Annotated in this window: 58 protein-coding genes and 2 tRNA genes; 37 read left to right on the forward strand and 23 right to left on the reverse strand. The window is 39.0% G+C overall.

All coding sequences use genetic code 11. The features are described from left to right. Window positions 1-292: 292 nt before the first annotated feature. Window positions 293-2,179, reverse strand: coding sequence for an ATP-dependent zinc metalloprotease FtsH2 (gene ftsH2 / locus FFO06_RS13040; RefSeq protein WP_137908433.1), 1,887 nt, complete (start codon window positions 2,177-2,179; stop codon window positions 293-295). A 510-nt stretch (window positions 2,180-2,689) separates the two neighbouring features. Between ftsH2 and FFO06_RS13045 the strand changes: the two genes are divergently transcribed. Continuing rightward, the gene (locus FFO06_RS13045) at window positions 2,690-2,908 is read left to right on the forward strand and encodes a type II toxin-antitoxin system HicB family antitoxin (RefSeq protein WP_137908434.1); all 219 of its coding nucleotides are present in this window, start codon (window positions 2,690-2,692) and stop codon (window positions 2,906-2,908) included. A gap of 77 nt (window positions 2,909-2,985) precedes the next feature. After that, on the forward strand, window positions 2,986-3,084 hold the full coding sequence (locus FFO06_RS22580) for a hypothetical protein (RefSeq protein ID WP_322745923.1): 99 nt from the start codon (window positions 2,986-2,988) through the stop codon (window positions 3,082-3,084). 130 nt (window positions 3,085-3,214) lie between these two features. On the opposite strand, the gene FFO06_RS13055 is transcribed toward FFO06_RS22580, so the two are convergent. The 3 genes from FFO06_RS13055 to FFO06_RS13065 form a co-directional block, all read right to left on the reverse strand. Then, on the reverse strand, window positions 3,215-3,691 hold the full coding sequence (locus tag FFO06_RS13055; RefSeq protein WP_190372553.1) for a hypothetical protein: 477 nt from the start codon (window positions 3,689-3,691) through the stop codon (window positions 3,215-3,217). Between the two features lie 130 nt (window positions 3,692-3,821). After that, window positions 3,822-5,264 carry a glutamate--tRNA ligase gene (gene gltX, locus FFO06_RS13060; RefSeq protein ID WP_137908435.1) on the reverse strand — a complete coding sequence of 481 codons (1,443 nt, stop codon included), beginning with the start codon at window positions 5,262-5,264 and terminating at the stop codon, window positions 3,822-3,824. A gap of 195 nt (window positions 5,265-5,459) precedes the next feature. After that, window positions 5,460-5,532: transfer RNA gene (locus FFO06_RS13065), tRNA-His, on the reverse strand. Window positions 5,533-5,656: 124 nt separating this feature from the next. Between FFO06_RS13065 and FFO06_RS13070 the strand changes: the two genes are divergently transcribed. From FFO06_RS13070 to cobA, 3 genes are read left to right on the forward strand one after another with little or no spacing between them, the layout of a single operon-like run. Further along, window positions 5,657-6,037 (forward strand): DUF4359 domain-containing protein, encoded by a 381-nt coding sequence (locus FFO06_RS13070; RefSeq protein ID WP_137908436.1) that lies wholly within the window; start codon window positions 5,657-5,659, stop codon window positions 6,035-6,037. 32 nt (window positions 6,038-6,069) lie between these two features. Next, a complete protein-coding gene (locus FFO06_RS13075; RefSeq protein ID WP_137908437.1) occupies window positions 6,070-6,804 on the forward strand; it encodes a sirohydrochlorin chelatase in 735 nt (244 codons plus the stop codon). Continuing rightward, a complete protein-coding gene (gene cobA, locus FFO06_RS13080; RefSeq protein WP_137908438.1) occupies window positions 6,797-7,549 on the forward strand; it encodes a uroporphyrinogen-III C-methyltransferase in 753 nt (250 codons plus the stop codon). Before FFO06_RS13075 ends, cobA begins: the two co-directional genes overlap by 8 nt. 39 nt (window positions 7,550-7,588) lie before the next feature. On the opposite strand, the gene FFO06_RS13085 is transcribed toward cobA, so the two are convergent. Both FFO06_RS13085 and FFO06_RS13090 read right to left on the reverse strand, forming a co-directional pair. Continuing rightward, window positions 7,589-8,389, reverse strand: coding sequence for an Rpn family recombination-promoting nuclease/putative transposase (locus tag FFO06_RS13085; RefSeq protein WP_137908439.1), 801 nt, complete (start codon window positions 8,387-8,389; stop codon window positions 7,589-7,591). 287 nt (window positions 8,390-8,676) lie between these two features. Continuing rightward, on the reverse strand, window positions 8,677-9,258 hold the full coding sequence (locus FFO06_RS13090) for a Uma2 family endonuclease (protein WP_137908440.1): 582 nt from the start codon (window positions 9,256-9,258) through the stop codon (window positions 8,677-8,679). 76 nt (window positions 9,259-9,334) lie between these two features. On the opposite strand from FFO06_RS13090, the gene FFO06_RS13095 reads away from it, so the two are divergent. The 3 genes from FFO06_RS13095 (at window position 9,335) to FFO06_RS13105 (ending at window position 10,258) form a co-directional block, all read left to right on the forward strand. Next, window positions 9,335-9,613, forward strand: a complete 279-nt coding sequence (locus FFO06_RS13095; RefSeq protein WP_137908441.1) for a hypothetical protein — start codon at window positions 9,335-9,337, stop codon at window positions 9,611-9,613. A gap of 123 nt (window positions 9,614-9,736) precedes the next feature. Then, window positions 9,737-9,967, forward strand: a complete 231-nt coding sequence (locus FFO06_RS13100) for an addiction module protein (RefSeq protein WP_137908442.1) — start codon at window positions 9,737-9,739, stop codon at window positions 9,965-9,967. 3 nt (window positions 9,968-9,970) lie between these two features. Further along, entirely contained in the window at window positions 9,971-10,258 is a 288-nt protein-coding gene (locus tag FFO06_RS13105; RefSeq protein WP_137908443.1) for a type II toxin-antitoxin system RelE/ParE family toxin, read from the forward strand. Window positions 10,259-10,471: 213 nt separating this feature from the next. Here FFO06_RS13105 and FFO06_RS13115 read toward each other — a convergent pair whose 3' ends face one another. Next, window positions 10,472-11,512 carry a response regulator gene (locus tag FFO06_RS13115; protein ID WP_137908482.1) on the reverse strand — a complete coding sequence of 347 codons (1,041 nt, stop codon included), beginning with the start codon at window positions 11,510-11,512 and terminating at the stop codon, window positions 10,472-10,474. Between the two features lie 232 nt (window positions 11,513-11,744). Between FFO06_RS13115 and FFO06_RS13120 the strand changes: the two genes are divergently transcribed. The 11 genes from FFO06_RS13120 (at window position 11,745) to cpcG4 (ending at window position 20,816) form a co-directional block, all read left to right on the forward strand. Continuing rightward, window positions 11,745-12,677 carry an RluA family pseudouridine synthase gene (locus FFO06_RS13120; protein WP_137908444.1) on the forward strand — a complete coding sequence of 311 codons (933 nt, stop codon included), beginning with the start codon at window positions 11,745-11,747 and terminating at the stop codon, window positions 12,675-12,677. A gap of 616 nt (window positions 12,678-13,293) precedes the next feature. Next, window positions 13,294-13,815: a C-phycocyanin subunit beta gene (cpcB, locus tag FFO06_RS13125; RefSeq protein ID WP_028084588.1), complete on the forward strand. Its 522-nt coding sequence runs from the start codon at window positions 13,294-13,296 to the stop codon at window positions 13,813-13,815. 99 nt (window positions 13,816-13,914) lie between these two features. After that, complete coding sequence (gene cpcA / locus FFO06_RS13130; protein ID WP_028084587.1) at window positions 13,915-14,403, forward strand: C-phycocyanin subunit alpha; 489 nt, start codon at window positions 13,915-13,917, stop codon at window positions 14,401-14,403. 302 nt (window positions 14,404-14,705) lie between these two features. Next, the gene (locus FFO06_RS13135) at window positions 14,706-15,566 is read left to right on the forward strand and encodes a phycobilisome linker polypeptide (RefSeq protein WP_028084586.1); all 861 of its coding nucleotides are present in this window, start codon (window positions 14,706-14,708) and stop codon (window positions 15,564-15,566) included. 42 nt (window positions 15,567-15,608) lie between these two features. Then, on the forward strand, window positions 15,609-15,848 hold the full coding sequence (gene cpcD / locus FFO06_RS13140; RefSeq protein ID WP_137908445.1) for a rod-capping linker protein CpcD: 240 nt from the start codon (window positions 15,609-15,611) through the stop codon (window positions 15,846-15,848). Window positions 15,849-15,864: 16 nt separating this feature from the next. Beyond that, the gene (cpcE, locus tag FFO06_RS13145; RefSeq protein ID WP_137908446.1) at window positions 15,865-16,695 is read left to right on the forward strand and encodes a C-phycocyanin alpha-cysteine-84 phycocyanobilin lyase subunit CpcE; all 831 of its coding nucleotides are present in this window, start codon (window positions 15,865-15,867) and stop codon (window positions 16,693-16,695) included. Window positions 16,696-16,762: 67 nt separating this feature from the next. Beyond that, complete coding sequence (gene cpcF, locus FFO06_RS13150; protein WP_137908447.1) at window positions 16,763-17,359, forward strand: C-phycocyanin alpha-cysteine-84 phycocyanobilin lyase subunit CpcF; 597 nt, start codon at window positions 16,763-16,765, stop codon at window positions 17,357-17,359. A gap of 37 nt (window positions 17,360-17,396) precedes the next feature. Beyond that, on the forward strand, window positions 17,397-18,236 hold the full coding sequence (gene cpcG1 / locus FFO06_RS13155; RefSeq protein WP_137908448.1) for a phycobilisome rod-core linker protein CpcG1: 840 nt from the start codon (window positions 17,397-17,399) through the stop codon (window positions 18,234-18,236). 87 nt (window positions 18,237-18,323) lie between these two features. Further along, window positions 18,324-19,067, forward strand: a complete 744-nt coding sequence (gene cpcG2, locus FFO06_RS13160) for a phycobilisome rod-core linker protein CpcG2 (protein WP_137908449.1) — start codon at window positions 18,324-18,326, stop codon at window positions 19,065-19,067. 140 nt (window positions 19,068-19,207) lie between these two features. After that, window positions 19,208-19,933 carry a phycobilisome rod-core linker protein CpcG3 gene (cpcG3, locus tag FFO06_RS13165; RefSeq protein WP_137908450.1) on the forward strand — a complete coding sequence of 242 codons (726 nt, stop codon included), beginning with the start codon at window positions 19,208-19,210 and terminating at the stop codon, window positions 19,931-19,933. Window positions 19,934-20,054: 121 nt separating this feature from the next. Further along, window positions 20,055-20,816, forward strand: a complete 762-nt coding sequence (gene cpcG4, locus FFO06_RS13170) for a phycobilisome rod-core linker protein CpcG4 (protein WP_137908451.1) — start codon at window positions 20,055-20,057, stop codon at window positions 20,814-20,816. Between the two features lie 247 nt (window positions 20,817-21,063). Here cpcG4 and FFO06_RS13175 read toward each other — a convergent pair whose 3' ends face one another. Then, complete coding sequence (locus FFO06_RS13175) at window positions 21,064-21,231, reverse strand: CAB/ELIP/HLIP family chlorophyll-binding protein (RefSeq protein WP_137908452.1); 168 nt, start codon at window positions 21,229-21,231, stop codon at window positions 21,064-21,066. Window positions 21,232-21,473: 242 nt separating this feature from the next. On the opposite strand from FFO06_RS13175, the gene ald reads away from it, so the two are divergent. Further along, a complete protein-coding gene (gene ald / locus FFO06_RS13180) occupies window positions 21,474-22,565 on the forward strand; it encodes an alanine dehydrogenase (protein ID WP_137908453.1) in 1,092 nt (363 codons plus the stop codon). Window positions 22,566-22,797: 232 nt separating this feature from the next. Here ald and FFO06_RS13185 read toward each other — a convergent pair whose 3' ends face one another. Then, window positions 22,798-23,187 (reverse strand): MAPEG family protein, encoded by a 390-nt coding sequence (locus FFO06_RS13185; protein ID WP_137908454.1) that lies wholly within the window; start codon window positions 23,185-23,187, stop codon window positions 22,798-22,800. Between the two features lie 360 nt (window positions 23,188-23,547). On the opposite strand from FFO06_RS13185, the gene FFO06_RS13190 reads away from it, so the two are divergent. Together FFO06_RS13190 and FFO06_RS13195 are read left to right on the forward strand one after the other, a co-directional pair. Next, a complete protein-coding gene (locus FFO06_RS13190) occupies window positions 23,548-24,330 on the forward strand; it encodes an ABC transporter ATP-binding protein (RefSeq protein ID WP_137908455.1) in 783 nt (260 codons plus the stop codon). Window positions 24,331-24,381: 51 nt separating this feature from the next. Further along, the gene (locus FFO06_RS13195) at window positions 24,382-25,800 is read left to right on the forward strand and encodes an MlaD family protein (protein ID WP_137908456.1); all 1,419 of its coding nucleotides are present in this window, start codon (window positions 24,382-24,384) and stop codon (window positions 25,798-25,800) included. 7 nt (window positions 25,801-25,807) lie between these two features. On the opposite strand, the gene FFO06_RS13200 is transcribed toward FFO06_RS13195, so the two are convergent. Then, window positions 25,808-26,104 (reverse strand): DUF3288 family protein, encoded by a 297-nt coding sequence (locus tag FFO06_RS13200; RefSeq protein ID WP_137908457.1) that lies wholly within the window; start codon window positions 26,102-26,104, stop codon window positions 25,808-25,810. A gap of 243 nt (window positions 26,105-26,347) precedes the next feature. Between FFO06_RS13200 and FFO06_RS13205 the strand changes: the two genes are divergently transcribed. Continuing rightward, window positions 26,348-28,798: an ATP-dependent Clp protease ATP-binding subunit gene (locus tag FFO06_RS13205; protein ID WP_137908483.1), complete on the forward strand. Its 2,451-nt coding sequence runs from the start codon at window positions 26,348-26,350 to the stop codon at window positions 28,796-28,798. 469 nt (window positions 28,799-29,267) lie between these two features. After that, window positions 29,268-29,876 carry a hypothetical protein gene (locus FFO06_RS13210; protein WP_137908458.1) on the forward strand — a complete coding sequence of 203 codons (609 nt, stop codon included), beginning with the start codon at window positions 29,268-29,270 and terminating at the stop codon, window positions 29,874-29,876. A gap of 641 nt (window positions 29,877-30,517) precedes the next feature. Here the strand turns inward: FFO06_RS13210 and FFO06_RS13225 are convergent. Then, window positions 30,518-30,844, reverse strand: coding sequence for a helix-turn-helix domain-containing transcriptional regulator (locus FFO06_RS13225; RefSeq protein ID WP_137908459.1), 327 nt, complete (start codon window positions 30,842-30,844; stop codon window positions 30,518-30,520). 5 nt (window positions 30,845-30,849) lie between these two features. Beyond that, on the reverse strand, window positions 30,850-31,221 hold the full coding sequence (locus FFO06_RS13230) for a type II toxin-antitoxin system RelE/ParE family toxin (protein ID WP_137908460.1): 372 nt from the start codon (window positions 31,219-31,221) through the stop codon (window positions 30,850-30,852). Window positions 31,222-31,667: 446 nt separating this feature from the next. Between FFO06_RS13230 and FFO06_RS13235 the strand changes: the two genes are divergently transcribed. Further along, a complete protein-coding gene (locus tag FFO06_RS13235) occupies window positions 31,668-32,000 on the forward strand; it encodes an XRE family transcriptional regulator (protein ID WP_137908461.1) in 333 nt (110 codons plus the stop codon). A gap of 362 nt (window positions 32,001-32,362) precedes the next feature. On the opposite strand, the gene FFO06_RS13245 is transcribed toward FFO06_RS13235, so the two are convergent. Further along, the gene (locus FFO06_RS13245) at window positions 32,363-32,623 is read right to left on the reverse strand and encodes a ParE family toxin-like protein (RefSeq protein ID WP_137908462.1); all 261 of its coding nucleotides are present in this window, start codon (window positions 32,621-32,623) and stop codon (window positions 32,363-32,365) included. Then, the gene (locus tag FFO06_RS13250; protein WP_028082389.1) at window positions 32,623-32,823 is read right to left on the reverse strand and encodes a hypothetical protein; all 201 of its coding nucleotides are present in this window, start codon (window positions 32,821-32,823) and stop codon (window positions 32,623-32,625) included. The genes FFO06_RS13245 and FFO06_RS13250 overlap by 1 nt, the downstream gene beginning before the upstream one ends. Window positions 32,824-33,011: 188 nt before the next feature. Between FFO06_RS13250 and FFO06_RS22335 the strand changes: the two genes are divergently transcribed. Next, on the forward strand, window positions 33,012-33,140 hold the full coding sequence (locus FFO06_RS22335; RefSeq protein ID WP_268904602.1) for a hypothetical protein: 129 nt from the start codon (window positions 33,012-33,014) through the stop codon (window positions 33,138-33,140). Window positions 33,141-33,179: 39 nt separating this feature from the next. Here FFO06_RS22335 and FFO06_RS13260 read toward each other — a convergent pair whose 3' ends face one another. From FFO06_RS13260 to psbD, 7 genes are all read right to left on the reverse strand, one after another. After that, window positions 33,180-35,807 (reverse strand): leucine-rich repeat domain-containing protein, encoded by a 2,628-nt coding sequence (locus tag FFO06_RS13260; protein WP_137908463.1) that lies wholly within the window; start codon window positions 35,805-35,807, stop codon window positions 33,180-33,182. A gap of 158 nt (window positions 35,808-35,965) precedes the next feature. Beyond that, window positions 35,966-36,655, reverse strand: a complete 690-nt coding sequence (locus tag FFO06_RS13265; RefSeq protein WP_137908464.1) for a J domain-containing protein — start codon at window positions 36,653-36,655, stop codon at window positions 35,966-35,968. A 25-nt stretch (window positions 36,656-36,680) separates the two neighbouring features. Next, complete coding sequence (gene cysK, locus FFO06_RS13270) at window positions 36,681-37,628, reverse strand: cysteine synthase A (protein WP_137908465.1); 948 nt, start codon at window positions 37,626-37,628, stop codon at window positions 36,681-36,683. A gap of 17 nt (window positions 37,629-37,645) precedes the next feature. Then, on the reverse strand, window positions 37,646-38,083 hold the full coding sequence (locus tag FFO06_RS13275) for an RrF2 family transcriptional regulator (RefSeq protein WP_137908466.1): 438 nt from the start codon (window positions 38,081-38,083) through the stop codon (window positions 37,646-37,648). After that, window positions 38,067-38,267 carry a hypothetical protein gene (locus tag FFO06_RS13280; protein ID WP_137908467.1) on the reverse strand — a complete coding sequence of 67 codons (201 nt, stop codon included), beginning with the start codon at window positions 38,265-38,267 and terminating at the stop codon, window positions 38,067-38,069. The genes FFO06_RS13275 and FFO06_RS13280 overlap by 17 nt, the downstream gene beginning before the upstream one ends. Window positions 38,268-38,373: 106 nt before the next feature. Next, window positions 38,374-40,125 carry an iron uptake porin gene (locus FFO06_RS13285; protein WP_137908468.1) on the reverse strand — a complete coding sequence of 584 codons (1,752 nt, stop codon included), beginning with the start codon at window positions 40,123-40,125 and terminating at the stop codon, window positions 38,374-38,376. Between the two features lie 1,090 nt (window positions 40,126-41,215). After that, on the reverse strand, window positions 41,216-42,271 hold the full coding sequence (gene psbD, locus FFO06_RS13290) for a photosystem II D2 protein (photosystem q(a) protein) (protein ID WP_137908469.1): 1,056 nt from the start codon (window positions 42,269-42,271) through the stop codon (window positions 41,216-41,218). 265 nt (window positions 42,272-42,536) lie between these two features. On the opposite strand from psbD, the gene FFO06_RS13295 reads away from it, so the two are divergent. The 6 genes from FFO06_RS13295 to FFO06_RS13320 all read left to right on the forward strand — a co-directional run bounded on the left by FFO06_RS13295 (window position 42,537) and on the right by FFO06_RS13320 (window position 46,975). Beyond that, window positions 42,537-42,824, forward strand: a complete 288-nt coding sequence (locus FFO06_RS13295) for a UPF0367 protein family (RefSeq protein ID WP_137908470.1) — start codon at window positions 42,537-42,539, stop codon at window positions 42,822-42,824. A gap of 2 nt (window positions 42,825-42,826) precedes the next feature. After that, entirely contained in the window at window positions 42,827-43,504 is a 678-nt protein-coding gene (locus FFO06_RS13300) for an energy-coupling factor ABC transporter ATP-binding protein (RefSeq protein WP_137908471.1), read from the forward strand. Between the two features lie 608 nt (window positions 43,505-44,112). After that, complete coding sequence (locus tag FFO06_RS13305) at window positions 44,113-44,661, forward strand: NYN domain-containing protein (RefSeq protein WP_137908472.1); 549 nt, start codon at window positions 44,113-44,115, stop codon at window positions 44,659-44,661. A 159-nt stretch (window positions 44,662-44,820) separates the two neighbouring features. Beyond that, window positions 44,821-44,892, forward strand: a tRNA-Asn gene (locus FFO06_RS13310). 469 nt (window positions 44,893-45,361) lie between these two features. Further along, window positions 45,362-45,838, forward strand: coding sequence for a phosphate-starvation-inducible PsiE family protein (locus FFO06_RS13315; protein ID WP_137908473.1), 477 nt, complete (start codon window positions 45,362-45,364; stop codon window positions 45,836-45,838). 207 nt (window positions 45,839-46,045) lie between these two features. Next, window positions 46,046-46,975, forward strand: coding sequence for a carbohydrate ABC transporter permease (locus tag FFO06_RS13320; protein WP_137908484.1), 930 nt, complete (start codon window positions 46,046-46,048; stop codon window positions 46,973-46,975). A gap of 787 nt (window positions 46,976-47,762) precedes the next feature. Here the strand turns inward: FFO06_RS13320 and ruvC are convergent. After that, window positions 47,763-48,254: a crossover junction endodeoxyribonuclease RuvC gene (gene ruvC, locus FFO06_RS13325; RefSeq protein ID WP_137908474.1), complete on the reverse strand. Its 492-nt coding sequence runs from the start codon at window positions 48,252-48,254 to the stop codon at window positions 47,763-47,765. Between the two features lie 155 nt (window positions 48,255-48,409). On the opposite strand from ruvC, the gene FFO06_RS13330 reads away from it, so the two are divergent. Beyond that, on the forward strand, window positions 48,410-49,786 hold the full coding sequence (locus tag FFO06_RS13330) for a gluconeogenesis factor YvcK family protein (protein WP_137908475.1): 1,377 nt from the start codon (window positions 48,410-48,412) through the stop codon (window positions 49,784-49,786). Window positions 49,787-49,928: 142 nt separating this feature from the next. Continuing rightward, window positions 49,929-50,357, forward strand: a complete 429-nt coding sequence (gene tsaE / locus FFO06_RS13335; protein ID WP_137908476.1) for a tRNA (adenosine(37)-N6)-threonylcarbamoyltransferase complex ATPase subunit type 1 TsaE — start codon at window positions 49,929-49,931, stop codon at window positions 50,355-50,357. Window positions 50,358-50,377: 20 nt separating this feature from the next. Here the strand turns inward: tsaE and FFO06_RS13340 are convergent, their stop codons facing one another. Continuing rightward, entirely contained in the window at window positions 50,378-51,697 is a 1,320-nt protein-coding gene (locus FFO06_RS13340) for a dihydroorotase (protein ID WP_137908477.1), read from the reverse strand. A gap of 226 nt (window positions 51,698-51,923) precedes the next feature. On the opposite strand from FFO06_RS13340, the gene lepB reads away from it, so the two are divergent. From lepB to FFO06_RS13355, 3 genes are all read left to right on the forward strand, one after another. Further along, window positions 51,924-52,577: a signal peptidase I gene (lepB, locus tag FFO06_RS13345; RefSeq protein ID WP_137908478.1), complete on the forward strand. Its 654-nt coding sequence runs from the start codon at window positions 51,924-51,926 to the stop codon at window positions 52,575-52,577. Window positions 52,578-52,772: 195 nt separating this feature from the next. Next, a complete protein-coding gene (gene ldpA / locus FFO06_RS13350; protein ID WP_137908479.1) occupies window positions 52,773-53,891 on the forward strand; it encodes a circadian clock protein LdpA in 1,119 nt (372 codons plus the stop codon). Between the two features lie 45 nt (window positions 53,892-53,936). After that, complete coding sequence (locus tag FFO06_RS13355; protein ID WP_137908480.1) at window positions 53,937-55,670, forward strand: R3H domain-containing nucleic acid-binding protein; 1,734 nt, start codon at window positions 53,937-53,939, stop codon at window positions 55,668-55,670. Window positions 55,671-55,928: the final 258 nt, after the last annotated feature.

The following is a 55,928-nucleotide window of genomic DNA, read 5'->3' on the forward strand; positions in this document are numbered from 1 at the left end:
TGAGTAGGGTGTGTTAGCTATTCGTAACGCACCATTTTAAATCATTGACATCATCAAAAAATCCCCCTCCTCATCCTGTACATCCTTTCATCAGTTGACAGGGAACAGCCAACAAAATGCAAAAAAAACCGCGAAAAATTTGCTTTTTAGGTATTGACAAAGGATTTTAAATATGTTATCCTTATCAAGATAAGGAAGAACTATCTTAAATTATTTATAAACAATTTAATTAATAAAACAACAAAATCCCCGACTTCTTTGAGAGGTTGGGGATTTTGTTCAAGATCAAGCCTTACAGCATGGGTACAAACTGAGACTTATCAGGTACTTCCGCATACTCAGCCACGATTTGTCTAAGTTCGTCACCATTAATGGTTTCTTTTTCAATCAACAAATCAACTAAACGATCTGCAAGACTACGATGATCACGCATGATCTTCTTAGCGCTAGCATAGCATTCTTCCACAATCATTCTGACTTGAGCATCAATGCGACAAGCGATAGACTCGGAATACTCGGAACGGGTTGTCCAGTCACGACCCAGGAACACCTCACCCTGTTGGCTTTCCAGAGATAAAGGACCTAGATCAGACATTCCGAACCGTGTTACCATTTGTCGAGCCATGCCTGATAACTGCTGTAAATCTCCACCAGCGCCAGTTGTTACTTCTGCTGCTCCAAAAATTACTTCTTCAGCAGCCCGACCACCTAAAGCCCCGGTAATTCTGGCCTTTAGCTGAGAACGGCTAATTAGACCTTGTTCTTCATTAGGCATAAACCAAGTTAAACCCTGGGCTTGTCCTCTGGGAATCAAAGTCACCTTTTGGACGGGGTCATGGTCTTTAAGTAAAGTCCCCACTAAAGCGTGTCCAATTTCATGATAAGCAATCAACCGCTTACTCTTGCTGTCTACCAGGGGAGTACCTTCCATCCCCGCAACTACGCGGTCTACAGCATCATCAATTTCCGCTAAAGTGATACCCTCTTTGCGTCTTCTAGCAGTGAGAATAGCCGCTTCATTGAGCAGATTAGCTAAATCTGCACCGGTAAACCCTGGAGTGCGACGGGCGATCGCTTCTAAGGACACGCTATCATCCAACTTCTTATTTCTAGCATGAACCTGTAATACTTCCAAACGGCCTTTAATGTCTGGAGCATCTACCGTTACTTGTCTATCGAAACGACCAGGACGCAACAAAGCCGCATCTAACACATCAGGGCGGTTGGTAGCAGCAATAATAATAATGCCAGTATTGCCTTCAAAACCGTCCATTTCCGTTAATAATTGATTAAGGGTTTGTTCCCGTTCATCATTACCACCACCAATACCAGCGCCCCGTTGACGACCCACAGCGTCAATTTCATCAATAAAGATAATACAGGGAGCGTTATCTTTCGCTTTCTTAAACAAATCACGGACACGGGAAGCACCCACACCCACGAACATTTCTACAAATTCCGAACCGGAAATACTGAAAAAAGGAACACCAGCTTCACCAGCGATCGCTTTAGCGAGTAAAGTTTTACCAGTTCCTGGAGGTCCAACTAATAGTACACCCTTGGGAATCCGAGCGCCAACAGCGGTAAATTTTTCAGGTTGTTTCAGAAAAGTGACAACTTCTTGTAATTCTTCCTTTGCTTCTTCAATTCCCGCCACATCATCGAATTTTACCCCAGTTTTCGCTTCCATTTGGAAACGAGCGCGGGATTTGCCAAAATTCATCGCTTGTCCAGGACCACCGGGAAGATTATTAGAACGACGGAACAAAAAGAAAAGTCCCGTAATCAATAAAACCGGGAAAATCAAATTACCCAGAAGTCCCCAGATTGCCCCGTCATTTCGCATGGGGTGGGCATCAAAGCTCACTTCCTTCTGCTTCAGCTTTTGGATCAATTCCGGGGCATTCACGGGCAAATCTACCCGCCAGCGTTGAGTGCGATTTTCGATGTCTTGGTCATTGGCCTCAATAATTGCCGTTCTCCCACCATCGTAAAGATCCACATTAATAACACGATCTGCGTCCAAATATTCCAGAAAGCGACCGTAGGTCATGCGGGTATTGGCAGCATTTTTACCCGTATCCGCAGAAGTGCCTGTAAAAGTGCCTTGCCAGAAGAAAAAGCCAATTACTAAGGCCAGCACTGACCAAAGTGCTACGACTCTCCAAGAAAATTTCATCTTTAATTTGCCTCTAGATACTAATATGACTGCTTTTGTAACGGATGTTTATAAATCCATTTTGTAATTTGAGCCATAAAACGTCGGTTTGCTTATGGCAGATTCATGAAGTTTGTCTAGAATCTTAATTAAATTTAACCTAATTCTCATAGTAATACCAATTAAAAATTAAAAATTAAAAGTTAAATATCCCCAAAATCATACCCAGTAAGGATTTGGGGCTAATTTATATTTTGCTATCTCTATTACTAATTTTATGCTGGACTGCACAGGATTACCAAATTCATTTATTTTTCTTTATCTGTGTTTATCTGCGTTTATTGATATAGTTTATCTATTCTATGCTTTAAAGCTAAATACAACGGAAATATTACGGAGAATAGACCACGAAGAAACGAAGAAGCGAAGGTAAGAGTTTTAGAGAGATTTTTCGTGATGGGTGATAGTGTCATCGCTGATCTTGTAACTAATCATCGGTTAAAATATAGTAGACTTCTTGTGGAAATTTTTATGAAAGCAGAGTTAACAGCCATCATTGAGAGAGCAACGGAAGGAGGATATTGGGCAATTTGTCCAGAAATTTCTGGTGCTAATGGTCAAGGTGAAACCATTGAGGAAGCGAAAGAGAACTTGGAACTTGCTATTCAATTGATTATTGAAGATCGTATGGCAGATATCCGCAGGGGAATCACAGAAGATGCGATAGAAGAGACCATTTTAATTCCATGAAACGTAAAGAATTAGAAAAAAAGTGAAAACAAGCAGGTTGTTACTTAAAACAAGAAGGTGGTTCTCATTCTTTATGGATTAATCCTCAAACAGGTGTCATTGAGGCTGTACCAAGACATACAGAAATTAAGGAATTTTTAGCCCAGAAAATTCTTAAAAACTTAAATGCCGAATAAGTAGGTGAACACAATAAAACCAATCTGTGTAAAGAAAAGTAAAATCGCCCAAAACCTCTTCACTCTGTTCAACCTTCTCTACAAGGGTTTCAAGTCACGCACATTTAATTCTCACAAGATGTCTAATCATTTACTTAGCTCCCATAATTTTTAAAGTATAAGGTAGGGAATCATTTTCCTTGTAAGAACCAATCCAAATTTGGTAAGTTCCTGGTAGCCATTCACCAACAACACCGGGATTTTTACCATCAAAGTCATCATTACACCAAGTTCCACCAGGTCCTTTGATAATCATGGTCGTGTCCGCAGGACTGTTAACTACTAATTTTAGGTATTCAAATTTACTCAATAGTTTCAGCGTATGATCGGGTGCTTCATCCATAAATCCCTTACAAGGTCCAGTTGATGTTGTTTCTGTTTCGGCTATTTGGCTTCCGGGTATTGAACCACCACTCATTCCCCTGACTGTCAATGGATCTGGGGAAAATGGATATTGAATAGTAACATTTTCAAAAATCTGGGAAACTCGTTGAGCATTAGCCACTTGAGTAAATCCACCTGTAGTCCAGAGTATAATCATTCCTGTAGTCAATACTTTTTTGGACATTGTAATTATAGAAATTTGCTAAATACCTTTAAAGACATAAATTTACGGTCTCAAGTTCCTTTAGAGAAAAGACTTGAGTACCGCTGTGAGAATTTAAAATTCCAGAAAATTCTTACCCAATACTCAGTAATTAATTATTGCTAATTGCCTGATTTAAACGAGATTTATCTAAACCAATCTGATTTAATAGTAACCAAGATTGAATTAAATCTGGTCCGTGTACGTCCCCAGTTAAAGCTGCTCTGAGCGATCGCATCACTAAGCCCTTTTTCACATTTTCTGTTTTTACAACTTGCTTAATTATACCTTGAGCTATATCTGCTGATAAATTTGGTTGACTCTCTAAAGCTGTAGTAATTGCTTTGAGTACAGTTTTAACACCTTCCTGCTGTAGTTGTTGACTACCTTCTTCAGTTAATTCTACACCATCAGTAAAAAATCCCTTGGTCATTTCCACAGCATCTACCAACCGAGTCAAACTAGCAGCAATTAACCCCGTTAATGATTCTAACCAAGGACGTTCTCTACCACCGTTCAATTGATAACCAGCTTTTTCCCAGAAGGGCATAAGTAAATCTGTAAGTTCCCCAACTGGCTTATGATGGAGATATTGGCTATTCAACCAGTCCAATTTATCCCAGTCAAATTTAGCACCAGCCTTATTCACTCGCTCAAAGCCAAAATCCTGAGCCGCTGATTCCAAATCAAAGATTTCTTGCGTGGAATCCCCTGGCGACCATCCTAATAAAGTCATATAATTTACTAAAGCTTCCGCCGTAAAACCCAGATCCTGAAAGTCACAAATGGAAGTTACTCCATCTCGTTTCGAGAGTTTTCGCCCTTCTTGGTTTAAAATCAAGGGTGTATGGGCAAATTCGGGAATTTTCGCCCCCAAAGCTTCATATAGTAAAATCTGTTTAGCTGTATTAGCGATATGGTCTTCACCCCGAATCACATGAGTAATTTCCATATCAATATCATCCACAACCACCACAAAATTATACAATGGTTGACCACTACCATCACTAGAAGCGCGAGCAATGACCATATCACCACCCAAATCACTACCACGCCAACTCATTTTACCCCGTACTAAGTCATTCCAAACAATTTCCCGATCATCGGCAATTTGGAAACGAATTACAGAAGAACGTCCTTGAGCCTCAAACTCAGCCCTTTGTTCTGGAGTTAAGTACCGATGACGGTTATCATAACGAGGTGCTTCACCTTTAGCCTTTTGCGCTTCTCGTAAAGCGTCTAATTCTTCAGATGTGGTATAACAGCGGTAAGCTAGTCCTTGATCTAGTAGTTTTTCAACTGCTTCCTTGTAAAGTTCTAAGCGTTGAGATTGGAAAAATGGACCTTCATCCCAATTCAATCCTAACCAGCGTAGTCCATTGAGAATATTATCTGTATATTCTGGACGCGATCGCTCTAAATCTGTATCTTCTATTCTTAAAATAAACTTGCCATGATGGTGACGAGCAAACAAGTAATTAAATACAGCCGTTCTCGCTGTACCAATATGTAAATTTCCGGTGGGACTTGGAGCTATACGGACTCTGACGGTCACAGTTGATTCTCTCTTTTATACAGCACAATTAAACTTACTGATATAAAACCTATGAGTATATATGAATATCTCAGCATTTTACATTCAGCACTTTTGAACAGGAATAAGGAAACCCGAAACTTAATCACGGGTAACAGGCTTGATTATAACCCAATTTAAGTTTCTTTTCCTATTCCTACATGGTATATTGTCCAGGGCGAACGATGGGACTCGAACCCACGAATGGTGGTACCACAAACCACTGCCTTAACCACTTGGCTACGCTCGCCATTCAACTTATTTTTCAATAATAACACTAACTAAAAAAATGATCAAGCCTTTTTGATCAGAAATTTAGATAATTTTCTTGGTAGTCTTTTAAAGACCAAGAACTACCCACCTCAAGTTGAAATATGAAACTTTTAGCTACTCTCATCAGTGTAGGGGCAGTAAGTGTTACTATATTAGGGGTGATTATGGCCAAAACCAACCCCAATCAGATTGAGTATGAAAAGTATGCAGTTCACAAGCTGACAACATACCTAGAAACTGATGTATGTCAAAAGACTCCGAATTTCCTGGAAAGATTAATTAAAGTTGATTGTAATCAAATGCTTCAATCGGTTAAACCAGAAATCAAAGAACTTATTACCAGTACGACCAGCCGACAAGACTATATAATCTTTAGTATTTATAGAAGTGAAATTAAACTTGATTCTTCGATACCAGGTTACAAATTTGAAACTGTGGGAGCATTGAATCAATTTTATACCTACAATGCTGAACAAAAATAGGGAATAGGTAGGAATTTTACCAATGACAACTAATGACTAATACAGCTTATCTTTTAGTATCTCACGGAAGTCGTGATCCTCGTCCACATTTGGCCATGCAGCAATTAGCTAGGCTGTTAAGTGAGATGTTACCCCAAGGGGAAGACTTGATAGGTATTGCTACCTTAGAGGCCAATATCCAACCTTTACATCAACAAATTCAAGATTTCGCTGATCAAGTTCAGGCTTTTGGCTGTAAAATAGTGCAAATTATCCCCCTATTTTTGTTACCGGGCTTTCATCTCATGACTGATATTCCCGCAGAAATAGCACTGGCACAAGAGGTAATAAATGAAAGCATAAAAATAGAATTATGTCCTCATGTCGGTAGTTATCCTGGGTTAGAAAAGTTTGTTTCTAGGATGATGATGACAGTAAAAGCTGATGTATCAATTATCCTAGCTCATGGCAGTCGTCGTCCTGGTTCTCATAGACCGGTAGAAAATATAGCAGCTAGTGTGGGTGCATTTACAGCTTATTGGTCTGTACCTCCCAGTTTAGAACTAAGAGTCAAGGAATTGATTACCGCTGGTTATGAACAAATTGCGATTTTTCCCTACTTTTTATTTACAGGTGGCATAACTGATGCGATCGCTTTGGCAGTAGAAACGCTAAAATTGGAGTTTCCATCAGTAACTTTTCAACTCGCACCACCTTTAGGAACAAGTCGAGAATTTGCTGATTTAATCGGGGATTTGATCAAAGAAGGGGAAAAAGTTTTTGGGTAAAGTTTATTTAGTTGGTGCAGGTCCAGGAGATCCTGGACTCATGACTATCAAGGGAAAAGATTTATTAGCTTGTGCAGATGTAGTTATTTATGATGCTTTGGTAAGTCCAGAAGTATTAAATATGATTAATCCCGCAGCAGAACAAATTAACGCTGGTAAACGCATGGGTAGACATTCTTTATTACAAGAAGCTACCACAGAATTACTGATAGAAAAGGCGGCAAATCATGCTGTTGTCGTCAGACTCAAAGGTGGTGATCCCTTTATTTTCGGTCGTGGTGGGGAAGAAATGGCAGAATTGGTAGCCGCAGGGATTCCCGTAGAAGTTGTACCAGGGATTACATCAGGAATAGCTGCTGCGGCCTATGCTGGTATTCCTTTAACCCATCGCCTTTATAGTTCTTCTGTAACTTTTGTAACTGGACATGAATCTGCTGGTAAATATAAACCCCAGCTAAATTGGCCAGCAATAGCCCATGGTTCAGAAACAATTGTAATTTATATGGGTATACACAATTTAGCCTACATTGTAGAGCAGTTAACTGTAGCGGGGTTGAGTTTAGATACACCCATGGCTTTAATTCGCTGGGGAACTCGGCCAGAACAGGAAGAATTAATTGGTGAATTGGGGACAATTGTAGCACAAGTAACAGAAAAAGGATTTCTCGCACCTGCAATAGCCGTAATTGGAGCAGTCGTTAAAATGCACGGTATATTATCTGACTCTGTACAGGAGAAAAAATAGAGGAAAAGTTTGGTTAGGGTTACACTGATTAAATCCTTTTTATTTGTCCTTTGTGTTGATATTCTGTTGTTGAATAATCTCGCTAATTTCTGCCAAACTTAAATTTAAAACCTGTGCGATTTGTTCTCTAGTTAAACCCAATGCGATCAAACCAGGAACTGCGTCTAACTTGGCTTTGCGTTCACCTTCTTCTTTTGCTTCTTGATAAAATCGGGTTTGTTTTAACTCACTTAATCCAAACATAGCTTCTATTTCCTCCCTATTCATTCTTGGAAACTTGTAAATTAAAATTGTCTCGATGATTTGTAATAGTTGTTGCTGTTCAAGTTGAGAATTGATCTCTTCTTTAGTTCTAGTGATTAATTCTCTAGCTTGGGTAATGGAATTATCTGGGTTAGCGATGATTAGTTTTATTGTAGCAATCCCAATGGGTAAAGATGTTGTTTCTGCTAATTCATCGAGATAAATAACTCTAACTCGTTGACTGGTGAAAAATTCTTGATAATGCTGAATATCTCTTGTATCTATGCTGCTGGTTGGATAGATAACTACCGCACTCCAGTGATTTTTGGGGTTGTTTTGGCGAATGTAAAGAAATATTTCGCTAAAAAGTCTATGGTAGAGATCCTTGTCTGATTGAAATTGTACTTCTAAAAAGTAGATGGGGTTATCTGTATTTTGGTTAGGTAAGAAAACTCCATCTATTCTCAAGGCTGTTTGTTTGACTTCAACTGATGAAAATTGATAAAGTTCGGCTAGTTGGGGGGAGTTACCAATCAGTTCAAAAAATATGCTAGGTATTTCTTGAAACAATCGGTAAAATATGCTGTCTGTTTTCATTTTAAAAAGTTGTTTTTAGCGATATCCAGGCTTTCATCAAGTGTTACCCCAAATTCTAGCGTATTAAACCCGGATTTTTATAAAGAAATCTCTAAAAATCCACTATTTCATCAATTAAATCTTTTTGAAAATAATTCATCTGTCTCAAAAAATTATGTAAACAATTGAAGAAGCTAAAAAACAACTTGATATGCTGATCAAAAAAGCTAGGTAGGATAAGTTATCGCTCAAATACAAGAATACAAATCTTTTTGATACAGATCAAGCTAGATGTGAATATTTAAAGGTTATGTAATTTTTATCCCTCCTCGAAATTCCCGCAGAGCTTGAGCATGATTTTCTATATTAATACAACCCATCAATAAATCTACATCTAAACTCGGTAAGAGTTGCGATTTACTAACAGCTTCATAGCCATCATTTCCTAAAGTATAAAACAATAATTCATCATTCATCCAAAACCAAACTTCAGGAATTTGTAACCGTTTGTATGCTTCCAGTTTATTAATTCCTCCACTACTAACAACCACCTCAATCACTAAATCAGGGCGTTTTCTATTTGCTCCCAATTCATAAGATTCATCAGCTTCTTTTTTGACCTTTTCAAATTCATTTTCTAGGGTAACAGAACCAGTAGGAGTAAAATCTAATTCCAAAAATTCTAAATAAATTTCTAGTAAAGCACCAATACGTTTTTTGATAGTTTCGTGTTTTTTCCCTGGCATTTTCCGAATCTCCAAGACTCCATCTAAAAAAGATAACCTTAACCCTGGGCGATCAATTAGCTGTTCAACAGCTTTAAATTCTCTCCAGGTTAAGTCACTAATTAAAATTGGTTCTGCTTCTCGTTCAATGAGTGTAGTTATCATAATTTAAACCCAAATTTAGAGATTGAATTTTGCTCAAGGTGATATCATATAAAAACAGATTATCATAAAAAATATCATGCAAGCATACAAACTCAAAGGAAAAATTGATCAATCTGGTAACTTGCTGATTACCGAACTTGTGAATTTACCCCCCGGAAATGTGGAAGTAATAGTCTGGCCAGCTACAGATACCCATGATCATACCACAACCAGTGAACCAGCACCAGAAACACCAAAAAGACGAACTAAAATCAAGGCTTTGCAAAACTGGTTTGAAAAAACCCAACCCGCACCTCCTGATTTTGATCCAGATCAAGCTAAATGGGAACATTTAAAGGAGAAACATAATCTGTGAAAATCTTGCTTGATACCAACATCATTATAGATATTTCCACAAAAACAATGATAAAATAGTTTGTGAATCAAGTCTTTGTTTGTGCCTATTCTCAATTCAATTTACACAAGAAGATAAATAATTATGCTATCAGTTGAAGAGTTAATTCAAGAAGCCTTGTCTTTACCCAGTTCTAGCAGAGTATTTTTAGTAGAAAAACTAATTGAAAGTCTAGAATCTGATATTGATGAAAATATCCAAAAGATTTGGAACACAGAAGCTAAAAAACGCCGGGATGAAATACGTAATCATACTGTTAAACCAATTTCTGGAGAAATCGCTTTAGCTCAAATTAGACAAATTTTAGAAAAATGAAAAATGAAAAATGCAGAAAATGAAATTGAAATAGCACAAAATTTTATCAATGCTGTTGAAGATGCCATTTTCCGAATTATTGAATCACTTAAACGCTATCCAGTTAGCGATGAAGATATTCGTCGGTGTTTAGTGCGTAAGTTTTCCTATGGAATACTCTATACCATAGAAGATGAATACATTTTAACTGTAGCGGTTATGCACTGTAGTCGTAAACCAAAATATTGGCAAGAAGTGAACCAGCGCCAGAAACACCAAAAAGAATGGTACAGCAAAGAGAGGAATCCTTGATGATTTGAGAGGATGTTTTACTAGGAGATGATGATGAAAGTTGTCTGGAGTAGTTGATTCAAGGAGAGTTAGCGGGTTTGTGGTCTTGTTCTGTTGCTTATGATTGTAGAATTATCTTTAACTTTTCTGAGGATGAGAAGTTATTAGAAATGGTTATTTTATTGATAGATATTGGCAGCCATGATGAGGTTTATTAACCTGATTTGTGAATTTTTACACAATGTGTTCAAAAATTATTTTCAGTAAATCCTCTTGAGAAAAAGGCTTTTCTAAATAACCATTAGCTTTGACAAATTTGGCTTTTACTCTATCCCTTAATCCCATTCTTTCTGTCATCAAAATTATAGGAGTATCTTGATAATGTGTGTGTTTTCGTAATAAAGAACAGATTTCATAGCCATTTAAATTAGGCATTTCTATGTTTAGTAAAATGATATCTGGTTGTACTCGCAGAATTTCCATTAAAGCTTGGGAAGAATCTGTAAATTTGATCACATTGAATATTTGTTCATCCAAAAATTCTGACACAGCATTTAAAATTTTCTGATTATCATCTATGGAAAAAATACTGCATTTCTGCTTCTCTCTGATAAAGGAGTTACTTGACTGATTTATATTTCCCTGATTATTAACTTGATCAGAATTGCTTTTGGGTAATTTTTCCTGGGATGTTTTGGGTACTTCTAACTGATAATAAGGTTCAAAATTCAAATTTTCTTGAACATCAACTTTTGCTGCTGATTGACATGGTTCTACTAAGGCTTTTAAATTTAAATGGCAAAATTTAGGCAGATTGTCTAAAAAAGTATTAGGAACAAATTCATAACTGCCATATTTTAAATTCAGCAAGGATTGTAAAACTTCTAGTGCTAACTCCTCAATTAGTAAAGCCGCTTGAAAATGACTAATATATTTTTGATTAACTAACCAACAAATAGCTAAATAATCTGGACTTGGTATTGAATGATTCTCAATATCTTTTTCAAAAATCATCCGCACTTGTTCATTAATTCCTCTGGGGAGAGTTGAGATTTGCTGACTTAATCTCTGTAAGTTCCGGTAAAGAGGTTTAAACATTTCTTCAGAATAACCAGCGTAAATTAGTTTACCCTGATCCATATATATTGACCAAGCACCAGATTCGCTAAATACTTGCAAACAACCAGTGTACGAACTATTAGTAATCTTCTTTAATATGTTGATTGGTTGTAGTTTTTGGAAAAATCTATATCTACTAATAGGAGTAGCGTTCATTTTCTGGGATGGTTCATTAAAGTTGTTTTTCATTATCAGTTACTCACTGTATTTTATCAACATTCCGAATCCTGATTCTTGAATTCTTCCCTTTAGGTTACTCTAGATTTTTTAGAGAAATAAAAAAGTATGTTAAACATAAGATGAAGATAAAAAAATGAAGTGGTGATTTTCTACCGACACGACTCTAATTTTTGATCTCAATGTTGCTTAAATTACCCAATACCCAATCGTGTCTACAATTAATATCCAAGTTATAGAAAATAGCGATCGCTTAGACCGCTATTTATCCCAGAAGTTATCAGATTTGTCCCGTTCTCGCATCCAGCAACTCATAGAACAGGGTCATGTCCAAGTTAATGATCAAATTTGCACATCTAAGAAGGTTAATCTCAAAATAGGCGATCGCATTTCTCTAGAAATTCCCGCCATCGAACCTTTACAACTCATAGCAGCGGATATTCCTCTAGATATCCTCTATGAAGATGAGGAGTTAATTATTCTCAATAAACCCGCTGGTTTGGTTGTTCACCCCGCACCCGGTCATCCTGACGGAACTTTAGTTAATGCTATATTGGCCCATTGTCCTAATTTACCCGGTATTGGCGGTATTCAACGTCCTGGAATAGTTCACCGCTTGGATAAAGATACTACCGGAGCGATTGTTATTGCTAAAACGGATTTAGCTTATCAGCATTTACAAGCACAATTACAAGCAAAAACCGCCAGACGAGAATATTTAGGTTTAGTTTACGGTGTTCCCAAAACGGAAACTGGAAGCATAGACTTACCCATTGGTCGCAATCCCCAAGACCGCAAAAAAATGGGAATTGTTTCTCTAGAAGATGGTGGACGCGCTGCAATAACTCACTGGCAAGTACAAGAGCGTCTTGCTAACTACACATTAATCCACTTTCAACTAGAAACAGGACGTACCCATCAAATTCGCGTCCACAGTGCCAAAATTGGTCATCCTATCGTTGGTGACCCTCTTTATAGTTCTGCTCATTCTATCGGCGTAAATTTGCCAGGACAAGCCCTACACGCTTGGAAACTCCAGTTACAACATCCTGTTTCTGGAAAGTTGCTTGAAGTAACAGCACCCCTTCCCCGCAGTTTTACCACTTTACTAGAAGTATTGCGTCGCCGTAGTGGGGTTTGTTAAGAATTTATGAGTAAATAACGATTTACTCTCAATTTGTGAATATAACTTTTTTTTCATTCACATCCCCCCATGGGGGAAAAAAATAGAAAGTTTTCAAAATATTTAGAAATGTAAATTTAACACTCCTTAACAAAATTCAGGAAAGCTATAAATGGGATAAAACCCTTATATTCTTTTAATTACAAGGGTTTTCAGGAATATTTAAGCAAGCTTAAATTGGTTAATATTGCGATTTTTTGCAAAAAATGTAAAGTTATGTAACAAAAATATCTAGAAATTCTTAGTTGAATACCTTGTATGTAAAGGATTTGAGGCTTTTCTTAGGCGAACATCTTATTTATTCATAATTTGTAATAAATAAAGGTTCTATAGCATTGTATAAACATAAGCTGTAGGGGTTAAACAACAGAAGAAAGTTAAATAAAGCAGGTGATTCATTGAATTTGCCAGTTTCTCATAAATTTACCCTTGACTCTCATAATTTCTGGTTTGTAAACTGTAAACTAGAGAGGAGAGAAGACTTGAGAACGGCTTTGATTTGACTTCGTTGCCAACCAATCCGAATTAGTTTTAATTTAGAGATCTCTCAACTAAGTAATTTAGGAGATTAGAGTCCATGACATTAGATGTATTTTCCAAGGTTGTTTCCCAAGCTGACGCTCGTGGTGAATTCCTCAGCACCGAACAGCTAGATGCTTTGACCGCAGTAGTAGCCGCTGGTAGCAAGCGTTTAGACACTGTTAACCGCATCACCAGCAACGCTAAAGACATCGTTACCGATGCTGCTCGTGCTTTGTTTGAAGAACAGCCCAATTTGATCGCTCCTGGTGGAAACGCTTACACCAACCGTCGGATGGCTGCTTGTTTGCGCGACATGGAAATTATCTTGCGCTATGTAACCTATGCAGCATTAGCGGGTGATGCTAGTGTTCTAGATGACCGTTGCTTAAATGGCTTACGGGAAACCTACCAAGCTTTGGGTACCCCTGGTGCTTCAGTAGCAGTTGGTGTTGGCAAAATGAAAGAAGCAGCGATCGCTAAAATCAACGATCCTAACGGGATCACCAAGGGTGATTGTAGTTCTTTGGTTTCTGAAGTTGCAAGCTACTTTGATCGTGCTGCGGCTGCTGTTGCCTAAAAATTACAAATTAGCTCCCGTCTAAATTGAGCTTTTTTCATAACCTGCATGGCGTAGCCATACAAAACAAGCAAGAAACAATCTAGGAGATTTTCACCAATGAAAACACCAATTACCGAAGCAATTGCATCTGCTGATACCCAAGGACGCTTTTTAAGCAACACCGAATTACAAGCTGTTAACGGTCGTTTCGTTCGCGCTGCTGCCAGCATGGAAGCTGCTCGTGGTTTAACCGCTAATGCTCAAAAATTGATTGATGGTGCTACCAGCGCTGTTTACAGCAAATTCCCTTATACCACCTCTACCCCAGGCGCTCAATTCGCATCTGATGCTCGTGGTAAAGCTAAATGCGCTCGTGACGTTGGTCACTACCTACGCATCATCACCTATAGCCTAGTTGCTGGTGGTACAGGTCCTTTGGATGAGTTCTTGATTGCTGGTTTGTCTGAAATCAACGGCGCGTTTGATTTGTCTCCCAGCTGGTACGTAGAAGCTTTAAAATCCATCAAAGCTAATCATGGTTTGAGTGGTCAAGCTGCTAACGAAGCTAATACCTACATTGACTACGCCATCAACGCTCTTAGCTAGATAGCGTCATGCCCGGAGAGGGATACAATTATTAGATGAAGTTACCCCTCAAGGGGTTCGCCAGTTATTGCTCATGGAGTCACTGCGTTAGTTGGAAAATATCCAACTGTAAATTAAGTGGCGTTAAGACCTCCAAGATCATCCTGGTTCACCTAGCAATTGGATCTAGCTCCGGGCATAGTTTTATCTACAAATAAGGCAAGAGTCAAGAGGGAATAGGTAAGTCCTAATTACCAACGACCAACTTGGATTAAATACCAAGCTTTATTCCGCCAAAATTCGGCACAATAAAGGGAAAAAACATGGCAATTACAACAGCAGCCTCCAGACTAGGAACAGAGCCTTTCAGCGACGCACCCAGAGTTGAACTGCGCCCCAGCGCCAGCCGGGAAGAAGTAGAAGCTGTAATTCGTGCCGTTTATCGTCAAGTCTTAGGAAATGACTATATACTGGCATCAGATCGCTTAATTAGTGCAGAATCACTGCTACGTGACGGCAATTTAAGCGTGAAAGAGTTTGTCCGCAGCGTCGCTAAATCAGAACTCTACAAATCTAAATTCTTCTACAACAGTTTCCAAACTCGGTTAATTGAACTCAACTATAAACATTTGTTGGGTCGCGCACCATACAATGAGTCAGAAGTGACTTACCACTTAGACTTATATATTAACCAAGGTTACGACGCGGAAATTGACTCCTACATTGATTCCCAAGAGTATCAGAATAGCTTTGGGGAAAATGTTGTTCCTTATTATCGCGGGTTCGATTTTCAAACGGGACAAAATGCAGCCGGTTTTACGCGGATGTTCCGTTTATACAGAGGTTATGCTAACAGCGATACCGCTCAGGTTGAAGGTTCTAAATCCCGTTTGGCGCGGGAATTAGCTAGTAATAAAACCTCCTCAGTTGTTGGACCATCTGGTAGTAACAATAACTGGGGTTTCCGCGTATCTGTAGATGACGCTCCTAAGCAAAATCTAGGTAATGCCGTTGGGGAATCCAATCGCACTTACCGGATTGAAGTTACAGGTATTCGCAATCCAGGATACCCCAAAGTCCGCCGTAGCAGTACAGTGTTTATTGTGCCTTACGAGCGCCTTTTAGAGAAAATGCAGCAAATTCATAGAGTTGGCGGCAAAATTGCCAGCATAACATCAACCTAAGCGCTGCTCACGGACAAAACTCACATAGGAGATATAGAAGTAATGTTCGGTCAAACTACACTTGGTGCTAGTAGCGTTTCTTCATCTGCCAGCCGCGTATTTCGTTACGAAGTTGTGGGCTTAAAGCAAAACCAAGAAAGCGACAAGAACAAATTCGACATTCGCCGCAGTGGTAGTGTATTTATTACCGTACCCTACAGCCGCATGAATGAAGAAATGCAGCGGATTAGCCGTCTAGGTGGCAAAATCGTCAAAATTGAAACTTTGACAGCGGCGGAATAAGCATCAAGCCCTGGCAATGATAGAACCCAGTGGAGAAGCATATCCTGCGGAAAATGCACCAAATCTCACACCAGAGATAGCTATTGCTAACCTGCAATCATCAGATCTAAGTCTCCGCTATTATGCTGCTTGGTGGTTGGGTAAGTTCCGAATCAGTCAGCCACAAGCCATAGACGCACTTATCAGCGCGTTAGAGGATGAAGCCGACAGAACAGAACTAGGAGGTTATCCCTTACGGCGCAATGCCGCTAGATCACTTGGTAAATTGGGCAACTTGAAAGCTGTACCAGGTTTAATTAAGTGCTTGGAATGTGCTGATTTTTATGTCCGCGAAGCCGCAGCCCAATCTTTGGCCATGCTCAAGGATAAAACAGCATTACCAGCATTGATAAAACTACTAGATGGGGGTGTTGACCAAGCAGTACAAGTACCTGGTTTACCTCATCTTACCCAGCCCTATACGGCAATATTAGAAGCCTTGGGAGCTATGGGTGCAACTGAGGCTATTTCTCTTGTCCAGCCTTTTCTTCAGCATCCAGTTCCCCGATTACAATGCTCCGCAGCCAGAGCCATGTACCAACTGACACAAGACCCCATCTATGGTGAGTTATTAGTGAAAACTTTGGTGACGGGTGATTTAAAAATGCGTCGCGTTGTTTTGGGAGACCTGGGGGCAATTGGGTATTTAGCAGCAGCAGAGGCTATTGCTCAAGCACAAGTGGAAAATAGCTTTAAACTGATTGCTTTGAAAGGATTATTAGAGTATCAACTGCCAGAACAGTCTGATACTTTTGGTATATCTGAACCAGCTACCCGAGTTATGAATTTGATGGACTCACTCTTATAGTCAGTAGTCAGTTGTCAATTATCAGTTGCAAAACTACTGACTACTGACCACTGACCACTGAGAAAAAATGGATGAACTAATTCGGGCTATTGCCACAGCTGAAACACCTTACCAACTGGTGACAGCAGTGAAGAATTTGGCAGCAATTAAAGATACATCAGCAATTCCCACTTTAATCGCTGTATTTGGTTATAACAATCCAGAAGCAGCGATAGTGGCAGCGGCAGCATTAACAGAGTTGGGAGAGGTAGCAGTCCCACAATTGCTAAACCTTGATGATTATAACTATGGCGCACGGGCTTATTCAATTCGCACTCTGGCAGCGATCGCTGATCCTCGCGCTTTAGATGTTCTTATTGATACTACATTGAATGACTTTGCCCCTAGTGTCCGCCGTGCGGCTGCTAAGGGACTAGGAAACTTACAATGGCATAAGCTAGACATTGTTGCCAGTGAAATAGCTACAAATCGCGCCCTAGAGACACTAATGTGCATCTGTGAAGATACAGACTGGTCAATTCGTTATGCTGCTGTTGTTGGGTTACAAGCTTTAGCGAAAGTAGCTACAGTTAGATCACCTATTTTTGCTAAATTTGCATCAATGCTGACTAAAGATACTGAAAAAGCAGTTCGCGCTCGCGTTCAGTTGGCCTATAGCCAGTAAAGTAATTTACATACCATATAACAAGGTAAAAGTAAAAATGTCAATACCACTACTAGCATACCCCCCTAAATCGCAAAATCAGCGAGTAGAAGGCTACGAAGTCCCCAACGAAGATACACCAACGATGTATCGCTTAAATTATGCCACTTCTGACCAAGATATTGATAGCATCATCTGGGCGGCATATCGGCAAATTTTCAGCGAACACCTGATTTTAGACAGTTATCGGCAAAACTTCTTAGAATCACAACTGCGAAATCGGGCTATTACCCTGCGGGATTTTATCCGGGGTTTAGGCAAATCAGACGTTTACCGCACTCAAGTAGCAGATACAAACTCTAATTATCGTTTAGTTGACATTACTTTAAAACGGTTCTTAGGCCGGGCTGCTTACAATAAAGACGAAGAAATCGCTTGGTCAATTGTCATTGCTACCAAAGGATTACATGGGTTTATAGATGCTTTATTGGATTCCAGTGAGTATTTAGACAACTTTGGTGATGACATTGTACCTTTTCAACGTCGTCGTTTTGGCGATCGCCCCTTTAATTTAGTTAATCCCCGTTACAATGCTTATTGGCGTGATACCCAAAACATTCGCGGTATAACTGGTCGTTCCTTCTACACAGCCCGGACATCAGGACAACTGACTACAGCGGATATCAGACGGGCAATTCCGGCTAATTTCTTCGCTATGGCAGGGTCAATTATTACCAACGAACGCAACTACCAACGTAGTTTAGCCACAGCCCAATCTTTCGTCAGTAGCCTGGAAATACCCGATACTTCCCGCGAAATCGGTACACCACAACCCACTATTAAACCCGTAGCAGTTTCCTTACCTTACCGGTATATCCCCGCTAACGCCAAAAATTAGTAATTCGCAAGAAGCAAGAGGCAAGAGGCAAGAGAAAAATAAATATCTTCCTATTACCTATTACCTATTACCTAACAACTGACAAACATGACAATACCTTTACTAGAATACAAACCCAGTTCTCAAAACCAGCGTGTTTCTGGTTATGAAGTTGCTAACGAAGATACACCCACAATTTACCGCATCGAAGACTGTTCCTTTGGTGAAGAAGTAGAAGAATTAATTTGGGCAGCTTATCGGCAACTTTTCAGTGAACACGTTATCCTCAAATTTTACCGTCAAGTTAATTTAGAATCCCAAGTAAAAAACAAGGCAATTACCGTCCGTGATTTTATCCGGGGTTTAGCTAAATCTGAAGCTTTCCAAAGTTTGGTAATTCAGACTAATTCTAATTACAGATTAGTAGAAATTGGACTAAAACGGTTATTAGGTCGCGCACCATACAACAAAGAAGAAGAAATTGCTTGGTCAATTGTCATTGCTACTAAAGGCTGGGGTGGCTTTGTTGATACTTTGCTAGATTCTGAAGAATATCAAAGTAACTTTGGTGAAAATATTGTTCCCTATCAAAGACGGCGTTATAAAGATAGACCCTTTAATTTGGTAACACCACGATACAGCGATTATTGGCGCGACCAACTCGAAGATGCTCGTTATAAATGGGGTGACATCAAAAACTTTTTGGATATGGCAAATTCCATTAAGATTAAAACAGTGACTTACACACCAGTTAGCACTGCTAATATCCAAATCCCTAACACCACAAGACAAACAACATCAACTGGTATTCCTGTTTCCGTTAGTCCTAGTGCTGGGTTTCCCGTGCGCTAAATAGTTTTTTATCTAGCTGGGTAATCTGGGTGAAAAAAGTTCAAAAGTTTGCATTTTTTTAAGGATTTTAATTTTAGTTACTTTGCTAAGTATAACAACATTTTGAGATGCCAACTTTACCAAAAGGCAGGTTTTTTAAAATGGCAATTCCTTTACTTGAATACAAACCTACAACTCAAAACCAAAGAGTTAGTAGTTTCGGCGCAGCAGATACAAATGAAGACAGTCCTTACATCTACCGCATTGAAAATGCTAACTCTCCCGGCGAAATTCAACAACTAATTTGGGCGGCTTATCGCCAAATTTTCAACGAACAGGAAATTCTCAAATTTAACCGCCAAATTAACTTAGAAACACAACTCAAAAATAGGTCAATTACGGTTAAAGACTTCATTCGCGGTTTGGTGAAATCAGAGCGATTTTATCAGCTAGTTGTGACACCAAATAACAACTATCGCTTGGTAGAAATGTTCCTGAAAAGGATCTTAGGTCGTTCTCCTTACAATGAGCAAGAAAAAATTGCCTGGTCAATTCAAATTGCTACTCTAGGTTGGGGAAAATTTGTTGATGTTTTAATTGATAGTAGCGAGTATGAACAAGCTTTTGGTGATTCTACCGTACCCTATCAACGCAAACGCATGACCACAGACCGACCAATCAGCTTTATGCCCCGCTATGGTGCTGATTATCGAGACCGGGCAGGTATTGTCCAAAGAGGTCGGTATAATCAATGGCGTGGGTTTGTCTACCCAAACTCTGGGCCAAATGTTGATTGGGGGGCGCTATCTGCTGTATTACTAGTCATAACCGCAGGTATCGTCTTCTTATTTATTCTCAATTGGTTAGGAATGAGTTCTATTTACTAACCGTTTCAGGGGAAAATAAGATTAAGAAGAAATAGGGAATAATACGGGGAATTTACACCCTATTCCCTATTCCCTAATTCATTATCTTTGTTTAACTTAATCATAAAAGGAAAAAAACAATATGGCATTGCCATTACTTGAATACAAACCAAGCACCCAAAATCACCGGGTAAGCAGTTTTGGACCTGCTGACCAAAATGAAGATACACCTTATATCTATCGTTTAGAAGATGTTAGTTCTTACACTGACATAACAAGCATCCTTTGGGCTGCTTATCGTCAAGTTTTCAGTGAACATGAAATCCTCAAATTTAACCGTCAAGTTACTTTAGAATCTCAACTTAAAAACGGTTCTTTGTCAGTGCGTGACTTTATTCGGGGTTTAGCAAAATCTGAAGCTTTCTATCGTTTAGTCGTTTCTGTTAATAACAACTACCGTTTAGTAGATATCACCCTCAAACGTTTATTGGGTCGTTGTGCTTACAATAAAAAAGAAGAAATTGCTTGGTCAATTGTCATTTGTAACAAAGGTTTTGGCGGTTTTGTTGATGTTTTATTAGACAGCGCCGAATACACCGAAAATTTTGGCGAAAATACTGTACCTTACCAACGGAAGCGTTTTGTAGACCGTCCCTTTAATTTGGTAACACCCCGTTACGGTGCTGACTTCCAAGAAACAGCAGGTACTGTCAAAACTGACTGGCGCTTTACTTTGGAGAATTTCTACACCGCCAAAGCGAAAGAAAAGCGCATGGCCGAAGGAGATCCTCGCAAATTCGCAGCTATGGCGGCTTCTGTATCTGGTAAAGGTAACTACGCACAAAAGTTATCTTCCTTTGATATTGACTACCTCAATGCTGTTCCTTATCGTGGTAGACGCTAGGTAAGTTAAGCCTGGGGCGGTGTTGCTGAATTAGGGTATGAAAGTCAGAAATTACATTTCTCCTCTTATTGTTTGCGTTTTTGCGTTTCTGCATGAGGCTTCATACTTTTATTCGGCAACACCATTTGTTTATTCAAGTATGTAGATATAATTTTCTAGTTTTCAAAGATTATAGGACTTACGCACGAGTCACGGAATAGGGAGAATAAGGGTTTGAGAGGTATTTTGCGTAAATCCTATGATAAATTTACTTAAGACCTAGCCATGAAAGTACACCTTGATTTGTAGTGTATTCAATCACTACCATTAAAATGAAGCCAATCATGGCCGCTCTACCATTTAATCGTTCGGCATATTCATTGAAGCCAAACTTGGGTTCTTCTAATTTAGGGGTAACAGTTGGTTGTTGTGTCATAATCAGTGGTTTCTCTCTTGTAATTGTCAAACAAAAATTTACAGGGATTTTTCAACTAAATTTCAGAGTATGGTGATCCGTGCTTTACAATTTTTAATTATTCTTTATCTATTGTAATAAGACTGGCCGATTAGTCAAGGTGAAAAAGACTAAAAATTTCGGATTTTGAATTGCTGAATACGGAAATAGTTAAATAGGTACTGGCACGCTAAAGTAAAACAACAGAATATCAGAGGTTATTAATGGAAATTGGTGTTCCTAAAGAAACTAAAGATCAAGAATTTCGGGTAGGGTTAAGTCCTTCTAGTGTCAGGGTGTTACGGGAAAATGGCCATAATATATTTGTAGAAAGTCAAGCTGGGAATGGTGCGGGATTTACTGATGAGGATTACGGCAATGCTGGGGCTGAAATTGTTGATAAAGCCGATGCTGCTTGGGATAGAGAGTTAGTTGTCAAAGTGAAAGAGCCTTTGACAAGTGAGTATAAGTTTTTGCAAAAAGAACAGTTGTTATTTACTTATTTACATTTAGCAGCAAATCGCCAATTAACAGAATATTTAATTGATTGTGGCATTTGTGCGATCGCTTATGAAACCGTAGAACAACCGGGAGCAAATAGACTTCCCTTACTCACTCCTATGAGTATTGTTGCCGGTCGGTTAGCGGTCCAATTTGGTGCTAGATTCTTAGAACGTCAACAAGGGGGAAGAGGGGTACTGTTAGGAGGTATACCGGGGGTTAAAGCTGGTAAAGTGGTGATTTTAGGTGGTGGTGTGGTGGGTACAGAAGCCGCAAAAATTGCCGTGGGTATGGGTGCAATGGTGCAAATATTAGATGTTAATGTGGAACGGTTATCCTACCTAGAAACCCTGTTTGGTTCGAGAGTAGAACTACTTTACAGCAATTCTGCCCATATTGAAGCAGCAGTTAAAGAAGCTGATTTACTGATTGGTGCGGTGTTAATTCCTGGTAAAAAAGCACCCATTTTAGTATCTCGTGAATTAGTTAAACAAATGCGTCCTGGTTCAGTGATTGTTGATGTGGCTGTGGATCAAGGTGGATGTGTTGAAACGCTACAACCGACATCTCATACAAATCCTGTATATATTGATGAGGGGGTAGTACATTATGGAGTTCCGAATATGCCAGGAGCAGTACCTTGGACATCAACACAAGCTCTTAACAACAGTACCTTACCCTATACTGTCCAGTTAGCAAATTTGGGAATTAAAGCTTTAGAGGTTAACCCAGCTTTAGCAAAAGGTTTAAACGTTAAAAATCATCATCTTGTACACCCCGCTCTCAAAGAGGTGTTCCCTGATTTAGTTGGGTAAGCTGTACTGCACTTAATTTGTATAATTATAGCGGGCATCCTGCCCGCACCACAAGATTTAGCCATATATTGATCAAACAACGGGACCAGGGGGGTTTTGTCTGTGTAGCCGTGATTTATAATCACCAGGTATTTGATCACATCAAATCGGATTCCTCTATATATTCCTGCAAACAAGTATATTAATAGGGGTGGAAACTAATAGATGAAACAGCGTCAAAAACTATTTGACCTTATTTCACCATTGATAAAATAATACCTACTAGTGAACCTAAAATTAACGCAATACTACTTAAAGAACTAATTGCAAAACCTGGACCACGTTTTTCCGCTGCTTGGTAATATCCCCAAGCATAAGCAATACGTCCCACTACCCAAGCTGCACCTAGCCCAGAACCCCAAATAGGACTAACGTAAACAGAAAATAACCATAAAGCCGGGATAAATAGAGCCAGTTGTTCTAAGGTGTTTTGCTGTACCCGTAATACTCTTTCAAAATCGGGGTTTCCTGTAGTCTGTGGTACAGGGACTTGATACTTAAATCTGGCTCTACCAACGTTGATTGTGACGACAAAGTATAGTATAAGTGCGGAAACAGTCACTAAACTAGGATAAGGAGACATAAACTTTAGTAAAATCAGAAATTGGCTTTATCTACAAAGTATTATAGATTATATCAAGTTCAGTTAATTAATTAAACTACAATAAGACCAATAGGACTTACGCAAGTGTCACAATAAATTATATGATCATCTCATTTGTTTGTAGTCAGAGCTTTAGCCCTGATGAATGTTACCATAGTTTATAGAAGATAGAACTAAAGTCTTAACTTCGATTTGATCTGTGATGCCAGTTGCGTCCTGTACAATTTTCTAGCATCCCTACCTCGGTCTGTGTCAGGGTTGGAGTTGTGGATTTTATAAGTAATCAAGCGAAAATGATATTATCAGCGAGGAACTTATTTATTTAATTAACCATGACCAATGACAGAACCACTAATTGAATTAAGGGGTATTTCTAAATCCTTCGGTAAGAACAAAGTTTTAGATGATGTTGATCTGAAAATATACCGAGGCCAAGCATTAGGGATTATTGGACCATCGGGAACTGGTAAGTCAACAATTTTACGGGTAATAGCAGGTTTATTAAAACCCGATGCGGGAGAAATTTATATTCAAGGAGTACGAAGGAATGGTTTAATAGAAGATGCTGCTGATCCTGTGGGGATTGGGATGGTATTTCAACAAGCCGCCTTATTTGACTCCTTGACAGTCGAAGAAAATATCGGCTTTTTACTTTATCAAAATTCTAAGTTAAAGCGATCGCAAATTCGTGAACTAGTCCGAGAAAAATTAGAACTGGTGGGTTTAGCAGATATTAGTCATCTCTACCCCTCAGAACTTTCTGGAGGAATGCGAAAAAGGGTAAGCTTTGCGAGAGCAATTATGTCTAATCCTCAACGTCCTACAGATAATCCAGAGGTTTTATTATACGATGAACCTACCGCTGGACTCGACCCCATAGCCTCAACTGTAATTGAGGATCTCATCCGCAGTTTACAGCATACCCAGGGAGTTTGTAGTACATACTCCATTGTTACTCACCAAGATAGTACCATTCGCCGTACCTCTGACCAAATAGTATTTCTTTATCAGGGGAAAGTACAATGGCAAGGTACAGTAGCTGCCTTAGATCATACAGAAAATCCTTTGATTAGACAATTTATGAGTGGGAGCGTACATGGACCGATTCAAGTCACGGGTTAAGTACCAAGTCAAAGAAAATTACCAAGCTTACTTTTTTTGGTGGAGGAATAAATGCGAGGTCTAATGAGCGGTTTTACGTCTACACGCATGATCAGGGAAGGTTCTGTAGGATTGTTACTCTTACTAGGGTTAGGTGCATTTGGGGTAATTTTACTATGGTTGAATAGGCTCACCCCCGGACAAACATCTTATCAAGCAATTGTCGAATTTGCTAACGCCGGCGGAATGCAAAAAGGTTCACCTGTGCGTTTTCGTGGTGTAAAAGTAGGGACTATTACCAGTGTTAAAGCTGGAGCAAATGCTGTTGATGTCGAAATTCAAATTAATTCACCTGATTTAAAGATTCCCAGTAATTCCCTAATTGAAGCCAATCAAAGTGGATTAATTAGCGAAAATATTATTGATATTACACCAAAGGGCGATTTACCTAGAAATATTACCGCTAAACCCCTAGATAAAGACTGTAATCCCAGTTTGATTGTTTGTAATGGTTCTCGCTTAAAAGGTGTAATTGGTATCAGTGTTGATGAAATGATACGGAACTCTTCTGACTTTGCGGCTCAGTATAGTAGCGACAAATTCTATAATAATGTTAACCGCACTTTGGAAACTTCCGCCAATGCTGCGGCCAATATCGCAGCTTTGACTAAGGATTTGCAAAGTTTGAGCAAAAGCGTTCGCGGGCAATTAACTGTATTCTCTGATACTGCCACAACATTGAAAACCTCCACAAACCAACTAACTGCAACTACAATCACAACAGCGGATCAATTAAGAACCACAGCAAAGGATTTTAGTGAAACATCTAAACAGGCAAATCGTTTACTTAATAACTTAGATAGTCTTGTCACTACCAATCGTTCTTCTCTAGTTGGAACTTTGAATAGTATGACAGAAACCAGTAACCAACTTCGTCAGACAGTGATGAGTTTATCACCAACGATTAATCGCTTAACCCAAGGAGAATTACTGAAAAACTTAGAAACACTCTCAGCAAATGCAGCGGAAGCTTCCGCGAATTTAAAAGATGCTTCTAAAACCCTGAATGATCCAAAAAACATTGTCTTATTACAACAAACTTTAGATGCAGCTAGGGTAACATTTGAAAATACTCAAAAAATTACATCTGATTTAGACGAATTAACGGGTGATCCTAAGTTCCGCCAAAATTTACTACAATTAGTGAATGGTTTAAGTAAATTAGTTTCTTCTAGTAAAGATGTACAAGAACAGACAAAAGTAGCTGTAACTTTAGACTCTCTTAAAACCGCTACTAACCCCCCAAAGGTAGTAATTACCGCACCTATTCCCGAAAAACAAGTATCGGTAATCAGTCCCGAACTAGAAACACCACAGAAAGTAGAGACAATTCCCCAACCAGTCCCACAAACACCCAATTCATCTTCAGAAGAACTGCTTGAGCAACTTCGAGATGATCGAGAGCAGGGAAAAATAACAACTGACAATTGACCACCCACTAATTCCAGTCCTCCTCCTCTTTTTTGCCACGACTTTTGTAAATTCCGCCTGTATGATGAATTTGACGGGTTTTTATAAATAATTCATCCTCCGTCAACCCCCAACGTTGTAAAACCTGATTTAAGTCATTTTGGATGTCTCGCGCACCTGGAAAACCTTGATAGCGGATTTTTAGTCTCGCTAATTCTGATAAATTGTAGTCGTTTGCGTCTTGAGCAAGTAGAATATCAATAAGGGGGCGATCGCGGTTGTAAAGTGGATGTTGTTGATCATTACTATCGGGCTTTTGTGTCATAATCAATACTAGTACAAAGTTGACAACCAATCAACAACTCAAGAGCGAAAAATCTCGATCATTGCTAGTTATCTATTATTATCTAAATAATGACGGCAACTACCCCTTGTCACTTACGGATCTCACTATTGGCATTGAGCTTTAAATAAAGATACATTATCTTTAAGAAAATACAAAAAACTTTAGATAAGGGTGAACTTAATCTCACCCAAAATCCAAGCAGCACGAGGGAAAGAACCCGCTATGTTTGAACACTTCACTTCCGAAGCAATTCGGGTAATCATGTTAGCTCAGGAAGAAGCACGACGACTGGGACACAACTTTGTAGGAACAGAACAAATTCTCCTGGGTTTAATGGGAGAAGGAACAGGTGTTGCTGCGAAAGTGCTGGCTGAGTTGGGTGTCACTCTGAAAGAAGCACGTCGGGAAGTAGAAAAAATAATTGGCCGGGGTTCTGGGTTTGTCCCACCGGAAATTCCTTTTACCCCCAAAGTTAAAAGCCTGTTTGAGCAATCTTTCCGAGAAGCTCACGGTCTTGGACATAATTACATAAACACTGAACACTTATTATTAGGTTTAACGGAGGCTGGTGAAGGAGTCGCGGCCAAAGTATTGCAAAATCTAGGAGTAGATTTACCTGTTATCCGTGCGGCTGTAATGAAGCGTCTGGGTGAAGATACAGCGGTTGTCACGGGTGGGAGAAGTAATTCCCAGCGCAATCAAAATCTATCCATAGAGGAGTTCGGTAGAAATCTCACTAAATTGGCTCAGGAGGGCAGATTAGACCCGGTAGTCGGTCGTCAACGAGAAATTGAAAGAACGGTGCAAATTCTCGGTCGCAGAACCAAAAATAACCCGGTTTTGATTGGGGAACCTGGGGTGGGAAAAACAGCAATTGCTGAAGGTTTGGCTCAACGGATTATTAATCAAGATGTTCCCGAAATTTTGCTCAATAAGCAGGTAATTAGCCTGGATATGGGTTCTGTAGTCGCAGGAACTCGTTTCCGGGGTGATTTTGAGGAACGCTTGAAAAAAATCATGGACGAAGTTCGTACCGCAGGTAACATCATCTTAGTTATTGATGAAATTCATACCTTGGTGGGTGCGGGTGGTACGGAAGGCGGTTTAGATGCTGCTAATATACTTAAACCAGCTTTAGCACGGGGTGAACTTCAGTGTATTGGTGCTACTACTTTGGATGAATATCGTCAACATATTGAACGTGATGCAGCATTAGAAAGACGTTTTCAGCCCATTTTGGTAGGTGAACCATCCGTAACAGAAACTATTGATATTCTCTACGGTTTACGCGGTGCTTATGAACAGCATCACAAAGTCCATATTGCTGATGAAGCGATAGTAGCAGCCGCTGAATTAGCAGATCGTTATATCAGCGATCGCTTTCTACCGGACAAAGCCATTGACTTGATTGATGAAGCGGGTTCTCGGGTGCGGTTACGTCATTCCCGCATTACCAATAACAAAGAACTCAAACGGGAATTAACCACCGCCACTAAAGCCAAATCTGAAGCTATCAGAGTCCAGGATTTTACTAAAGCTGGTAAATTACGTCAACAAGAATTATCAATTCAAGCCAGACTTGATTTAGAGGAAAACCAGGAAAGCGTTAACACCCCCATTGTCAATGAAGAAGATATTGCTCAAATTGTCGCTGCTTGGACAGGTGTTCCCGTTAACAAACTGACTGAATCGGAATCTGAATTATTATTACATCTGGAAGACACTTTACACAAACGGCTAATTGGACAAGAACAAGCAGTTAGCTCCGTTTCTCGCGCTATTCGTCGCGCTCGTGTCGGCTTAAAAAGTCCTAATCGTCCTATTGCCAGCTTTATCTTTTCTGGTCCAACCGGTGTAGGTAAAACTGAATTAGCTAAAGCATTAGCGGCTTACTTCTTCGGTTCGGAAGAATCAATGGTGCGTTTAGATATGTCCGAATACATGGAAAGCCACAACGTTTCTAAGTTGATTGGTTCACCTCCAGGTTATGTAGGATACAATGAAGGCGGACAATTAACGGAAGCTGTGCGGCGCAAACCCTATACAGTGTTGCTATTCGACGAAATCGAAAAAGCGCATCCCGATGTATTTAATATGCTGCTGCAAATCTTAGATGACGGTCATCTTACGGATGCGAAAGGCCGGAAAGTGGATTTCAAGAATACATTAATTATCTTGACTTCTAATATTGGTTCTAAGGTAATCGAAAAAGGTGGTAGTAGCTTGGGATTTGAGTTTGATAACCACGCAGAAGCTAGTTATCATCGGATTCGTAACTTAGTCAACGAAGAACTCAAAGCTTATTTCCGTCCAGAATTTCTCAACCGTGTTGATGATATTATCGTCTTCACTCAACTTAACAAAGATGAAGTCAAGCAAATTGCTGAAATTATGCTGGGTGATGTTGCTAGTCGCTTAAAAGATAAGGATATCGCTTTAGAAGTGACAGCAGCTTTCCAAGATAAGGTTGTACAAGAAGGCTATGATCCTAGTTATGGTGCTAGACCATTACGCCGCGCTATTATGCGTTTGCTAGAGGATTCTCTTGTAGAAGCGATTTTATCTGGGGAAATAGCTCAGGGAGATAAGGCTATAGTTGATGTAGATGATGATGGTCAGGTAAAGGTCAGAAAGTCAGAAACCCGTGAGTTGTTATTAACTAATGTTGGTTAATTCGGGATTTCTACAATATTGGTAATTGATTTGGTGGGTGACTTTATTGTTAACCCACCTTTTTTAATGGGTTTGAAACTGTAACTTAAATTCTCGCCAGATAATGTATGATTTGTAATCCAAATATATTTGTCATAACTAATTCAATCAGTATCATACTAGGCTATTATAATTTTTAGTTGGTTTTGATACAGCATTTTTATTTTCATTCATAGATAATAATTAAATAGTTAATTGATTTTAATTACCATCTGACACAAAATTAACAATTAGTTTTATTTTGGAGGCTATTTATAAAGTAAGTATTAAGTAAGGTATGTTACTGCTATACAATAATTGGGGAGTTTGGATGAAGAATTAGCCCAGACGGATAAATAAGATGCGTTACTAGTCGCTAACACACCCTACTATTTAAGTTCTAATTTATAAGTTATCCCTGATAATTAATGACTAATTAGGTTTTGTGCTGATGTCAAATATTTACAATACTCAAGAATTAATTCACATTTTAGCAGCCGAGCGCCAAGCTTGCTTAAAAGGTGAACGTTTAAAGTTAGAATTAACCGTTTCTGGTAATCCATTAATAGACCAATTTGTCAGAACCGAAGGACTACAAAGATTTGCAGCTTACCAAGATTTTAAAACCTCTATTCATCAATATCAACGAGAAAATCAAGTTTCTGGAATTATCTGGAAAGATATCACTATTAAGAACAAAAATCTCCATTATCCAGAAATTGATCCCGAATTAATTGCTTTAGAAAGTGATTTACAAATATTGAAACTTGCCAAAAATTCAATTTTAGAATTTTGGTATATCACAACAGCAGAAATGGATTTATATTTAGGTTTTAGTAATGGTAAACAACATCAAAAAATTGCCAAAATAGACGTAGAAAGAATTACCCAAAGAACAGAATGGGCTACTTTATTAAAATGGGAAAACCCGAACTTTTTAGAAATTATCTTACAATTAGGTTGGGGACAACCCCAAGAAGCAGCTTATAAACGGGGAAGACCACTAGCGGGGAGTGAATTTATTCATGCAGTTAATCCAGGATGTTATCCTATTGGTTAATATGAGGATTCTCTAATGAACCGTAAAACCGTCGAAGTTTTTAATCAAGTATTTACCACTGGTTCTGTGTCAAAGGTCACTGGTGAGTTAGAAGCGATCGCCTCTTACTGAGATTTTTAATTTTTAGAGTTTTGCTAAAATGTAAATGGCTATAAAACCAGGAAATATTCAGCTATGACACTTGCTAATTTATCAATTCCTCAACAATATACACTTGATATTGAACCAGAAGGACGTTTAACTTTACCTTAAGAAATCCAATAAATACTTCATTTAGAATCAGGAGATAGATTAATTTTAACACTTGAAGATAATGACAAACTCCAATTAGTCAGCCTCAAACAACAAGTTAAAAAATTCAGAGGTTTATTAAAAGATAAATCACCTGATAGAAACTTGGTAGATGAACTCATCCAGGAACGCAGACAGGAGTATTTAAGTGAATAAATCTGTGTTAGATGCTTCCGCCTTTTTAGCTTATCTTAGAGATGAAACCGGAGCAGAAATTGTAGAAAATGCCTTGATTAATGGGTGCTATCGCTTCCTCGGCTAATGCTTCCAATTTACTATCTTCACTCTATTGAAATGAAATACCATTCCAAAATGCAGCGCGGTTAGAAATTTCTGACATCCGTAATTTTTTAATGGTAAATAATCGTCGTTTTCACCTTAATATCAACATTCAGTTGTTTCCGCAAAACATTGAAAATAGCAGTCAAATTATCCATCGTTGGATTACCCTTTGCTGATAACATTCGATGTAAACTTTTACTAGGTTTAGAAGTTTCAATTGCTAACTGTTCAAAACCTACAGTTGCATTAACAATATCTCTTAAAATTAATCTTGCTGTTTCTGGTTCACCATTCAGGAAAAGAGAAATAGCTTCATCAAGTAAAGCGATCGCAAACTCAGAATCTCCTTGCACTCTTGCATTAACGGTTTCTTTAAAGTCTCTAGTTAGTGCCATAATAACTACCTCTTCTCTCTATTATCGTTGTCTGTTGCTTGCTCTTTGCTAATTTCTTTTTTTCGTCTTTTGTACTCTTGGTACAATTCTTTAGCACGATTAATATCAGATTGCTGATTTTTCTTTGTTCCCCCACCAAATAAAACTATAAGCTGTTTACCATCTTGAGCTAGATAAATCCGGTATCCAGGACCCCAATCAATCTTATATTCACCAATTCCATCAAACCATTTAACATTTGATGTATTGCCTAATTCCAAACGAGACTTAGCAACTGTTACCTTCGCAGCTGCTTGGGCATCCAAGCTATCAAACCATTCTTGGTAAGGACTTGAACCATCTTCTTTAAGATATTCTTGAACTCTTATAATAGACATACTGCTATAGTAACTTATGTGTTACCTTATGTCAAGCACTATGATTTTAAATAAACTTGTAGTAGTGTAAATTATAAAAAAATGAGTCAGATTAAAGAGTTACATAAACAGGCTACGGATTTATGCAAATCAATATTCATAAATATTTTGCCCGTCGTGGTTTAGTATTTGATGAAGCTAAACTTCTGATTTTTAGTTAAGAATTAACTTGAATACAAAACCTAAATTTTATTTATCACTATGCCGAAATTTTGTAAGTTAGAACTTGATTCATAATTTGCTGTTTCAAAGAATCTGCCGCAACTGAAGCAATAATTTCCCAATCGTTTTCTGTCAACATTACCCCAAGGAGTTCGCGCAAAACCTGATGATTAGAAATAAACTCCTCACCAAGCAGATCGTCTTTATGAAAAATATCTCCAAGAAATTAGTCGGGAGGATTTAATATGACAGGACATAAAAAGTTTAGCAATCTTACTAAAGATTTCTCCGCAGAAAGAAAAGCCAAAATTGCCACTCAAACAGCTAAATTAAAAGAGGAAATGGCATTAGCTGAATTACACCAAGCTTTAAAAATATTTCAAGCTCAATTAGCTGAAAAGTTGCAAATTAAACAACTTGCTATTTCTAGATTAGAAAATCGTACTGATATGTATGTTAGTCATCTGCGAGAAGTTATTGAAGCTATGGGAGGAGAATTGAAAATAACGGCAAAATTCCCTGATGTTGAAGTAACAATTACTAATTTTGAAAATTTGGCAATGGATATTGATGAGTAGGAGTTGAAGATAGAGAAAAAATTAAGATTTTTAATTTTTAGAGTTTTGCTAAAATGTAAATGGCTATAAAACCAGGAAATATTCAGCTATGACACTTGCTAATTTATCAATTCCTCAACAATATACACTTGATATTGAACCAGAAGGACGTTTAACTTTACCTCAAGAAATCCAATAAATACTTCATTTAGAATCAGGAGATAGATTAATTTTAACACTTGAAGATAATGGCAAACTCCAATTAGTCAGCCTCAAACAACAAGTTAAAAAATTAAGAGGTTTATTAAAAGATAAATCACCTGATAGAAACTTGGTAGATGAACTTATCCAGGAACGGAGACAGGAGTATTTAAGTGAATAAATCATAGCTTACCGATCAGTTTGTCATACTCTGTGTGTGTTCCAATCCAAAACCAAGAAATACCGTTTTCGACTTCAACACCCAAAGCACGATAATTTAAACCTGCTCGAACTGACCAATATTTGTTACCTAGCTTTTTAAAATGTAACGATGGATGAGATTTATCAGCCTTGAGTAACTCATAGCATTGATCAGCCGTTTGCTGTACACTTTCAGGGAGGGCATTATAATATTTCCAGAATCGTTCTGTTGTATAGTGCATCAGATTTCGCGGCTATGCCCTGCTTGAAACTCAGCGATCGCTTCTGCTGCTAATGCTTCCAACTTACCATCTGCAATATCACGTTCTATCTGCTCATCCCAAAGTTCATAATCTAGGTTTAAAAACCATTGTCTCAGTTTCTCAAAATCATGAGATGGAAGTGAGAGAATTGCAGTTTCAATTTGTTCTAGCTGTGACATAAATAGTTTTTACCTCTTTATTCTTGAGAAAATTATAGCTTTATTTTGTCCTAGAGTTCTGAATTGATTCAGTGATAGCATACAGCGCGACTTAAGAATCGCTTTATCCAGGGTGTTTTCTATATAGCGGAGTTTACGGCGGCATCTTGCCCGCTAAATATGTACCTCATAACACCGGGAAGTGCTGTATGTATGTTAGTCATCGGCGAGAAGTTATTGAAGCTATGGGAGGAGAATTGAAAATAACGGCAAAATTCCCTGATGTGGAAGTAACAATTACTAATTTTGAAGATTGGGCAATGGAGACTAATGAGTAGGGTAATCCTTCATCAAAGAATTTACTGCTGAACTTTTCATCAAGGTGTGGGGGTTGGTTGTGGTATTTCGGAAGTAGGAACACCCATATAAAAAAGTAGAAATACTAAAACAAATGCTGCAAATGCTCCTGTGGCTTTAACCTGGGTTTTTGTCTTCATAAAAGGTATTGAAGATTGTAAACCAAGATCACCAGAAACTAAATAACCGGCAATACCAGCAAATGCAGATGCTAAAAATCTCACAATAGCTAAAGCATTACCATTCATACTTCTAGGGTTGAGAATCAGGACGATAAAAGTTATTAATACTGCTAAAGCCATAGCCAAAGCAATACCCCGTTCAGCAGAAGAAATAGGTGGTTGTGGTTGTGGTTGTGGTTCTGGTTTTGGTTGTGGTGGTGGTGGTGTCATAGGAGGGTCAAGTGGTTGTGGTGGTTTTATTGGATCAGGATCTCCGGGTTTTGGTCTTTCTTCTTCAATCCAATTTAGCAGTTTTCGCGCATTAAATGTTTCTGTTAGTTCTTCGGGAATGAAATCTAAATTTTTATCTGCATAAACCAGTAAATTTTTATAATCTGCAAATATACCAGGATGTCCGGGAATTGGTACTTTTTCTTTCGCTTCTAAACCTTGAATAGTTTGATGAATACTATCGAACTGAGAACGAATCATTGCGAGTAAATCTCTGCGGGTGAAATCACTACCACTAATAAAAATAAAGATTTTGCGGTCTTCTTGATCACTTTTTACTAATGCTCGATTTTTATTGTATCTTAATACAATACCACTTCGCCACCAAGTTTTTTTATCTGCTAGATGGTGCATTCTCACAATCAAACGGGAAATAATGCTGCTAGGTAAAATATTATAATGATATTCAAAAGCCAGAACATTCTCCCATTCCCCAGTTGCAGGTTCTTCTTTTGGTAACAAGTCAGGAATAAGATATTTATCTTTATCATCCAAAGGAAAACAGAGTTCAAACCTCTCCATCATTTTGATAATAAATTCTGGCTTATCGTCGGGATATTTAGAATCATCTAAAATTCTTCTTAGTTCTTGAAGTGTCAACATACCACGAAATTCAGTCGTTAATAAATTGTCATTGAGAATTTTATAAACACCGTTTGTTACCCATTCTGGATTAAGCACCGGAACACCTTTTAAGCCGAAATCATCTCTAAAATTGAGAACAATACCCAATTGATGCAGCAATTCCATTAAAGTAGATTGTTTAAGTTTTTCATTAATTTTTTCATTCTGGCAAATACCCTCATATTCGTGGTAGAGAATATAGTCCTTTTCCATCTTTTCTAAATGGGTTTTTACCTGAAACCAACTTTTAGGTAAAGGGTCGTTAATGCCTTTTAAATTAGCAAGTTCGCGTTTAATAATTGATAATAAATTTTCTATACCTGCTCCAGTTTTACAAGAAATAGGAACTATATCTTTAATATTTTTGTATTTTTTGTGTAAGCCAGTTTGATCAAGATCCAAAGGATGCTCATCAATTTTATTTCCAACTAAAATAATCGGGGAATCACCGCCAAAACTCTGAATAATTTTTAGCCAATATTCTAATCTATTTTGTTGTTCATCCTCACGGGCATTAATTACCAGCAGGTAAAGGCTACGTTTAGTGAGAAAAAATTGGTGGGTAGCGTGCATGATTTCCTGTCCACCAAAATCCCATATATTTAGTCGAATGGTTTGCTGATTAACTTCTAAACGCCAATTTTCAATATTGATGCCGTTGGTTTTGCTTTCGTTGGCATCGAATGTGTTGTTAATCAGTCGTTTAACTAGGGAAGTTTTACCCACAGTTCCTTGACCAACTAGCAATACCTTAGCTTCATTGAGAGGTTGTTGCTCCTCGGTTTGCAGAGAGAAATAGTAGGTGAGAATCTCTGACGGTTTACCTAAGCTACCCCAACTGCTCCCTAAAATTTCTGCGGGAATATTTAGCTGATTCCCACGTAAATCGAGTTTTCCAAGTTGAGATAATTGTTTAATGGCTTCTGGCAATGTTGTCAGTTGATTGTTTCTGAGGCCAAGCCCCGTCAGATTGGAGAGTTGGGCAATGGCTTCTGGCAATGTTGTCAGTTGATTGTTACTGAGGCCAAGCCCCGTCAGATTGGAGAGTTGGGCAATGGCTTCTGGCAATCTTGTCAGTTGATTGTTACTGAGGTAAAGCCCCGTCAGATTGGAGAGTTGGGCAATGGCTTCTGGCAATCTTGTCAGTTGATTGTTACTGAGGTCAAGCTCCCTCAGATTGGAGAGTTGGGCAATGGCTTCTGGCAATCTTGTCAGTTGATTGTTACTGAGGTCAAGCTCCCTCAGATTGGAGAGTTGGGCAATGGCTTCTGGCAATCTTGTCAGTTGATTGTCACTGAGGTTAAGATACATCAGATGGGAGAGTTGGGCAATGGCTTCTGGCAATGTTGTCAGTTGATTGTCACTGAGGTAAAGCACCGTCAGATTGGAGAGTTGGGCAATGGCTTCTGGCAATCTTGTCAGTTGATTGTCACTGAGGTTAAGATACATCAGATGGGAGAGTTGGGCAATGGCTTCTGGCAATCTTGTCAGTTGATTGTTTCTGAGGTTTAATGTAGTTTCTTTGTCCCTAGCAGCTTTTTCGATGATTTGCAGCAGTTCTTGATCAGTCATGGCTAGTCACCAACTCAGAAGAAAAAAGACTAGTATGAATCATATAGCATTTCCTAGTCTAATGAACTACAAAATTATCTGTGTTTATCCGCGTCCATCTGCGTTTAATTATTTTCGGTTTAATATATAGTAATTAAATGACTCTTACGATCATCTCATCAACTAACCGACTCTTGCGCTTCCCGATACAATCTTTTAGCGATCCGAAATAATTCCTGGCCTGTGTGTAAATAACGTTCGTCATAGCTTAATGGGAAATAAGCTAACTCTTCAATTCCCTCCCCTATTTGACTCATACAGTAGTAAATGTGTGCTGCTGCTGCTGCAAAATTAACAGGATTTGGTAAAGAACGAAACCTGATTTGAGCGTCTTTTAAGTCTTCTCTACAGGATTCTAAATAATCTTGAAATTCGTCTAAAAGAACATCATCAAAAGGATCTGCCGCTAATTCCTCAATTTGTTCTTTTAAAGAATTGAGAATTGTTCCAAGTATCCGATTTACCGGTTTATAAACTAGTTTTAACCATTCTTCAATGTTCTCATCAACATCTTTTCTAACTTTTCTAGTCGCTTTATAATGCTCTTGGGCAGATTCTGAGCGTTTTTGGCGAGTATAATGGGAATTTTTCTGACTATAGCGCAGTTCTTGATCATAATTAAGACGACTTTTGCTGTCACTTAAAACTTCATAAGCAGCATTAACACGAATAATTCCTTCATTATCTGTTATTTCTTGATTAATATCAGGATGGAAAATTTTGACCAAGCGGCGATAGGCTTGTTTGATCTCCGCTTGGCTGGCATTATTACTGACTTTTAAGGTATCGTAATGGTTAAAATCGGACATGAATCCAATAGGTTGTTAATTGACATTAGTTACTGTTTTCTAGATCTTGGAATAAAGGTGTACTTAAGTATCTCTCACCGAAACTAGGCTGAATCATCACAATTAACCGCTCTCGATTTTCTGGACGTTGGCCTACACGAATGGCTGCACAAAGGGCCGCACCAGTGGAAATTCCCGATAATAATCCTTCTTCCCTTGCTAATTTACGACTATAGGCGATCGCCTCCTCATCAGTAACCGTAATCACCTCATCAATTAATTCTACTTTTAATACCTGAGGAATAAAACCCGCCCCAATCCCTTGAATTTTGTGAGGACCAGGTTTACCACCAGATAATATAGGGCTATTAGCTGGTTCTACCGCTACACTGGTAAAACTCGGCTTCCGTTTTTTAATGACTTCCGACACCCCAGTAATAGTACCACCAGTCCCCACTCCCGCCACAATTATATCTACCTGACCATCGGTATCTGACCAAATTTCTTCCGCAGTAGTTTCCCGGTGAATTTGGGCATTAGCCGGGTTACGAAATTGCTGTAACATATAAGAATAGGGTGTTCTATCCACTATCTCCTGGGCCCGACGAATCGCCCCACTCATCCCCGCAATTCCCGGCGTGAGTTCCAATTCGGCCCCATAAGCCCTTAACATTGCTCGCCGTTCCGCGCTCATAGTTTCCGGCATGGTTAAAATTAATTTATACCCCATGGCTGCCGCCGCCATCGCCAAAGCAATACCCGTATTTCCCGATGTTGGCTCTACTAAAATCGTCTTCCCTGGCGCGATTAATCCTTCTTTCTCCGCAGCATCAATCATACTTACCCCAATCCGGTCTTTTACTGATGCAGAGGGGTTCATACTTTCCAATTTCACCACAATTCTCGCCACACAACCCAATTCTTGGGGAATCCGGTTTAACTGTACTAAAGGTGTCCGTCCCACCAATTCCGTAATATTTTTGACAATAGCCATGATAAGTTTTTACGTCCTTAAATGTAGTACATGATATCCAACTGCTTTCGGGAATCTCGTTTTTCACAAAGATCCTGAAGTGAATAGTTTTGTAACACTGAATTTGCCGCTTGACGTGCTTCTTGCCAAATTTCCGTCACCACAGTATGATCTAAACTTGTGCGGTGAGAATCCTGATCACTTGTCTGCACATCTAAACCTTCCAAACATTCTAAAATATCAAAGATACTAATTTTCCGAGGTTCGCGCGCCAATAAATAACCGCCTTTTGAACCCCGTTGACTTTTCACTATACCCCCACGCCGCAAACTTGCTAACAGTTGTTCTAAATAACGATCAGGTATCTTTTGTTGCATAGCGATTTGCCGAATTTGCATCGGTTCACCGTTTTCGTAATGAGTAGCCATTTCTAATAACGCCAAAATTGCGTATTCAGATTTACATGATAGTTCCACAAGCAGTAATCCAAGATGAAAGTTGAAGCATGAAGATGAACAAAATCCAACAGTTCCCCTCTTTTCCAGTATACTCCCGTTCTCCACTGGGGTTTTTATTGCCCGTAAAAAAAACCCCCGCCTCATGGCAGGGTAAAATAATTTGGGCGTAGACATATTGAGCTATGAAAATCAAAACTTTCATTTCTCAAACTCTTAGTTTTCGCGTCTTTGCACCTTAGCGTCAGACAAATTCATATTTTTGTTCACCAACGCCTAATTTTTCAAGTTATCAGCAGACTTTTAACAGTCTAGAAACTGAAAGTTGTTCTCAGCGTACCGATAAAGGCATCATTACTATTAGTAGCCTGTCCAGGAGATGTTACCCAAATCACACCAGGAGTTACAGAAATATTGTCTGAAACCTGATACTTGTAAAAGCCTTCAACTTGGTATGGTGTCTGACTAACACCTGCGCTGAGTGAGTAAGGTTGAGCGCCACCAAAAATCCCCAAGACGTTACCCTTTTTACCAAAATCCGGTAAAGCTAAACCTGCTCCATAACTCCAAGCTTCTCTACTAACACCAGCACCTTCGGGAATCACATCATGGTAGGAAACGAAACCACTTAGAGACAATTTCCGGCTAGGCTTGATAGCAGCAGAAACACCATAGGAGTTGCTAGAACTAGGACCTGCTACAGTTGGAGTATTAGCTTGTGCAGTACCTACTAAAGCACTACCACCATCAATTGCTGAATCAAATAAGGTGCTACCTGCTTTTTGATAACCATGGACATAGGTAGCAGCTAAAGCAACACGATTACCAACATTAAAGTTTAACTGACCTAAGGCTGCATAGTTACCATCAAACAAGCCATTACTGGGAGTAGGATTATTAGCATTTGAAGCTAAGTAACCTAATGTTAATGAGCTTGGTTTTAAGGAACTATCACCAGGTTTCCCAAAGGGTACACTCAACGCAATACCAGAACCACCACCAATGCGATAAATCGGATTTTCAGACGCAAAAGTGGTTAAAGCACCCTTACCACCATCTGTTTTATCAAAGAAGTAGGGATTATTAACAGCCGCATAATCGCTATGTTGTCCACCACTAGCCGCTAGATAAACCCTCGCTGGACCTACAGGAGCTTCATAAGTTAGCTTGTCAATTTTGACGCTGTTATTATTGGCGCTACCAACTTCAAAGATTTGCTTGCCGACTGCATTAGAACCAGGATTGATAGCAGCAGTTTTAGAACCACTCACGGGAGCATTTGCATTATCTCGGATATCAAAGGCTGTAGCATTACCAGCGGACAACCGGGTTGTTAACATATCCCTACCGGTAAAGCTGGTTTCCAAGCCTAGACGCACTCTGTTTTGCAAAACTGCGCGGTTTGCTTTACCCGTCTCGTTACCAAAAGTATCGGTAGCAGCAAAAATAGCTTCACCTTTTAATTTAGTGGTAGTGGAGAATTGATTTGCTTCTAATTCAGCAGTGCGTCCTTCTAAAGCGTCCACTCGACCGCGTAAAGTTGCTAGTTCGGCAGAAAACTCTTCTTGCAAACGCTGTAATGTTGCCAAATCCTGTTTGGTAACTAGATCAGCCGTTGCTGTGGCAATTAATTCATTTACACGATCCAAACATGAATTTAAACCAGCAGCAAATTCATAACGGCTTAAAGAGCGATTACCGCGAAATGTCCCACTGGGATAACCAGCAATACAACCGTAGCGCTCAACCAAGGACTGTAAGGCTTGAAACGCCCAATCTGTAGGTTGTACGTCAGAAAACTGCGAAACTGATGTTACCTGAGACTGGGAATTATTGTTTTCGTTACTGAAGCGGTTGACTTTAGCTTGAGCTAAAAATTGGGCTGCTTTGGTTTCTTCCACCAATACTTCTGGCTTTTGAGAAACTTCTGTTGCAGAGGAAGTTTCTATTGATGATGTTTCCGTGGTGGTTGTGGTCGCAGCTATCGCTGTTGAAGATAATAACAACGCTGCTCCCAAAGCTGCTGGGCTAACCACCAGGGATTTCCACAAGATATTAGACATCTTTCCTTTTCTCCTCACACCTTACATGAATAAATGAAGTTATCTGTAGCTAATTGCTTAGAAATGGGACATCTTGTTGAAACCTGTGTATTGGGCATGGCTGCCAGTACCACAATTCTAGTTTTCAAAAGACTAATAATTGATTAACAAATCGTTAAATTTTCATGCAATTAACTTATACAAAAACTTATAATCATAGGATATGGTTATATTATAACTATTCCTAATGATTAAAATAAGAATTTATGATGAAGTGACTGTAAATTTTTCTAGTAAACTAGTATAGTTACCTTGAAAAATCAAACTCGCACTTTTTACACTCACATCAAAGCATTCTTATCAACAAACCTCACTAAATAAGCTCTGGCACTAAAAACCGTAGATGAGTTTTTAAACGTACTTTTAATCATAAGTTTTCTACATCATCCCTGATTTTTCGTGATGATTGTTTTGTTTTATCTGTCGAAGCCTATATCTGTGGATGATGGTTTATTGTCTGCAAATGTTCCGCGACGATGTTAGAATCGGCCAATTAACATCTAATCACTGGTTGCTTAAAAATCACTATTTAGTTAAGTGAAAAAATTGCCTAACCTGACAAAAAAAATAAACGTTATTTCTTGTTTACTTCCGGCAAGAACTAAATTATTTTTATGCAAAGAAAAACTACCCAGAAAAACTATCCGCCCTGATTTAGATTAGAAAATCTAAGTCAGGGCGGTCTAGCGGGTCTTCAAGTTGCAACCAGACTGCCGGAAGGGACTCCGACCTTTAGCCTAGCTAGTTGAGCTTACTTAGTTCTCAAGAAAACTAAGGCTAACTTTTAGAGAACAGCCCCGGCGCACAGCCGGCTAACTGCAACTTGATGACCCATGGTTATACTACTTTCTATCATGGGCATCACCTCCTTATTGCCTAAACGGTCTTAGTCTCAAAAGGCAAAGCAAAAAGCTTTGGGTTTTTTACCTGAAATCACTATAACACAACTACAAAAATTTGCAATACTGAAAATTATATTGTAAAAATAATGTCATAAAAAAACCCTACCTCAAGGCAGGGTTAAGGAAAAACAATTAATTAAAGATGGATTTTATAAAGCGTTACCGCGAGGTAGCACTTCTTCAGGGAATACAAATTGTTCGTGGGGTTGATCTTGAGGAGCCATCCAAGCCCGGATACCCTCGTTCAACAAAATATTTTTGGTATAGAAAGTTTCAAACTCTGGGTCTTCTGCTGCCCGTAATTCTTGGGAAACGAAGTCATAAGCCCGCAAGTTTAATGCTAAACCCACAATACCGACGGCGCTCATCCACAAGCCTGTAACTGGTACAAACAACATGAAGAAGTGTAACCAACGTTTGTTGGAGAAAGCAATCCCGAAAATCTGTGACCAGAAACGGTTTGCTGTCACCATGGAGTAGGTTTCTTCAGCTTGGGTGGGATTAAAGGCGCGGAAGGTGTTTGAGCCTTCACCGTCTTCAAATAGGGTGTTTTCTACTGTTGCACCATGAATGGCACAAAGTAAAGCTCCACCTAAGATACCTGCTACGCCCATCATGTGGAAGGGGTTGAGGGTCCAGTTGTGGAAACCTTGGAGAAATAGGAGGAAACGGAAGATTGCTGCTACTCCGAAGCTGGGGGCAAAGAACCAGCTAGATTGTCCTAAAGGATACATCAGGAAGACGCTGACGAATACGGCGATAGGGCCGGAGAAAGCTAGGGCGTTATAGGGACGAAGACCTACGAGACGGGCAATTTCAAATTGACGTAACATGAAGCCAATCAGAGCAAAAGCACCGTGGAGGGCGACGAAAGGCCACAAACCACCGAGTTGACACCAACGGGTGAAGTCACCTTGGGCTTCTGGTCCCCACAAGAACAATAGGGAATGTCCCATGCTATCTGCGGGTGTGGATACTGCTACTGTCAAGAAGTTAGCCCCTTCTAGGTAGGAGGATGCTAGTCCGTGGGTGTACCAGGAGGTGATGAAGGTTGTACCGGTGAGCCAACCGCCGATTGACAGGAAGGCGCAAGGGAATAGTAATATTCCTGACCAACCTACGAATACAAAGCGATCGCGCTTTAACCAGTCGTCTAATACGTCAAACCACCCTCTACTGGGGGCGCGTCCAACTGCAATGGTCATGAGAGTAGATCTCCAAAATGTTTTATAAGTACGGATATTATGCGTATGTAAATGGCGAAAATTAGCCCTTTACATAAAGTCAACCAGATTGTTAATCCAGTTTACAATTTTTTACGCTTTCTATCATAATAGGTGAAAATCTCTAATTTTGCTAGTGGACTAAAAAAAATTTTATTTGGGGATTGGAGATACAAAAAAGTAGGCCAGAAAATTCTTAACAACTGACGCTAGAATGGGTTCTACAGTGAAAATTGATTAGTTCTAAATGTTTACCATCGACTTAAGCATCAGAAATACTGCCTTCCCTATATCAGTACAACGTAAGTCTACTGAGGATGCCGAAGCGGTCTATCAACTGATTTTAGCGGCAATGCGTTCTGGAAACCCTGATATTGTGGAACTCAAGTGCGAAGGGAAAACAGAAAAAAAAATTGCTGTCCGTGCTAGTGAAATTTCGGGAGTCCAAATTGTGCAGAAAGATGGTCCAACTACCAGTAGTGGTAAACCTCCCGGCTTTGCTGCTTTCACTACTGCTGAAGAAGCTAAGGTATAAAGATGACAGCAGTAGGCATCGAAGTTAATAATTTAAACTTCTTTTGGCCTAATGGAGAGCAGGTGATCAAATCTTGCTCTCTGCAAGTACCTAAAGGGGAATTTTGGATGCTTTTGGGAACAAACGGTAGTGGTAAATCTACTCTATTGAGATTAATAGTAGGACTATTAACACCTCAATCTGGGCAAATTATGGTTTTACCCCCCGTAGGCTTTGTGTTCCAAAATCCTGATCATCAACTAGTTATGCCTACGGTTGGTGCTGATGTAGCTTTTGGATTGGTGGCGGAAAAGTTACTACCTAATGTAGTTAAAGCTAGGGTAGAAGAGGCTTTAGATGCAGTAAACTTACTGTCTCTACAGCGACGACCTATTTATGCCCTTTCCGGTGGACAAAAACAACGAGTAGCAATTGCTGGGGCGATCGCTCGTCACTGTCATCTGTTATTATTAGATGAACCCACTGCTTTATTAGATCCAGACAGTCAACTTGATTTAGTGGTTACTGTGCGTAATTTAGTAAAAAGTCGCGGAATTACTGCTTTGTGGGTAACTCATCGCTTAGAAGAGTTAAATTATTGTGATGGTGCTTTTTTATTAGAAAAGGGTTGTTTAGTTGATACTGGTGAAGGACAACGTCTGAAACAGAGATTAATGCAAGCAAATCATCATTCATACTAGACTCATCCTGGACTGATCCTAGATTCATCAAGAATCAAGATAAATATGAGGAAGGATGCTAAAAAATTTTAAATTCCCCTTCTGACCCCTGACCAAAAATCTGGGATACAAGCCCCGTCCACTTCGGCCAGCTCAGTGCATCGCTTTTAGGACGGCTTTATGTTAAAATTTGGTCATAGTCGCCATAGGGCATTGGGAGACTTTAAACGGACATGGAGGGACGATAAGACCACTTGTGGCGTGTTCTGGTGAAGTGTCAAGTGTTTCCCCGCACCTTCAGGTCGGTGAGTATGTCAATTCGTTCTCCTAGACCCCACAAGAACACTTTTTAGCAAACCCTTAATAACCAGATACCACAATACAGGATGCTGTAGAGGTATCTGGTTTTTTAGTATGGTAAAACAGAAGGTTTTCAAGTCTAGATCAGGAATGGCAATAAGCCTGATATTGGTAGGCATTTCCCTAATTATGACTTCTATCTTGAGGTTGAATTTTGACTCAAGGCAGGATTTTTTATTTTTTGTAACATAAAGTTACAAGCAATTCTTCATTTACTATAAGTCTTATGAATGATTTTTGTTAACTCTAGATAATTGTGATAAAAAACCATGCCTTCTTCCATCGTCTCAGCCGTGCTATTAGTAGACGGCTACAATATTATAGGCGCTTGGCCTTGCTTGAAAAAAACCCGTGATCATGTCGGGCTGGAAGCCGCACGGGGAGAGTTAGTAGCAGCCATGACTAATTATAGTGCCTTCCAAGGCTATGAAACTCAAGTGGTCTTTGATGCTCAATATCAAAACACCCCTAGCAACAGAGAAACCATTACAGAATTTTTAACAGTCTATTATACGGATTTTGGCCAGACTGCGGATACCTATATAGAAAAAACCTGTGCGTCTCTCCGTCACCAAATAGCCCAATCTTTAATTTCTCGCATGATTGTCGCTACATCAGATCGAGCGCAGCAGTTAACGGTTCAGGGCTATGGTGCAGAATGGTTGTCAGCGCATCAACTATGTGGTGAAGTAGAAACTACAGTATCTAGGATGCGTCCTAGGTATCAGTCCAAAAAACAACCTAAAAGTAGATTTCTGGCCAATGCCATTGATGCTAAAGCCAGAGAACGGTTAGCAGAACTCCGCATGGGATTGTAAATTTCCAAATTCAAAAAACTCTGAACTTCAGCAATAGAAAGGGTTTGGGGTATTTAAGGCTGGTGATTTTCCCAGCAACCAAAAAAAAGTTCAAAAATTTTTTCAAAACCTCTTGCATTAATTTGGATTGTGGTTTATTATGATTAAAGTTAAGAGCGTTCCTCAGTAGCTCAGTGGTAGAGCGATCGACTGTTAATCGATTGGTCGCTGGTTCGAATCCGGCCTGGGGAGTTTAAATCAGGGGAAGTTTATTAAACTTCCTGCAAAATCACATCTTAATTGACATACTGCTTAATTTCTAATTAAAGGATAAAGTAGTAGGTCAATTATGGCTTTTTATTGCCTCGTTTAAGCGTTTTTGTTAACTCTTGATTCAGACCATTGTGCGTCCCTGGGTGCAAGAGAATGATAAGTTTTTCAAATCAGTCTTTTACAAAAAAAGGTAATCTTTATGTTTGTTGAGAAAAATATGGGTTCATTCTCAATAATCTTGAGAATAATGTCAATAATGCCACGATTTTACTAGGGTATTGACATCTTGACTTTTTGTGGTAATATGAGGGTGTATGATTTTGCGCCTGTTTATGGCAAATCAAAAGATTGATATGACAAGGTTTTCCCGAATTAAATAAGAATCTATTAAGATTGGTTTAATGGTTAATCGTTAAAATAGATTTATCTAGATTTTCTGAGAAATACCATGCCAAAGTGGATAATTATAGAAGTCAATAATTGGTTTAAACGTGATAGAATTGTTCGTAATTTGGAGATATTTCAGGATATTATTGTTATTTCCCTGTGCGTGGGTTTATTTTGTGTAATGCTGATTCGACTAGGGGATATGTTTTTATCTTTTTTGCGTCCCTTAGATATACGACAGGTAACATCTGATATTTTGTTTATTTTAATATTAGTAGAACTGTTTAGGTTGTTAGTTGATTATCTGCAAGAACGAAGTATTTCCGTAGGTGCAGCGGTAGAAATTACTATAGTTTCCGCTTTGCGAGAAGTGATTTTACGTGGTGTATTAGAAATTCCCCTGAATCAACTTTTTGGACTTTCTATATTCTTATTGGTTCTAGCCGGAATTTTTCTGGCTTTACCTTGGATGACTAGTTTATCAGAACAGGTAAAAATTAGTAAACATCAAATAATTGAACTAGAACCAGAATCATAATTCTATTTGGAGAATAGGGAAAGAATCATTTTAGGACTTATACAGGAGCTAGGAATGAACCACGAAGGAGCAAAGAACACGAAGCAAAGAAGATTTCAGAGATATTTTGTATAAGTCCTAGATTTAATTAATTTCCTATTCTCTGATATGAGTTACAAATATAGCAGATTACAAATCAATATTCAACATCTACCATTAATTAATTATATGCCTGAACTAACGCCAAAACAATGGATTTTAATTAAACAGAAAATCACACCATATTTATTTTTGTTACCCGCTTTAATTATTTTAACATTCACAGTTTTTTATCCAGCAATTCAAGCCTTTTATCTCAGCTTTACCAGCTACGAAAATATAGGAGATATTCCCCAGTGGGTAGGTGGGAAAAATTTTCTGCGTTTATGGAAAGATACCGTTTTTTGGCAAACTTTAGAAAATACTTTTCTTTATTTAATTGGTGTTGTCCCAATTTTAGTATTTTTCCCCCTAGTTTTAGCAATTTTGGTTAATCAAAAACTGCGGGGAATGAATTGGTTTAGAACAGCATATTATACACCAGTTGTAATTTCCATGGTAGTCGCGGGCATAGCCTGGAAATGGTTGTATGCGGAAACCGGACTACTTAATCAAATTCTCAAAACTCTAGGGATTTTTCCCGCAGGAATTCCCTGGTTAACAAGTCCAGATAAAATTTTAGGAATTGTTCCTATTTCCTTAGCTAGTGTCATGGCCGTAACAATTTGGAAAGGTTTAGGCTACTACATGGTAATTTATTTAGCGGGGTTACAATCTATCCCCGCTGATATTTATGAAGCTGCTGCTATTGATGGTTCTGATAGCATTCGCAAACATTGGGATATTACTCTACCATTAATGAAACCTTATTTAGCTTTAGTTGCTGTCATTTCTTCCATTGCTGCTACAAAAGTTTTTGAAGAAGTTTATGTCATGACTCAAGGTGGACCTCTCAACAGTTCCAAGACAATTGTTTATTATTTATACGAACAAGCATTTGATAATTTAGAAATTAGCTATGCTTGTACTATTGGTTTAGTATTATTTTTAATAATTTTGATTTTATCAGTTTTAAGATTGATTGTCAATCAGCAAGATGGTAATGATTTTAATGTTTGATATTTAAAAATCCCATTATTTAAAATTTAAATTGTTTACGTTTAAATTAAGGTTAACAAACCACTCTAGGCACAGAGGACACAGAGAAATTAGGGTTTGAGGGATATTTATCTACAGAAAGTTTTCCAGTAGTTTTGTTAAAAAGCAGAAAAAATAGTAGATACAAGCTGAATTTAAGTAAAATTTCCAATAATTACAGAGTTATAAATTGTTATACCTAGGCTAAAAACAGCAAAAAGAGTATTAACAGTTTTATAAAATTAAACTCCTGTTTATAGAATTAATATTCTTATAAAGTTACAAATTGCATTAGAGAAAAAACGCCATAAAATCAAGAAGTTAAAGCACTATTCCTAATAACACAACTAACTTCAACAAAAGCTTTGTATTGCAATACATTATTTTTGTTTTTTTATCCGATAGCTAAAGATATTAAAACAAATAGAATAGATTATTTAACAATCTTTTTGTATAATTTAACAGTAAATATTGAAAATAAACTTAATTTAATTTACAACTTTACTGAATTAAAACAAATTTTTGAACTTATGAAAGCAAAAACTTAAAAACTACCAATTTAAAATCAAGACTTTTGCGAATTTGTGACTTTGCACGAGAAAAAAAGTATATAAATTGTGAGAACTAACCTAAAACAAACTTAAACATTAACAAAAAACTAGATTTTTCAACTTATTTCCCTGCGCTTCTGCGTTTGTGCGTGAAACAAATCCATACTTTTATTTACTCATAGCAAAAAAGAATATATAGATTAATACTGTATATATTATTATAATTGAAACGAAGCCGTCAAAGCCAACGCTAAAGCATCCGCAGCATCATCTGGTCGGGGAATTTCATCTAAATCTAACTCGCGCATGACAGCTTCTTGTACTTCTGCTTTATCTGCCTTACCATAATTTGTTAAAGCCTGTTTAATTTGGGGAGGTGCAAATTCCACATAAGGAAGTTTACGTTGTCCTAAAACTAGCATTAACACACCTCTAGCTTGGGCAACGACAATAGTATTAGCCATGCGATAAAAAAATAATTTTTCAATTGCAACTAAATCTGGTTGTATTTCTTCGATAAGAGTGTTTAAATCATCAAATAAAATACATAGTCGTTGACTCATTTCCATATCCGCATGAGTGCGAATGACACCAAAATCAATCATCTGTATCTTTATCTCCTGCGTTTTATTTGCACTTTTTTGCCAATTAATCGCTCCAAAACCCACAATTGCTAGTCCTGGATCTATGCCTAAAATCCGCTTTTCCATATAATTCTCTATGATGGTAATTTTCCTAACTGCTGACTTTTTTCTCTTGCAAATATGAAGGAATGGATAATTCTGACAATTTCCCCTCTAGACTGGTGAGTCAATGATGTAAAGTTTTTGTTAAATATTGTTTGTATCAACAATCCCTATTGAGTATGTTCAGCGGTTTTTTCAAACGAGCGATTAATTCGTTACAATTACAATCCCATGGTCGCACTTCCCACCGCATTAACCAATGGTTTAAATGGTTATCCCCCGGGTTAGTGGTGAAACGCTGGTTACTCATCAGTGTTGGGGGTGTGGTGTTGGCTAGTTTGGGGTTGGCTATTTGGGTAAAATTAACCCCAATTTTTTGGATACTAGAATTTCTCACGGATCTTTTAGCATTTTTTGCGGACATTTTCCCCAACTATATCAGCGGTCCTTTACTCCTGCTATCTGGTGTTTTGTTGTTGTTGTGGGGACAATACCGCACTGTAGGTTCAATTACAGAAGTATTAAGACCGGAAGGTGAGGAGGAGGAATTGATAGATGTTCTTTTAGCTCACCGTCGTTTATATCGAGGTCCCAAAATTGTTGTTATTGGTGGTGGTACGGGACTTTCCACTTTACTCCGAGGTTTGAAAACCTACAGTGCTAATATTACCGCTGTTGTTACTGTAGCAGATGATGGTGGTTCTTCGGGTAGATTACGAGAAGAATTTGGTGTTTTACCTCCTGGAGATATCCGCAATTGTTTAGCAGCATTAGCAGACGAGGAAAGATTGCTGACGGAATTATTTCAGTATCGTTTTCGTGCTGGAGATGGATTAACAGGCCACAGTTTTGGTAATTTATTTTTAACTGCTATGACTGATATTGCTGGAGATTTAGAACAGGCTATTGCTGCTAGTTCTAAAGTGTTAGCAGTGAAAGGACAAGTTTTACCTGCTACTCTTAGTGATGTAAGACTTTGGGCAGAATTGACAGACGGCCGACGCATTGAGGGTGAATCTAATATTCCCAAAGCTGAAGGAAAAATTGTCAAAATCGGTTGTATTCCTGAAAATCCCCCCGCATTACCCGCTGCAATTAAAGCTATTGAAGAAGCTGATTACATTATTATTGGCCCTGGCAGTCTTTATACTAGCTTAATTCCTAATTTATTAGTCAGAGAAATTGCTGATGCGATCGCTGCTACTGATATACCTCGCATTTATATCTGTAATATCATGACTCAACCAGGAGAAACTGATGGATATAGTGTTTCTGATCATATTCAAGCTATAGATAAAGCTTGTGACAATAAAAGATTATTTGATGCTGTGTTAGTTCATAAAAAAATACCCTCAGCCCAAGCACTCATTCGTTATGCTCAACAAAATGCCCACCCAGTTTTTTTAGATAGAGAAGCTGTTATTCAATTAGGACGGCGAATCATTCCTGCTAATATTTTATTTGAAGATGAAAATGGCGCTGTTCGTCATGACCCCCAAAAATTAGCTAAGGTTCTACTGAAATGGTATAGTGGAGCGCATCACAGTAAAAAGTAAGTCTTTAATTTGATGCTGTCATTGCTAATTAATAAAAATACATTCTGAATCAATAAACAATTGCTCACGTTTAAAAAACAATTACTCACGATTTAAAAACAATCGCTCACGATAAGCACCCATTAAAAATGACATAAGACAAATGACTACAATTTTTCTTGCGGATTTAAAAGCAACACAGCAATTAGGTATTACTCTTGGAAAAACCTTAAATGCGGGAAGTGTGATTTTATTGTCAGGTGATTTAGGTGCTGGTAAAACTACCTTAGTCCAAAGTATTGGTAAAGGTTTGGGAATAATTGACCCTATTGTTAGTCCTACTTTTACTCTAATTAATGAGTATACAGAAGGACGAATTCCGCTTTATCACTTAGATTTATACCGTCTTGAAACTCATGAAGTGATAGGTTTAAATTTAGAAAGTTACTGGGAAGGAATAGAAGTCACACCGGGAATTGTAGCAATTGAATGGGCTGAACGAATGCCTTATTTACCAGATAGTTATTTGAAGATACGTTTAAACCATGGTGAAAATGGTCAACGTCAGGCCGAAATTACGGAAATAAACTGACCATTGACCACTGACTAGAATTATGAAAAAGTCAAAGCTTGTCCGCGAATTTGGGTATTTACCTGACCATGATCATAAACAATTTCACCACCGACAATAGTTGTTACAGGCCAACCCGTCAAATTCCAACCTTCAAAAGGACTCCAACCACACTTACTTAAAACTTCTTCCCGTTTAACTTCCCGGTAATTTTTTAAATCTACCAAAACCAAATCAGCATCATAACCAGGGGAAATTTCTCCCTTATTGGGGATACCATAGGCTACAGCTACCGCTTTAGACATCCATTGGACAACTTGAGCAACAGTACATTTTCCTGTCATAGCAGCGGTTAACATTAAAGGTAAAGAAGTTTCTACACCGGGCATTCCCGAAGGCGTGTTAGGGTAAGTTTGGGCTTTTTCTGCTAAAGTGTGGGGGGCGTGGTCTGTAGCGATAAAATCAATGATACCATCCCGTAAAGCTTGCCAGAGAACTTCATTATCGTGGGGCGATCGCAAAGGGGGATTCATTTGTGCTAAAGTACCAATAGTTGCATAAGCACTAGTATTTAAAAGCAAATGTTGGGGTGTTACCTCCGCTGTCACCCAACTGGGTTTATCATGACGCAGTAACTCCGCTTCCTCCGCTGTTGACATATGTAAAATATGCAAGCGGCGCTGATACTTTTTAGAGAGTTTTAACGCCAATTGGGTAGCTAACAAAGCGGCTTGATTATCTTGAATTTGGGAATGAATAGCCGGATCTTCAATACCCGCAAACTCTTGTTTGCGTTGATTAATTCTAGCTTGGTCTTCGGCATGAACAGCAATTAAACGATTTCCCTGGGCAAAAATCGCCTCTAGTACCTCCTCCTGGCTTACCAATAACTGTCCGTGCATTGACCCCATAAACACCTTAATTCCTGGTGTCGGACTAGCAGAAAGTAAATCTGGTAAATTGTCTCCCGTAGCCCCAATAAAAAAGCCATAATTAACTAAGCACTTACTAGCAGCCCGCTGTAACTTGTCATTTAAAGCCGACTGACTAATGGTTAAAGGTCTTGTATTCGGCATTTCTAAAAACGAGGTGACACCCCCCTTAGCACAAGCACAACTGGCTGTAAACAAGTCTTCCTTGTGTTCTAAACCTGGTTCGCGGAAATGCACCTGGGGGTCAATTACTCCTGGCAACAAAGTTAAACCCCGTGCGTCGATTTCATGGGTAGGAGCAGCATTAGTAATTTCTTGACCTAACTGGACTATTTGTCTTCCCTGAGTCAAGACATCCCCAATCATTGACTCACCATTAGGTAGAATAATTTCAGCATGACGAATCAGTAAACTTTGCGTAGTTGACATGGATGTACAATTTTTAAGTATTTATGGATCATAGATAACTTTTTCTTGAATAGGTTTATTGTCAAGTCAGGTCAGCTAAAAACCTGATTGTTTGTGGTTGAACACAGGAAAATACTAGATTTTTGACTTGATTTACCTACCATTTGCCCCATCTCGTTAAGATTAATAATATCAAGTCTCTCTGTCTGAGTTCCATACTAGTCTCTTAACATACTTCAACAATTTCATGCCAAATCAAGCGTCTGATCAAAACTCTAGCCAACAACCTGATAATTCCTGGATAGTAGAGCTAGGTAAAACGATGATCTTGAGTGTCTTTCTAGCTCTGGGAATTCGTACCTTTGTCGCTGAAGCCCGTTGGATTCCTTCTGGCTCTATGGAACCAACTTTACATGGTGTCGAAGACCAATGGAAAGCGGATAAGATTATCGTGGATAAGGTGAAGTATAAATTTGCTGACCCCCAGCGCGGAGATATAGTAGTATTTTTACCACCAGAAACAATAAAGAATCCTAAACGGGACGCATATATTAAAAGAGTAATTGGTTTACCCGGTGAAAAAGTGGAACTTAAGGCTGGTAAAGTATATATTAATGGCCAGCCTTTACAGGAAAATCTTTATCTATCTTCTGCTGCGCGGACATTCGTTGAGACTTGCAATAGCAGCGGTCCCCAGCCTCCTTTCTTGGCTAAACCCGAAATTATTCCCCCAAATTCCTACTTAATGTTAGGTGATAACCGAGGTAGTAGTTATGATGGACGTTGTTGGGGCGTTGTTCCCCGCGAACAGATTATTGGTCAGGCTGTAGTTCGTTTTTGGCCACTCAACAAAATTGGACCCATTGATAAATCTCCTGTTTATCCATCTGCAAAGCCATGAAATGATACCATATAAAGTCATATAAAGGAAGTTAGGAGGCGGGAAAACCCGCCCCCACAGAAGTCAAGCTAAGGCTACCTGGGCTATCAATACATATTTTGTATTTATTGTCAAGGCATAAATCCTATTACTAATCAAATCAATTTTCTTGATTACAGGCTGCAATTTATAGTCGAATCAAAGCATAATGGAAGTGTGACTGATTTATTAGCTCCCTTACAATCCCTAAAACAAGGTAACTGGTTCAAATTAATTTGCGGAGCCAGTTTCCAACACCTGCCTGCGGTCAGAAATTTAACATTGGCCTACACTTTGGCTGGTGCTGACTGTATAGATGTAGCAGCCGATACGGCGGTCATTGCCGCCACTCAAGAAGCTTTAATGGTAGCCAAGAGTTTGGCCAAGGTTGCCCAGGAGCGGGGCTTTGCCTTTACAGGTAATTTGCCCTTGTTAATGGTCAGCGTCAATGATGGTGAAGATCCCCATTTTAGAAAAGCTGAGTTTAATTCTCAACACTGTCCCAGTGATTGTCTTAAACCATGTGAAAAAATTTGTCCAGCCCAGGCAATTTTATTTAACAATACCAAAGATGAGCTATCGGGAGTAATTAGAGAAAAATGTTATGGCTGTGGGCGTTGCGTTCCCATCTGTCCCTATGGGATAATTTATACAAAATCTTATGTGTCAACGCTAGGGGAGGTTGCACCATTGATCATGTCCATGGGAATAGATGCTGTAGAAATTCATACTCAAGTAGGGCGGTTGGCAGAATTTCAACGGTTATGGGCGGCAATGACACCTTGGGTAGATAAATTAAAGTTAGTCGCCATCAGTTGTAATGATGGAGAAGGACTAATTGATTACCTAAAAGCAATTTACGATTTAATTGTCCCCCGTCCGCAGTTTTTAATTTGGCAAACTGACGGGCGTTCCATGAGTGGTGATATTGGTAATGGTACAACCATAGCCACTGTGAAATTAGGACAAAAAGTTTTGACAGCAAACCTACCGGGATATGTGCAGTTAGCAGGAGGCACTAATAGCTATACTGTTCCTAAATTGCAGGGCATGGGACTACTGAATGATTTGGGAAGCCAAGATCACAATCCCCAATCGAAAATAGCTGGGGTTGCCTATGGTAGTTATGCCCGTGTATTGCTGTCATCTATTCTTGACCAGTTAGAAAGTAAGGAGGTGATTAACACTGATAGTCAAGGTAACAGCCGCTTGGAAGCAAGACCAGAATTACTTTGGGAGGCTGTAAGGCTGGCCCATACTCTCGTTTCCCAGATTAAGTCTGGGCGTTTACGCTAATCACTCGAACCATATCTCTAAAAACGTCAGTCACCAATTATTGCCATGACGATTACAGAAGATCTCCACAAGTTGTTAGACATTTTACCCCAAGACCTCCAACAAAAACTAAAGAATCACCCTCAAGGACATAATTTAGTTGAAGTAGTTTTGGATTTAGGTCGTCGTCCAGAAGCTCGGTTTCCCCATGGAGCGGAGTATCTGAGCGAAACACCAGTCACTCAAGCACAGATAGATGATTGTATACAAAGAGTTGGAAATTTTGGAGGGGATAATCGGGCAGGAATTGAACAAACTTTACATCGCATCAGTGCTATCCGCAACCGTAGTGGTAAGATTATCGGTTTAACCTGTCGTGTTGGCCGCGCGGTATTCGGAACAATTGCCATGATCCGCGATTTGGTGGAAACTGGTCAATCAATTCTGATGCTCGGTCGTCCCGGTGTTGGTAAAACCACGGCTTTAAGGGAAATTGCCCGCGTGTTGGCCGATGACTTAAATAAGCGAGTGGTGATTATTGACACATCTAACGAAATCGCTGGAGATGGTGATGTTGCTCACCCTGCCATTGGTCGGGCTAGACGAATGCAAGTTTCTCAGCCAGAATTACAACATCAAGTCATGATTGAGGCTGTGGAAAACCATATGCCAGAAGTGATTGTGATTGATGAAATTGGCACGGAATTGGAAGCTTTAGCAGCCCGTACTATTGCGGAAAGAGGGGTACAATTAGTGGGAACTGCCCACGGTAATCAGATTGAAAACCTGATTAAAAATCCGACTCTATCTGATTTGGTGGGGGGTATTCAGGCTGTTACCTTGGGAGATGATGAGGCTAGACGACGTGGTTCGCAAAAAACGGTTTTAGAACGCAAAGCTCCGCCTACTTTTGACATTGCTGTGGAAATGTTAGAACGACAACGCTGGGTAGTTCATGACTGTGTGGCTGATACGGTTGATACTTTGTTACGTGGTCGTCAACCTAACCCACAAACTAGAACCGTTGATGATCAGGGTAAGGTGGGTATTGCTAGACAGTTGGCTGTGGTCAATGGTGGTAATGGCCACGTGACTAAGGTGGAAGAGTCTTTCTTGGCTGCTAAACCCAATGGTTGGCGTTCTTCTGGACAAATGGTGGCTTTACCACCTTTATCTATGGAAAGGGAAAGACCGACGGGACGCAGTGAATTTGACCGCTTGTTAGATGAATCTTTCAATTACTCAGAAAGTATTAATTTTCCCAGCCGCAAACCAGCAGGTCCCAATGGGGAAGATTTGCCATTACATATTTACCCTTATGGGGTGAGTCGTGATCAACTTGAACAGGTAATTAATGTGTTAACTTTGCCTGTGGTCTTGACAAAAGACTTAGATAGTGCTGATGCTATTTTAGCTTTGCGATCGCACGTCAAGAACCACGCTAAGTTACGACAAATGGCTAAAGCCCGTCATTTACCGATGTTCATGATTAAGTCCAGTACAATTCCCCAAATTACTCGCAGTTTACGCCGACTTCTGAATATGGATGATCCAGATATTGGCGATAACAGAGAGTTACAATTGTTACTACACAATGGTAGTGATGATGAAATGGACGCTTTGGAGGAAGCCAGACTTGCTGTAGAGCAGATTGTTATTCCTAAGGGTCAACCTGTGGAGTTACTACCCCGTTCTTCCCAAGTGCGGAAAATGCAGCATGAGTTAGTAGAACATTATCGCCTCAAATCCGACAGTTTTGGCGATGAACCAAATCGGCGGTTAAGAATTTATCCGGCTTAAGTTCTTGATCATTTTCCCCTTTTCTGCATTAAAAACCCAGGTTTAGTTACCCCACAAAAGTCCCCCATTGTCAAGGTGGGGAAACCGGAATCTAGTCCCCTCCCCTTAGCAAGGGGAGGGTTAGGGTGGGGTAAAAACCTTATTTATCCCAGGAGTGCATTTTATGAAGTTCAATCGTAGTCAAGTTAAAAAATACCTGCAATTAGCTGATTTTACATCGCTTTTTATTGAAGAACTAGGTTGGGATTATGCTGATAT

Origin of the sequence: Dolichospermum planctonicum (assembly GCF_005402965.1) — a bacterium.
GTDB lineage: Bacteria > Cyanobacteriota > Cyanobacteriia > Cyanobacteriales > Nostocaceae > Dolichospermum > Dolichospermum planctonicum.

What these genes read in the sequence shown, in the direction of transcription:
- ftsH2 (WP_137908433.1), bottom strand. Translation starts at nt 2,179, where the DNA reads ATGAAATTTTCTTGGAGAGTCGTAGCACTTTGGTCAGTGCTGGCCTTA.
- FFO06_RS13045 (WP_137908434.1), top strand. Translation starts at nt 2,690, where the DNA reads ATGAAAGCAGAGTTAACAGCCATCATTGAGAGAGCAACGGAAGGAGGA.
- FFO06_RS13055 (WP_190372553.1), bottom strand. Translation starts at nt 3,691, where the DNA reads ATGTCCAAAAAAGTATTGACTACAGGAATGATTATACTCTGGACTACA.
- FFO06_RS13070 (WP_137908436.1), top strand. Translation starts at nt 5,657, where the DNA reads ATGAAACTTTTAGCTACTCTCATCAGTGTAGGGGCAGTAAGTGTTACT.
- FFO06_RS13075 (WP_137908437.1), top strand. Translation starts at nt 6,070, where the DNA reads ATGACTAATACAGCTTATCTTTTAGTATCTCACGGAAGTCGTGATCCT.
- FFO06_RS13085 (WP_137908439.1), bottom strand. Translation starts at nt 8,389, where the DNA reads ATGAAAACAGACAGCATATTTTACCGATTGTTTCAAGAAATACCTAGC.
- FFO06_RS13090 (WP_137908440.1), bottom strand. Translation starts at nt 9,258, where the DNA reads ATGATAACTACACTCATTGAACGAGAAGCAGAACCAATTTTAATTAGT.
- FFO06_RS13095 (WP_137908441.1), top strand. Translation starts at nt 9,335, where the DNA reads ATGCAAGCATACAAACTCAAAGGAAAAATTGATCAATCTGGTAACTTG.
- FFO06_RS13100 (WP_137908442.1), top strand. Translation starts at nt 9,737, where the DNA reads ATGCTATCAGTTGAAGAGTTAATTCAAGAAGCCTTGTCTTTACCCAGT.
- FFO06_RS13105 (WP_137908443.1), top strand. Translation starts at nt 9,971, where the DNA reads ATGAAAAATGCAGAAAATGAAATTGAAATAGCACAAAATTTTATCAAT.
- FFO06_RS13115 (WP_137908482.1), bottom strand. Translation starts at nt 11,512, where the DNA reads ATGAACGCTACTCCTATTAGTAGATATAGATTTTTCCAAAAACTACAA.
- cpcB (WP_028084588.1), top strand. Translation starts at nt 13,294, where the DNA reads ATGACATTAGATGTATTTTCCAAGGTTGTTTCCCAAGCTGACGCTCGT.
- cpcA (WP_028084587.1), top strand. Translation starts at nt 13,915, where the DNA reads ATGAAAACACCAATTACCGAAGCAATTGCATCTGCTGATACCCAAGGA.
- FFO06_RS13135 (WP_028084586.1), top strand. Translation starts at nt 14,706, where the DNA reads ATGGCAATTACAACAGCAGCCTCCAGACTAGGAACAGAGCCTTTCAGC.
- cpcD (WP_137908445.1), top strand. Translation starts at nt 15,609, where the DNA reads ATGTTCGGTCAAACTACACTTGGTGCTAGTAGCGTTTCTTCATCTGCC.
- cpcE (WP_137908446.1), top strand. Translation starts at nt 15,865, where the DNA reads ATGATAGAACCCAGTGGAGAAGCATATCCTGCGGAAAATGCACCAAAT.
- cpcF (WP_137908447.1), top strand. Translation starts at nt 16,763, where the DNA reads ATGGATGAACTAATTCGGGCTATTGCCACAGCTGAAACACCTTACCAA.
- cpcG1 (WP_137908448.1), top strand. Translation starts at nt 17,397, where the DNA reads ATGTCAATACCACTACTAGCATACCCCCCTAAATCGCAAAATCAGCGA.
- cpcG2 (WP_137908449.1), top strand. Translation starts at nt 18,324, where the DNA reads ATGACAATACCTTTACTAGAATACAAACCCAGTTCTCAAAACCAGCGT.
- cpcG3 (WP_137908450.1), top strand. Translation starts at nt 19,208, where the DNA reads ATGGCAATTCCTTTACTTGAATACAAACCTACAACTCAAAACCAAAGA.
- cpcG4 (WP_137908451.1), top strand. Translation starts at nt 20,055, where the DNA reads ATGGCATTGCCATTACTTGAATACAAACCAAGCACCCAAAATCACCGG.
- FFO06_RS13175 (WP_137908452.1), bottom strand. Translation starts at nt 21,231, where the DNA reads ATGACACAACAACCAACTGTTACCCCTAAATTAGAAGAACCCAAGTTT.
- ald (WP_137908453.1), top strand. Translation starts at nt 21,474, where the DNA reads ATGGAAATTGGTGTTCCTAAAGAAACTAAAGATCAAGAATTTCGGGTA.
- FFO06_RS13185 (WP_137908454.1), bottom strand. Translation starts at nt 23,187, where the DNA reads ATGTCTCCTTATCCTAGTTTAGTGACTGTTTCCGCACTTATACTATAC.
- FFO06_RS13190 (WP_137908455.1), top strand. Translation starts at nt 23,548, where the DNA reads ATGACAGAACCACTAATTGAATTAAGGGGTATTTCTAAATCCTTCGGT.
- FFO06_RS13195 (WP_137908456.1), top strand. Translation starts at nt 24,382, where the DNA reads ATGCGAGGTCTAATGAGCGGTTTTACGTCTACACGCATGATCAGGGAA.
- FFO06_RS13200 (WP_137908457.1), bottom strand. Translation starts at nt 26,104, where the DNA reads ATGACACAAAAGCCCGATAGTAATGATCAACAACATCCACTTTACAAC.
- FFO06_RS13205 (WP_137908483.1), top strand. Translation starts at nt 26,348, where the DNA reads ATGTTTGAACACTTCACTTCCGAAGCAATTCGGGTAATCATGTTAGCT.
- FFO06_RS13210 (WP_137908458.1), top strand. Translation starts at nt 29,268, where the DNA reads ATGTCAAATATTTACAATACTCAAGAATTAATTCACATTTTAGCAGCC.
- FFO06_RS13225 (WP_137908459.1), bottom strand. Translation starts at nt 30,844, where the DNA reads ATGGCACTAACTAGAGACTTTAAAGAAACCGTTAATGCAAGAGTGCAA.
- FFO06_RS13230 (WP_137908460.1), bottom strand. Translation starts at nt 31,221, where the DNA reads ATGTCTATTATAAGAGTTCAAGAATATCTTAAAGAAGATGGTTCAAGT.
- FFO06_RS13235 (WP_137908461.1), top strand. Translation starts at nt 31,668, where the DNA reads ATGACAGGACATAAAAAGTTTAGCAATCTTACTAAAGATTTCTCCGCA.
- FFO06_RS13245 (WP_137908462.1), bottom strand. Translation starts at nt 32,623, where the DNA reads ATGCACTATACAACAGAACGATTCTGGAAATATTATAATGCCCTCCCT.
- FFO06_RS13250 (WP_028082389.1), bottom strand. Translation starts at nt 32,823, where the DNA reads ATGTCACAGCTAGAACAAATTGAAACTGCAATTCTCTCACTTCCATCT.
- FFO06_RS22335 (WP_268904602.1), top strand. Translation starts at nt 33,012, where the DNA reads ATGTATGTTAGTCATCGGCGAGAAGTTATTGAAGCTATGGGAGGAGAA.
- FFO06_RS13260 (WP_137908463.1), bottom strand. Translation starts at nt 35,807, where the DNA reads ATGACTGATCAAGAACTGCTGCAAATCATCGAAAAAGCTGCTAGGGAC.
- FFO06_RS13265 (WP_137908464.1), bottom strand. Translation starts at nt 36,655, where the DNA reads ATGTCCGATTTTAACCATTACGATACCTTAAAAGTCAGTAATAATGCC.
- cysK (WP_137908465.1), bottom strand. Translation starts at nt 37,628, where the DNA reads ATGGCTATTGTCAAAAATATTACGGAATTGGTGGGACGGACACCTTTA.
- FFO06_RS13280 (WP_137908467.1), bottom strand. Translation starts at nt 38,267, where the DNA reads ATGAAAGTTTTGATTTTCATAGCTCAATATGTCTACGCCCAAATTATT.
- FFO06_RS13285 (WP_137908468.1), bottom strand. Translation starts at nt 40,125, where the DNA reads ATGTCTAATATCTTGTGGAAATCCCTGGTGGTTAGCCCAGCAGCTTTG.
- psbD (WP_137908469.1), bottom strand. Translation starts at nt 42,271, where the DNA reads ATGACCATTGCAGTTGGACGCGCCCCCAGTAGAGGGTGGTTTGACGTA.
- FFO06_RS13295 (WP_137908470.1), top strand. Translation starts at nt 42,537, where the DNA reads ATGTTTACCATCGACTTAAGCATCAGAAATACTGCCTTCCCTATATCA.
- FFO06_RS13300 (WP_137908471.1), top strand. Translation starts at nt 42,827, where the DNA reads ATGACAGCAGTAGGCATCGAAGTTAATAATTTAAACTTCTTTTGGCCT.
- FFO06_RS13305 (WP_137908472.1), top strand. Translation starts at nt 44,113, where the DNA reads ATGCCTTCTTCCATCGTCTCAGCCGTGCTATTAGTAGACGGCTACAAT.
- FFO06_RS13315 (WP_137908473.1), top strand. Translation starts at nt 45,362, where the DNA reads ATGCCAAAGTGGATAATTATAGAAGTCAATAATTGGTTTAAACGTGAT.
- FFO06_RS13320 (WP_137908484.1), top strand. Translation starts at nt 46,046, where the DNA reads ATGCCTGAACTAACGCCAAAACAATGGATTTTAATTAAACAGAAAATC.
- ruvC (WP_137908474.1), bottom strand. Translation starts at nt 48,254, where the DNA reads ATGGAAAAGCGGATTTTAGGCATAGATCCAGGACTAGCAATTGTGGGT.
- FFO06_RS13330 (WP_137908475.1), top strand. Translation starts at nt 48,410, where the DNA reads ATGTTCAGCGGTTTTTTCAAACGAGCGATTAATTCGTTACAATTACAA.
- tsaE (WP_137908476.1), top strand. Translation starts at nt 49,929, where the DNA reads ATGACTACAATTTTTCTTGCGGATTTAAAAGCAACACAGCAATTAGGT.
- FFO06_RS13340 (WP_137908477.1), bottom strand. Translation starts at nt 51,697, where the DNA reads ATGTCAACTACGCAAAGTTTACTGATTCGTCATGCTGAAATTATTCTA.
- lepB (WP_137908478.1), top strand. Translation starts at nt 51,924, where the DNA reads ATGCCAAATCAAGCGTCTGATCAAAACTCTAGCCAACAACCTGATAAT.
- FFO06_RS13355 (WP_137908480.1), top strand. Translation starts at nt 53,937, where the DNA reads ATGACGATTACAGAAGATCTCCACAAGTTGTTAGACATTTTACCCCAA.